At 64.6% G+C, this 55,500-nt stretch carries 58 protein-coding genes, 2 tRNA genes and 2 pseudogenes (1 of these 62 only partly in view); 44 read left to right on the top strand and 18 right to left on the bottom strand.

The window, feature by feature from the left end; translation table 11 throughout:
- On the bottom strand, positions 1 to 274 hold the 5' portion of the coding sequence (locus ACZI8W_RS24760; protein WP_463371181.1) for a WS/DGAT domain-containing protein. 833 nt of this gene lie to the left of the window's left edge; 274 of the gene's 1,107 nt are visible here — the first part of the coding sequence; the start codon lies at positions 272 to 274; the stop codon falls past the left edge of the window.
- Positions 275 to 495: 221 nt separating this feature from the next.
- A tRNA-Gly gene (locus ACZI8W_RS24755) sits at positions 496 to 569 on the bottom strand.
- Positions 570 to 728: 159 nt separating this feature from the next.
- On the opposite strand from ACZI8W_RS24755, the gene ACZI8W_RS24750 reads away from it, so the two are divergent.
- From ACZI8W_RS24750 to clpX, 5 genes are all read left to right on the top strand, one after another.
- Positions 729 to 805, top strand: a tRNA-Pro gene (locus tag ACZI8W_RS24750).
- A 68-nt stretch (positions 806 to 873) separates the two neighbouring features.
- Positions 874 to 2,262, top strand: coding sequence for a trigger factor (gene tig / locus ACZI8W_RS24745; protein ID WP_463371180.1), 1,389 nt, complete (start codon positions 874 to 876; stop codon positions 2,260 to 2,262).
- Between the two features lie 110 nt (positions 2,263 to 2,372).
- Positions 2,373 to 2,999, top strand: coding sequence for an ATP-dependent Clp protease proteolytic subunit (locus tag ACZI8W_RS24740; RefSeq protein ID WP_463371179.1), 627 nt, complete (start codon positions 2,373 to 2,375; stop codon positions 2,997 to 2,999).
- A 51-nt stretch (positions 3,000 to 3,050) separates the two neighbouring features.
- On the top strand, positions 3,051 to 3,713 hold the full coding sequence (locus ACZI8W_RS24735; RefSeq protein WP_463371178.1) for an ATP-dependent Clp protease proteolytic subunit: 663 nt from the start codon (positions 3,051 to 3,053) through the stop codon (positions 3,711 to 3,713).
- Between the two features lie 228 nt (positions 3,714 to 3,941).
- A complete protein-coding gene (gene clpX, locus ACZI8W_RS24730) occupies positions 3,942 to 5,219 on the top strand; it encodes an ATP-dependent Clp protease ATP-binding subunit ClpX (RefSeq protein ID WP_463371177.1) in 1,278 nt (425 codons plus the stop codon).
- A gap of 97 nt (positions 5,220 to 5,316) precedes the next feature.
- Here the strand turns inward: clpX and ACZI8W_RS24725 are convergent, their stop codons facing one another.
- The gene (locus ACZI8W_RS24725) at positions 5,317 to 5,949 is read right to left on the bottom strand and encodes a TetR/AcrR family transcriptional regulator (RefSeq protein ID WP_463371176.1); all 633 of its coding nucleotides are present in this window, start codon (positions 5,947 to 5,949) and stop codon (positions 5,317 to 5,319) included.
- A 313-nt stretch (positions 5,950 to 6,262) separates the two neighbouring features.
- Here ACZI8W_RS24725 and ACZI8W_RS24720 point away from each other — a divergent pair, with 313 nt between their 5' ends.
- On the top strand, positions 6,263 to 7,429 hold the full coding sequence (locus tag ACZI8W_RS24720; RefSeq protein ID WP_463371175.1) for a phosphotransferase family protein: 1,167 nt from the start codon (positions 6,263 to 6,265) through the stop codon (positions 7,427 to 7,429).
- 4 nt (positions 7,430 to 7,433) lie between these two features.
- On the top strand, positions 7,434 to 8,534 hold the full coding sequence (locus ACZI8W_RS24715) for an Rv3169 family protein (RefSeq protein ID WP_463371174.1): 1,101 nt from the start codon (positions 7,434 to 7,436) through the stop codon (positions 8,532 to 8,534).
- Positions 8,535 to 8,614: 80 nt separating this feature from the next.
- On the opposite strand, the gene ACZI8W_RS24710 is transcribed toward ACZI8W_RS24715, so the two are convergent.
- Complete coding sequence (locus ACZI8W_RS24710) at positions 8,615 to 9,538, bottom strand: 3-oxoacyl-ACP reductase (protein WP_463371173.1); 924 nt, start codon at positions 9,536 to 9,538, stop codon at positions 8,615 to 8,617.
- Positions 9,539 to 9,765: 227 nt separating this feature from the next.
- On the opposite strand from ACZI8W_RS24710, the gene ACZI8W_RS24705 reads away from it, so the two are divergent.
- The 5 genes from ACZI8W_RS24705 (at position 9,766) to ACZI8W_RS24685 (ending at position 15,533) form a co-directional block, all read left to right on the top strand.
- Positions 9,766 to 10,371, top strand: a complete 606-nt coding sequence (locus ACZI8W_RS24705; RefSeq protein ID WP_463371172.1) for a TetR/AcrR family transcriptional regulator — start codon at positions 9,766 to 9,768, stop codon at positions 10,369 to 10,371.
- Between the two features lie 103 nt (positions 10,372 to 10,474).
- Positions 10,475 to 11,638 (top strand): steroid 3-ketoacyl-CoA thiolase, encoded by a 1,164-nt coding sequence (locus ACZI8W_RS24700; protein WP_463371171.1) that lies wholly within the window; start codon positions 10,475 to 10,477, stop codon positions 11,636 to 11,638.
- Between the two features lie 171 nt (positions 11,639 to 11,809).
- On the top strand, positions 11,810 to 13,999 hold the full coding sequence (locus ACZI8W_RS24695; protein WP_463371170.1) for an acyl-CoA dehydrogenase family protein: 2,190 nt from the start codon (positions 11,810 to 11,812) through the stop codon (positions 13,997 to 13,999).
- Between the two features lie 11 nt (positions 14,000 to 14,010).
- Positions 14,011 to 14,880, top strand: coding sequence for a MaoC/PaaZ C-terminal domain-containing protein (locus ACZI8W_RS24690; RefSeq protein ID WP_463371169.1), 870 nt, complete (start codon positions 14,011 to 14,013; stop codon positions 14,878 to 14,880).
- Positions 14,877 to 15,533 carry a PaaI family thioesterase gene (locus ACZI8W_RS24685; RefSeq protein WP_463371168.1) on the top strand — a complete coding sequence of 219 codons (657 nt, stop codon included), beginning with the start codon at positions 14,877 to 14,879 and terminating at the stop codon, positions 15,531 to 15,533. The genes ACZI8W_RS24690 and ACZI8W_RS24685 overlap by 4 nt, the downstream gene beginning before the upstream one ends.
- A 42-nt stretch (positions 15,534 to 15,575) precedes the next feature.
- Here the strand turns inward: ACZI8W_RS24685 and ACZI8W_RS24680 are convergent, their stop codons facing one another.
- Entirely contained in the window at positions 15,576 to 16,226 is a 651-nt protein-coding gene (locus tag ACZI8W_RS24680; RefSeq protein ID WP_463371167.1) for a TetR/AcrR family transcriptional regulator, read from the bottom strand.
- Positions 16,227 to 16,287: 61 nt separating this feature from the next.
- On the opposite strand from ACZI8W_RS24680, the gene ACZI8W_RS24675 reads away from it, so the two are divergent.
- Positions 16,288 to 17,472, top strand: a complete 1,185-nt coding sequence (locus tag ACZI8W_RS24675; RefSeq protein ID WP_463371166.1) for an alpha/beta hydrolase family protein — start codon at positions 16,288 to 16,290, stop codon at positions 17,470 to 17,472.
- An 18-nt stretch (positions 17,473 to 17,490) separates the two neighbouring features.
- On the opposite strand, the gene fdhD is transcribed toward ACZI8W_RS24675, so the two are convergent.
- Positions 17,491 to 18,303 (bottom strand): formate dehydrogenase accessory sulfurtransferase FdhD, encoded by an 813-nt coding sequence (gene fdhD, locus ACZI8W_RS24670; protein ID WP_463371165.1) that lies wholly within the window; start codon positions 18,301 to 18,303, stop codon positions 17,491 to 17,493.
- Complete coding sequence (locus tag ACZI8W_RS24665) at positions 18,303 to 20,621, bottom strand: FdhF/YdeP family oxidoreductase (RefSeq protein WP_463371164.1); 2,319 nt, start codon at positions 20,619 to 20,621, stop codon at positions 18,303 to 18,305. The genes fdhD and ACZI8W_RS24665 overlap by 1 nt, the downstream gene beginning before the upstream one ends.
- Between ACZI8W_RS24665 and ACZI8W_RS24660 the strand changes: the two are divergent.
- The 3 genes and pseudogenes from ACZI8W_RS24660 to ACZI8W_RS24650 all read left to right on the top strand — a co-directional run bounded on the left by ACZI8W_RS24660 (position 20,622) and on the right by ACZI8W_RS24650 (position 22,187).
- Positions 20,622 to 21,166 (top strand): annotated as a pseudogene (locus ACZI8W_RS24660) (hypothetical protein). It begins immediately after the preceding gene.
- A 144-nt stretch (positions 21,167 to 21,310) separates the two neighbouring features.
- The gene (locus ACZI8W_RS24655) at positions 21,311 to 21,916 is read left to right on the top strand and encodes a GNAT family N-acetyltransferase (RefSeq protein WP_463371163.1); all 606 of its coding nucleotides are present in this window, start codon (positions 21,311 to 21,313) and stop codon (positions 21,914 to 21,916) included.
- A 64-nt stretch (positions 21,917 to 21,980) separates the two neighbouring features.
- Positions 21,981 to 22,187 carry an acyclic terpene utilization AtuA family protein gene (locus ACZI8W_RS24650; RefSeq protein WP_463371162.1) on the top strand — a complete coding sequence of 69 codons (207 nt, stop codon included), beginning with the start codon at positions 21,981 to 21,983 and terminating at the stop codon, positions 22,185 to 22,187.
- Positions 22,188 to 22,208: 21 nt separating this feature from the next.
- Here ACZI8W_RS24650 and ACZI8W_RS24645 read toward each other — a convergent pair whose 3' ends face one another.
- The gene (locus tag ACZI8W_RS24645; protein WP_463371161.1) at positions 22,209 to 22,838 is read right to left on the bottom strand and encodes a hypothetical protein; all 630 of its coding nucleotides are present in this window, start codon (positions 22,836 to 22,838) and stop codon (positions 22,209 to 22,211) included.
- Between the two features lie 200 nt (positions 22,839 to 23,038).
- Here ACZI8W_RS24645 and ACZI8W_RS24640 point away from each other — a divergent pair, with 200 nt between their 5' ends.
- Together ACZI8W_RS24640 and ACZI8W_RS24635 are read left to right on the top strand one after the other, a co-directional pair.
- Positions 23,039 to 24,232 (top strand): winged helix DNA-binding domain-containing protein, encoded by a 1,194-nt coding sequence (locus ACZI8W_RS24640; RefSeq protein WP_463371160.1) that lies wholly within the window; start codon positions 23,039 to 23,041, stop codon positions 24,230 to 24,232.
- Between the two features lie 100 nt (positions 24,233 to 24,332).
- On the top strand, positions 24,333 to 25,103 hold the full coding sequence (locus ACZI8W_RS24635) for a class I SAM-dependent methyltransferase (protein ID WP_463371159.1): 771 nt from the start codon (positions 24,333 to 24,335) through the stop codon (positions 25,101 to 25,103).
- A gap of 82 nt (positions 25,104 to 25,185) precedes the next feature.
- Here the strand turns inward: ACZI8W_RS24635 and ACZI8W_RS24630 are convergent, their stop codons facing one another.
- Together ACZI8W_RS24630 and ACZI8W_RS24625 are read right to left on the bottom strand one after the other, a co-directional pair.
- Positions 25,186 to 25,368: a hypothetical protein gene (locus tag ACZI8W_RS24630; protein WP_463371158.1), complete on the bottom strand. Its 183-nt coding sequence runs from the start codon at positions 25,366 to 25,368 to the stop codon at positions 25,186 to 25,188.
- Positions 25,369 to 25,396: 28 nt separating this feature from the next.
- Positions 25,397 to 26,776 (bottom strand): MBL fold metallo-hydrolase, encoded by a 1,380-nt coding sequence (locus ACZI8W_RS24625; RefSeq protein WP_463371157.1) that lies wholly within the window; start codon positions 26,774 to 26,776, stop codon positions 25,397 to 25,399.
- A gap of 205 nt (positions 26,777 to 26,981) precedes the next feature.
- On the opposite strand from ACZI8W_RS24625, the gene ACZI8W_RS24620 reads away from it, so the two are divergent.
- From ACZI8W_RS24620 to ACZI8W_RS24605, 4 genes are read left to right on the top strand one after another with little or no spacing between them, the layout of a single operon-like run.
- The gene (locus tag ACZI8W_RS24620; protein ID WP_463371156.1) at positions 26,982 to 27,860 is read left to right on the top strand and encodes a sulfite exporter TauE/SafE family protein; all 879 of its coding nucleotides are present in this window, start codon (positions 26,982 to 26,984) and stop codon (positions 27,858 to 27,860) included.
- A 60-nt stretch (positions 27,861 to 27,920) separates the two neighbouring features.
- Positions 27,921 to 28,190: a metal-sensitive transcriptional regulator gene (locus ACZI8W_RS24615; protein ID WP_463371155.1), complete on the top strand. Its 270-nt coding sequence runs from the start codon at positions 27,921 to 27,923 to the stop codon at positions 28,188 to 28,190.
- Positions 28,191 to 28,235: 45 nt separating this feature from the next.
- Positions 28,236 to 28,640 (top strand): DUF302 domain-containing protein, encoded by a 405-nt coding sequence (locus ACZI8W_RS24610; protein WP_463371154.1) that lies wholly within the window; start codon positions 28,236 to 28,238, stop codon positions 28,638 to 28,640.
- 39 nt (positions 28,641 to 28,679) lie between these two features.
- Complete coding sequence (locus tag ACZI8W_RS24605) at positions 28,680 to 29,285, top strand: GNAT family N-acetyltransferase (RefSeq protein WP_463371153.1); 606 nt, start codon at positions 28,680 to 28,682, stop codon at positions 29,283 to 29,285.
- Between the two features lie 74 nt (positions 29,286 to 29,359).
- Here ACZI8W_RS24605 and ACZI8W_RS24600 read toward each other — a convergent pair whose 3' ends face one another.
- From ACZI8W_RS24600 to ACZI8W_RS24590, 3 genes are all read right to left on the bottom strand, one after another.
- On the bottom strand, positions 29,360 to 30,382 hold the full coding sequence (locus tag ACZI8W_RS24600) for an IS1096 element passenger TnpR family protein (RefSeq protein WP_463371152.1): 1,023 nt from the start codon (positions 30,380 to 30,382) through the stop codon (positions 29,360 to 29,362).
- Positions 30,383 to 30,472: 90 nt separating this feature from the next.
- Positions 30,473 to 30,703: an XRE family transcriptional regulator gene (locus tag ACZI8W_RS24595; protein WP_463371151.1), complete on the bottom strand. Its 231-nt coding sequence runs from the start codon at positions 30,701 to 30,703 to the stop codon at positions 30,473 to 30,475.
- Positions 30,704 to 30,829: 126 nt separating this feature from the next.
- Positions 30,830 to 31,315 carry a hypothetical protein gene (locus ACZI8W_RS24590; protein ID WP_463371150.1) on the bottom strand — a complete coding sequence of 162 codons (486 nt, stop codon included), beginning with the start codon at positions 31,313 to 31,315 and terminating at the stop codon, positions 30,830 to 30,832.
- Between the two features lie 255 nt (positions 31,316 to 31,570).
- On the opposite strand from ACZI8W_RS24590, the gene ACZI8W_RS24585 reads away from it, so the two are divergent.
- Positions 31,571 to 31,942, top strand: a complete 372-nt coding sequence (locus ACZI8W_RS24585; protein WP_463371149.1) for a type II toxin-antitoxin system VapC family toxin — start codon at positions 31,571 to 31,573, stop codon at positions 31,940 to 31,942.
- Positions 31,943 to 32,130: 188 nt separating this feature from the next.
- On the opposite strand, the gene ACZI8W_RS24580 is transcribed toward ACZI8W_RS24585, so the two are convergent.
- The 3 genes from ACZI8W_RS24580 to ACZI8W_RS24570 all read right to left on the bottom strand — a co-directional run bounded on the left by ACZI8W_RS24580 (position 32,131) and on the right by ACZI8W_RS24570 (position 34,859).
- The gene (locus ACZI8W_RS24580; protein WP_463371147.1) at positions 32,131 to 32,370 is read right to left on the bottom strand and encodes a toxin; all 240 of its coding nucleotides are present in this window, start codon (positions 32,368 to 32,370) and stop codon (positions 32,131 to 32,133) included.
- Positions 32,367 to 32,627: a ribbon-helix-helix domain-containing protein gene (locus ACZI8W_RS24575; protein WP_463371146.1), complete on the bottom strand. Its 261-nt coding sequence runs from the start codon at positions 32,625 to 32,627 to the stop codon at positions 32,367 to 32,369. The genes ACZI8W_RS24580 and ACZI8W_RS24575 overlap by 4 nt, the downstream gene beginning before the upstream one ends.
- Positions 32,628 to 32,720: 93 nt before the next feature.
- Positions 32,721 to 34,859, bottom strand: coding sequence for a beta-glucosidase family protein (locus tag ACZI8W_RS24570; protein WP_463371145.1), 2,139 nt, complete (start codon positions 34,857 to 34,859; stop codon positions 32,721 to 32,723).
- 76 nt (positions 34,860 to 34,935) lie between these two features.
- Here ACZI8W_RS24570 and ACZI8W_RS24565 point away from each other — a divergent pair, with 76 nt between their 5' ends.
- Positions 34,936 to 35,871 carry a DUF3024 domain-containing protein gene (locus ACZI8W_RS24565; protein WP_463371144.1) on the top strand — a complete coding sequence of 312 codons (936 nt, stop codon included), beginning with the start codon at positions 34,936 to 34,938 and terminating at the stop codon, positions 35,869 to 35,871.
- Here ACZI8W_RS24565 and ACZI8W_RS24560 read toward each other — a convergent pair.
- Positions 35,787 to 36,710 (bottom strand): helix-turn-helix domain-containing protein, encoded by a 924-nt coding sequence (locus ACZI8W_RS24560; RefSeq protein WP_463371143.1) that lies wholly within the window; start codon positions 36,708 to 36,710, stop codon positions 35,787 to 35,789. The two genes, ACZI8W_RS24565 and ACZI8W_RS24560, sit on opposite strands and share 85 nt — an antisense overlap.
- Before the next feature lie 371 nt (positions 36,711 to 37,081).
- Between ACZI8W_RS24560 and ACZI8W_RS24555 the strand changes: the two genes are divergently transcribed.
- The 20 genes and pseudogenes from ACZI8W_RS24555 (at position 37,082) to ACZI8W_RS24460 (ending at position 54,400) form a co-directional block, all read left to right on the top strand.
- Positions 37,082 to 38,557: an FAD-dependent oxidoreductase gene (locus tag ACZI8W_RS24555; protein ID WP_463371142.1), complete on the top strand. Its 1,476-nt coding sequence runs from the start codon at positions 37,082 to 37,084 to the stop codon at positions 38,555 to 38,557.
- 81 nt (positions 38,558 to 38,638) lie between these two features.
- Complete coding sequence (locus ACZI8W_RS24550; RefSeq protein WP_463371141.1) at positions 38,639 to 38,794, top strand: hypothetical protein; 156 nt, start codon at positions 38,639 to 38,641, stop codon at positions 38,792 to 38,794.
- Complete coding sequence (locus tag ACZI8W_RS24545; RefSeq protein WP_463371207.1) at positions 38,791 to 38,976, top strand: hypothetical protein; 186 nt, start codon at positions 38,791 to 38,793, stop codon at positions 38,974 to 38,976. The genes ACZI8W_RS24550 and ACZI8W_RS24545 overlap by 4 nt, the downstream gene beginning before the upstream one ends.
- Positions 38,977 to 39,150: 174 nt before the next feature.
- A pseudogene (locus tag ACZI8W_RS24540) lies at positions 39,151 to 39,436 on the top strand (acyl-CoA dehydrogenase family protein); the annotation flags it as partial.
- Between the two features lie 399 nt (positions 39,437 to 39,835).
- Positions 39,836 to 41,413 (top strand): FAD-dependent oxidoreductase, encoded by a 1,578-nt coding sequence (locus ACZI8W_RS24535; RefSeq protein ID WP_463371205.1) that lies wholly within the window; start codon positions 39,836 to 39,838, stop codon positions 41,411 to 41,413.
- Between the two features lie 68 nt (positions 41,414 to 41,481).
- Positions 41,482 to 42,666, top strand: coding sequence for a cytochrome P450 (locus ACZI8W_RS24530; protein WP_463371140.1), 1,185 nt, complete (start codon positions 41,482 to 41,484; stop codon positions 42,664 to 42,666).
- A 3-nt stretch (positions 42,667 to 42,669) separates the two neighbouring features.
- Complete coding sequence (locus ACZI8W_RS24525; protein WP_463371139.1) at positions 42,670 to 42,864, top strand: ferredoxin; 195 nt, start codon at positions 42,670 to 42,672, stop codon at positions 42,862 to 42,864.
- Positions 42,865 to 42,964: 100 nt separating this feature from the next.
- On the top strand, positions 42,965 to 44,437 hold the full coding sequence (locus ACZI8W_RS24520; protein WP_463371138.1) for an aldehyde dehydrogenase family protein: 1,473 nt from the start codon (positions 42,965 to 42,967) through the stop codon (positions 44,435 to 44,437).
- Between the two features lie 26 nt (positions 44,438 to 44,463).
- Entirely contained in the window at positions 44,464 to 44,775 is a 312-nt protein-coding gene (locus ACZI8W_RS24515) for a putative quinol monooxygenase (RefSeq protein ID WP_463371137.1), read from the top strand.
- Positions 44,776 to 45,012: 237 nt separating this feature from the next.
- Positions 45,013 to 45,951: a TIGR03619 family F420-dependent LLM class oxidoreductase gene (locus ACZI8W_RS24510; protein WP_463371136.1), complete on the top strand. Its 939-nt coding sequence runs from the start codon at positions 45,013 to 45,015 to the stop codon at positions 45,949 to 45,951.
- A 58-nt stretch (positions 45,952 to 46,009) separates the two neighbouring features.
- A complete protein-coding gene (locus ACZI8W_RS24505) occupies positions 46,010 to 47,110 on the top strand; it encodes a phosphotransferase (RefSeq protein ID WP_463371135.1) in 1,101 nt (366 codons plus the stop codon).
- Positions 47,111 to 47,186: 76 nt separating this feature from the next.
- Entirely contained in the window at positions 47,187 to 48,017 is an 831-nt protein-coding gene (locus tag ACZI8W_RS24500) for a mycofactocin-coupled SDR family oxidoreductase (RefSeq protein WP_463371134.1), read from the top strand.
- Positions 48,018 to 48,158, top strand: a complete 141-nt coding sequence (locus ACZI8W_RS24495) for a hypothetical protein (protein ID WP_463371133.1) — start codon at positions 48,018 to 48,020, stop codon at positions 48,156 to 48,158.
- 2 nt (positions 48,159 to 48,160) lie between these two features.
- Positions 48,161 to 48,499, top strand: a complete 339-nt coding sequence (locus ACZI8W_RS24490; protein ID WP_463371132.1) for a tyrosine-protein phosphatase — start codon at positions 48,161 to 48,163, stop codon at positions 48,497 to 48,499.
- Between the two features lie 13 nt (positions 48,500 to 48,512).
- Positions 48,513 to 48,683: a hypothetical protein gene (locus ACZI8W_RS24485; RefSeq protein ID WP_463371131.1), complete on the top strand. Its 171-nt coding sequence runs from the start codon at positions 48,513 to 48,515 to the stop codon at positions 48,681 to 48,683.
- On the top strand, positions 48,652 to 48,813 hold the full coding sequence (locus ACZI8W_RS24480; protein WP_463371206.1) for a hypothetical protein: 162 nt from the start codon (positions 48,652 to 48,654) through the stop codon (positions 48,811 to 48,813). The genes ACZI8W_RS24485 and ACZI8W_RS24480 overlap by 32 nt, the downstream gene beginning before the upstream one ends.
- 123 nt (positions 48,814 to 48,936) lie before the next feature.
- Complete coding sequence (locus tag ACZI8W_RS24475; protein ID WP_463371130.1) at positions 48,937 to 51,060, top strand: acetate--CoA ligase family protein; 2,124 nt, start codon at positions 48,937 to 48,939, stop codon at positions 51,058 to 51,060.
- A gap of 51 nt (positions 51,061 to 51,111) precedes the next feature.
- Positions 51,112 to 52,011 (top strand): enoyl-CoA hydratase, encoded by a 900-nt coding sequence (locus tag ACZI8W_RS24470; protein WP_463371129.1) that lies wholly within the window; start codon positions 51,112 to 51,114, stop codon positions 52,009 to 52,011.
- Positions 52,008 to 53,204 carry an acyl-CoA dehydrogenase family protein gene (locus ACZI8W_RS24465; protein WP_463371128.1) on the top strand — a complete coding sequence of 399 codons (1,197 nt, stop codon included), beginning with the start codon at positions 52,008 to 52,010 and terminating at the stop codon, positions 53,202 to 53,204. The genes ACZI8W_RS24470 and ACZI8W_RS24465 overlap by 4 nt, the downstream gene beginning before the upstream one ends.
- A 62-nt stretch (positions 53,205 to 53,266) precedes the next feature.
- Positions 53,267 to 54,400, top strand: a complete 1,134-nt coding sequence (locus tag ACZI8W_RS24460; protein WP_463371127.1) for an acyl-CoA dehydrogenase family protein — start codon at positions 53,267 to 53,269, stop codon at positions 54,398 to 54,400.
- Positions 54,401 to 54,505: 105 nt separating this feature from the next.
- On the opposite strand, the gene ACZI8W_RS24455 is transcribed toward ACZI8W_RS24460, so the two are convergent.
- Positions 54,506 to 55,273, bottom strand: coding sequence for a FadR/GntR family transcriptional regulator (locus tag ACZI8W_RS24455; protein WP_463371126.1), 768 nt, complete (start codon positions 55,271 to 55,273; stop codon positions 54,506 to 54,508).
- Positions 55,274 to 55,500 lie beyond the last annotated feature (227 nt).

Below are 55,500 nucleotides of genomic sequence, written 5' to 3'. Positions count from 1 at the left end.
TCGGGCGATGGAGGTCCCGGTCTCCGGGGACGGTGGTCTCGGGAATTGTGGGCTGCAAGGTCAGCACGTCCGAGAACCCGGCCGTGCCCGTCAGCGATACCCTGTCGAGATGCCACGGCGCGTCGTCGTGGCTGGCGTTGTGCCGGGCGACGTCGAGCCCGATGGGAACCTCGACCACCCGGTGCCGGAACGCTGCGGCTTCCAGATTGCCGGGCGCGAGCATCGCCGTGACGCGATCCCATTCGGGAACGGCGTCGAGGAGTACCGCTGCCACGACGGATGACCTCGAGTCTCCGGCGGGGGGCCCTGCCGCAGTCTCGCCGGACCTGTGGTGCGCGCGGTCGGGGAATTCGCTCACACCGCCGACGCTCTCACAGCCGTGACCTGTTCGGTCTCGGATTCGAGTCGGTGCTCGGCGATCGAGTCGAAATGGTGATTCGGACGCTGCAGAAACGAGAACCGCCCGCGACCTCGGTGAGATCGCGGGCGGTGCGCTGGAGGGGATGACGGGAATCGAACCCGCGTAGCCAGTTTGGAAGACTGGGGCTCTACCATTGAGCTACATCCCCGTACCTGCGGCTTCGTCGGTGCTCACCGGGTGATACTCCGGTGATCTCCGGCGTTCGCCGCTTGCAGGATGAGACTGTACCGAACCCGGCTTTGGAATTCATAATCGGGGGGCCGTAGGATTCACTGCGGCCCCCGGCACCACGGCGGGAGCAGTACGACGGGATGTGGCGCAGCTTGGTAGCGCATCCGCTTTGGGAGCGGAGGGTCGCAGGTTCGAATCCTGTCATCCCGACCAGATCGAACAGCGTCAGGGCGCTCAGTAGTGAGAACGAACGACCGACAAGAGCACGACAAAAAGGAGTCATGTCCGTGAAGAGCACCGTCGAGCAGCTGAGCCCGACGCGAGTCCGTATCAATGTTGAGGTGCCCTTCGAGGAGCTCCAGCCTGATTTCGACCGCGCCTTCAAGTCCCTCGCCGGCCAGGTGCGAATCCCCGGATTCCGTCCCGGCAAGGCCCCGCGCAAGATCCTCGAGGCTCGGGTCGGTCGTGGTGCGGTGCTCGAGCAGGTCGTCAACGATGCGATCCAGTCGCGCTACTCCGAAGCGGTGACTGCGAACGAGGTCAAGGCCATCGGCCAGCCCGAGATCGACATCACCAAGATCGAGGACAACGTCGAACTGGTCTTCGCGGCCGAGGTCGACGTGCGCCCGGAGATCGACCTTCCCGACTACTCGGCGATCGCGGTCACCGTCGATCCCGTCGAGATCTCCGACGAGGACATCGAAGAGCAGCTGCTGTCGCTGCGTCAGCGTTTCGGCACCCTCACCGGTGTCGAGCGCGCCGTGCAGGACGGCGACTTCGTGTCGATCGACCTGTCTGCCACCGTCGACGGCGAAGAAGTCGCCGAGGCTGCGACCGAGGGCTTGTCGCACGAGGTCGGCTCCGGTCAGCTCATCGACGGTCTCGACGAGGCCATCGTCGGTCTCGAGGCCGACGGATCGAAGGAGTTCACCTCCACGCTCGTCGCCGGCGAATACGCGGGCAAGGAAGCTGTCGTCACCGTCAAGGTGAACTCGGTCAAGGAACGCGAACTGCCCGAAGAGGACGACGAGTTCGCGCAGCTCGCCAGCGAGTTCGACACCCTCGACGAGCTCAAGGCAGACCTGCGTGAGCGTGTCGGTCGCGTCAAGCAGGTCGAGCAGGCCGGTCAGATCCGCGACAAGGTGCTCGACGAGCTCCTCGACAAGGTCGAGGTGCCGTTGCCCGAGGCCGTCGTCCAGGCCGAGGTCGACAGTGCACTGCACGACGCGATCCACGAACTCGACCACGACGAAGCCGAGCTCGACAAGCTGCTCGAGGCTCAGGGGTCGAGTCGCGAAGAGTTCGACAAGGAAGCCCGCGAGTCGGCTGTGCGGTCCGTCAAGACCCAGCTGCTGCTCGACGCGATCGCCGAGGCGGAGAAGACCACGGTCGAGCAGGAAGAGCTGACCGAGCGCATCTTCTTCCAGGCGCAGCGCTACGGCATCCCGCCGGAGCAGTTCATCCAGCAGATCAGCCAGGCCAACCAGCTCGGCGCGATCTTCGCCGACGTCCGCCGCGGCAAGGCACTCGGCGCGGTCGTCGACCGCGTCGACGTCACCGACACCACCGGCGCGAAGGTCGACACCTCCGAACTCTTCGGCGGCGCCGAGGCCGACTCGGATGAGGCTGCCGAGGATGCCGAGGCAACCGAGGAGAAGGCATCCGAGTAGTCGGATCTTTTCCGCTTTGAGCGAAGATGGGCGGCACCGGGCATCCGGTGCCGCCCTGTTTCGTTAGTGTCAGTGACAGCAATCCACGATTGACGAGAAGGCAGGTACCCGTGACTCCTCAGAATCCGGCGACATCCATCGGCCCGACGATGACCTCGGCCACCGCTGGGCTGAACCTCAGCGACTCGGTGTACGAACGCCTGCTCCGTGAGCGCATCATCTTCCTCGGCACTCAGGTCGACGACGACATCGCCAACAAGCTCTGCGCGCAGATCCTGTTGCTGTCGGCGGAAGACCCGACCCGCGACATCTCGCTGTACATCAACTCCCCGGGCGGTTCGGTCACTTCCGGTATGGCGATCTTCGACACCATGCAGTTCGTGGAGTGCGATGTGGCGACGTTCGCGATGGGCCTGGCTGCATCGATGGGGCAGTTCCTGCTCTCGGCAGGCACCCAGGGCAAGCGCTACGCCCTGCCGCACGCACGGATCATGATGCACCAGCCGTCGGCCGGGATCGGTGGTACCGCCAGCGATATCGCCATCATGGCCGAGCAGTTCGCGCACACCAAGCGTGAGATGGCCGAGCTGATCGCGGAGCACACCGGGCAGAGCGTCGAGCAGATCACTCTCGACTCGGACCGCGACCGCTGGTTCACGGCGCAGCAGGCGCTCGAGTACGGCTTCGTCGACCACGTCGTCGCGCGCGCCCCGCAGGCCGGCGGCACGGCGAACTAGACCCCGAGGCCCCCCGACCGGCTCCACGTCCCACACATTCTTGGAGAAGCGATGACCAACATGTTCGATCCGCGCCAACTCGGCGGTCAGGCCCCGAATTCACCGGCGAGCCGTTACATCCTCCCGTCGTTCATCGAGCACTCGAGCTACGGCGTCAAAGAATCCAATCCATACAACAAGCTCTTCGAGGAGCGCATCATCTTCCTGGGAGTCCAGGTGGACGATGCGTCCGCGAACGATGTCATGGCGCAGCTGCTCGTACTCGAGTCGCTCGATCCCGACCGTGACATCACGATGTACATCAACTCGCCGGGTGGTTCGTTCACGTCGCTGATGGCGATCTACGACACCATGCAGTACGTCCGGGCCGATATCACCACCGTGTGCCTCGGGCAGGCGGCGTCGGCCGCTGCAGTGCTGCTCGCAGCCGGTACGCCGGGCAAGCGTCTTGCGCTGCCGAACGCCCGCGTGCTCATCCACCAGCCCGCGACCGGCGGCATCCAGGGCCAGGTCTCCGACCTCGAGATCCAGGCTGCGGAGATCGAGCGCATGCGCCGCCTCATGGAGACGACGCTGGCCAAGCACACCGGCAAGGACCCCGAACAGATCCGCAAAGACACGGATCGGGACAAGATCCTCACGGCGGAAGAAGCGGTCGAGTACGGTCTGATCGACAACGTGCTCGAGTACCGCAAGTTGTCCGCTCAGGGATAGCCACACCCGGCCCGGTCGAACGTCCCGAGTGCGTTCGACCGGGCCGTTGTGCAGGGTGTGAGCTGCGCCACTCGAGGCGCGCACAAATATGACCGGAAACGCGGAGAACCTGTCGACCTGCGTACCGGAGTCCGGGTACGGTCGACCAAAGGGCCCGCTCCCCGGGCCGGCGCTCGTCGACGGACACGGGATCGGTTGCACGCATACGAGGAAGTAGGGACCTGACAGATGGCACGTATCGGTGACGGCGGGGATCTGCTCAAGTGCTCGTTCTGCGGAAAGAGCCAGAAGCAGGTCAAGAAGCTCATTGCGGGCCCCGGAGTCTACATCTGCGACGAGTGCATCGACCTCTGCAACGAGATCATCGAGGAAGAACTCGCCGAAACCAGCGAGGTCAAACTCGACGAGCTGCCGAAGCCGGCCGAGATCCGGGATTTCCTCGACAACTACGTCATCGGTCAGGATTCCGCGAAGCGGTCGCTCGCGGTGGCCGTCTACAACCACTACAAGCGCATCCAGGCCGGCGACAAGACCCGCGATGCGCGGGGTGAATCGGTCGAACTCGCCAAGTCGAACATTCTGCTACTCGGCCCCACCGGCTGCGGCAAGACCTACCTTGCTCAGACGCTCGCGAAGATGCTCAATGTGCCGTTCGCTCTCGCCGATGCGACCGCCCTGACGGAGGCCGGTTATGTCGGTGAGGACGTCGAGAACATCCTCCTCAAGTTGATCCAGGCCGCCGACTACGACGTCAAACGCGCCGAGACCGGCATCATCTACATCGACGAGGTCGACAAGATCGCGCGCAAGAGCGAGAATCCGTCGATCACCCGTGACGTCTCGGGCGAGGGTGTTCAGCAGGCGCTGCTGAAGATCCTCGAGGGCACGCAGGCGTCGGTGCCCCCGCAGGGCGGCCGCAAGCATCCGCACCAGGAATTCATCCAGATCGACACGACGAACGTGTTGTTCATCGTCGCGGGTGCCTTCGCGGGCCTCGAGCGGATCGTCTCCGACCGCGTCGGCAAACGGGGGATCGGTTTCGGCGCCGAGGTACGATCGAAGGCCGACATCGACACGACCGATCACTTCGCCGATGTCATGCCGGAAGACCTGATCAAGTTCGGGCTCATTCCCGAGTTCATCGGCCGATTGCCGATCGTGGCGTCGGTGACCAACCTCGACAAGGATTCGCTCGTCGAGATCCTCTCGGAGCCGAAGAACGCACTCGTCAAGCAATATGTGCGGCTGTTCGAGATGGACGGTGTGGAACTCGAATTCACCAGGGACGGGCTCGAAGCCGTCGCGGACCAGGCGATCCTGCGCGGCACGGGTGCACGAGGGTTGCGGGCCATCATCGAAGAGGTGCTGCTGCCCGTGATGTACGACATCCCGAGCCGCGACGACGTCGCCAAGGTGGTCATCACCGCAGAGACCGTCACCGACAACGTCCTTCCGACGATCGTGCCCCGCAAGCCCGACCGTGAACGTCGGGAGAAGAGCGCCTGATTCCGGAACATCCGCATGTCGATCGAACGCCCCGGCTTTTCCCTGCCGGGGCGTTCGTCGTCGGTACGTGTGCCGGGATGCGCTCGCCAATCGTCGGCTAACGAGACGTGACGTCGGAGTTCCGACCGGGCTCGATGGATTCTGCGGCGAAGCGTGCTGCGCGGTCGAACATCTCGGCCACATCGTCGTTCGGCTTGTATCTCCAGCGCCGGACGGTCGAAAGATAGATCGCGCCGATCATCCCGGCGAGAAACGGTAGGGGGTGGTCGGTGCGTACCTCGGCCCGCGTTGTTCCGGCGTGCAGGATGCGAAGCAGTTCGTGATCGAGCTGCTGAGTACGCGCATCGCTGAGTTCCGTTGTTGCCATGTCTTTCTCGAGTTCTGCTGTGAGTGCCCGGAGGTAGCCGGGGGGTTCGCGGGTCTCACGTGCGAAATCTGCGAACACGGCCACGATTCGTTCCTCGGTCGTCAGCTCACGAGACAGTAGGTCGTCGACCAGGAGTGCGAGTGCCTCCATCTGGCACGCGTGGAGCGCGTCGACCAATGCGCTCTTCCCGGGGAAGTAGTTGAAGAGGGTAGCTCGGGAGACCCCTGCGAGTGCGGCGATGTCCTCGACCGCCGTGGCGGCCACGCCGTGTTCGGCGAACAGCCGCCTTGCGGCATCCAGCAGTCGGCGACGGGTGCGTCGCTTGTTCTGCTCTCGTCGGCCGGGGGGTGCGGGCTCACTCATCGTCTCCGGATCCTGTCGTCGGGTGCTCGACCAGGGCGGTCCGATGAGGTGGTGGCGAGGCCGGTCGGCGCGGTGTTGATACCGGACTCTACGGCGCGTTCGCCCGAGGCGCCGGGGTGAGCGAAAAAAGTCGCGAGAACATGTTCCAAAAACTTGGACAACCGTCTATCTTTGACTCCTGGGGTAACGACGATCACAGTGAGCGCGACAGGATCTCTGTCCGGGGGAGCAGGCGGGGCATCAACTACCGGAACGGATGCCGGGTGTCCGAGGACACCTGCGCTCGTTCGTCACAATGAACTGGAGGCATGGGATGGCCACGGACAGTGCGGTGCCGGAAGGCGCAGAGCAGGAGATCAAGACCACCGAAACGGATCTGGACGCATTGCGTGAGCAGTTGCAGGACTGGCTCAGCGAGCGCCTCGACTCGGCCGAACCCCCGCGGGTGTACAACGTCAGCCGTCCCACGCACTCGGGGATGTCCAGCGTTTCCGTCCTGTTCGATCTCGACTGGAGTCGGGACGGGCAGCGACACACGGAGCGCCTGGTCGTCCGCATCGCGCCCGAGGAATCGGCATTCCCGGTGTTTCCCGGATACGACCTGCAGCGACAGTTCGATGTGATGACCGCCGTCCGCGACCACGGAGGGATACCGGTACCTGCGGTGCGGTGGGTGGAGACGTCGTCCGGTCCGCTCGGTCGGCCGTTCCTGGTCATGGACCGTGCCGAAGGTACTGTGCCGGTGGACAACCCACCCTACGTATTTGCCGGATGGCTCCACGAGATGAACGACGAGGAGCGCGATGCGCTGAGTCGTGCCAGCGTGGAGGTGCTGGCGGCCGTCCACGCCGTAGACGCCGACGCGGTCTGTGCCGCGGAGTCCGGGTCGCGGATACCCGGTCTCGCCGGACCGGAAGGATCGTCGGGGCTGCGCTGTCATGTCGAGAGCGAGCGCGCCTACTACGAATGGACACGTCGCGACGACGGCATGCGGATCCCGTTGCTGGAGCGTGCATTCGACTGGCTCGAGGCCAACTGGCCCGCCGATCCGTCCCCCGACGTGCTGTGCTGGGGCGATGCCCGGATCGGGAACATCCTGTACGACGGTACGATACCGGCCGCGGTACTCGACTGGGAGTCGGCCACGCTCGCGCCGCGCGAGCTGGACCTCGGCTGGTTCATCTTCTTCCATCGCATGTTCCAGGACATCGCCGAACAGTTCTCGTTCCCCGGTCTTCCGGGGTTCCTCCGGCGCTCCGACGTGGTGGCCTTCTATGAGAAGGTCGCGGGGGTGGAGGTTCGTGATCTGGACTTCTACCTCGTCTACGCCGCACTGCGGCATGGCATCGTCATGTCGCAGATCGAACGCCGGCGCATTCGCTTCGGTGAAGTCGAGCCGCATGACGACCCCGACGACTACGTACTCCATCGCGATATGCTCGCGCGCTTGATCGACGAAACCTACGATTGGGAGAAGTGACTCGATGAAACCAGTTCTGCTCGATGAGTATCCGGTACACCAGTCGCCGCTGTCGATGGGCCGGGTGGCATCCACAGACCGGAACTTCTACGACCGCAACTACTTCAATGCGCACGACCGCACCGGCGACGTCTACCTCATCACTGGTTTCGGCGTCTATCCGAATCTGAGCGTCGTCGACGCCTTCGTCACTGTGCGACATGGGGATTCTCAAGTAGCGGTGCGCTTCTCCGATGCTCTCGAGGGGCGCTCCACGGAGAGTGTGGTCGGCGGGTATCGCCTCGAAGTCGTCGAACCCCTCCAGAAGATCCGTGTGATCTGTGAACACGACGAGCTGTCGTGCGACCTCACCTGGGACGGATCGTTTCCGGCGGTTCTCGAGGAGGCGCACACCCTGATGTCGGGTCCGCGGCCGATCCTGGACGCATCGCGTTTCGCGCAGGTCGGGAGCTGGTCGGGCAGCCTGTCGGTGCAGGGCAAGGACTTCACTGTAGACCCGGACACCTGGATGGGCACGCGCGATCGCTCGTGGGGCATCCGCCCGGTGGGGGAGCCGGATCCGCAGGGGCGTTGGACCTACGAGAACCGGGGCGGACACTACTGGACGTATGCGCCGCTGCGATTCGACGATTTCGCGCTGATGGTGATCATTCAGGAATTGCAGGACGGACATCGCACCCTCAACCACGCGACACGTGTGTTCGCTGACGGGCGCGTCGAACAACTCGGCTGGCCGCGCCTCGAAGTGAACTACCGCAGTGGAACGCGGCATCCGGAGACGGCCCGCATCCACCTCACTACGCCGGCGGGAGAACCCATCGTCGTGGATGTCGAGAACCTCGGGTTCATCTCGCTGAGTCACGGTGCCGGCTACGGTGGCGATCCCGAATGGACGCACGGTGAATGGCGCGGTGAGAACTGGTCGTCTTCGTCGGTGGTCGACACCACCACCGTAGAGTTCCACGGCCGGTTGCCGTACTCGACGATCGATCACATCGCGAAGGCGACCATCGACGGCCGGGTCGGATGGGGGATGTTCGAACACGCTGTGATGGGGCGCCACGATCCTTCCGGCTTCGTAGGCTGGACGGATATGGCCCCATAGGCAGGAGCGGTCGAGAGCGCCTCCGACCCCGGCGGAATATGCCGGGGCCGGAGGCGCTCTCGTGTCCTCTGGTGGGGTGATCAGTCCACGGCGAGTGCGGCCTTCTCCAATTCCGCCACGCTGTAAGCGGAGTACGTCTCGTACTTGCCACGGCCGGTGAAGTACGACGACAGCTGCTGGTCGAGTTCGTCGACGGTGAACGCGGAACCTGCGGCGTCGAAGCGATTCTCGACCTTCGGCGCGGCCATGAGCGCGACCATCTTGCCGTAGACGACGAAAACCTGGCCGGTGATCTCGTGCGAGGCAGGGGAGGCGAGGTAGCTCACGAGGGTACCGACGCGCTCGGGGGCGAGCGGGTCGAGGCCGGTGCTCGTGCCGTCGGCGTCGCCGAACGCCTCGGCGGTCATGGCGGTGCGGGCACGCGGGCAGATGGCATTGGCGGTGACACCGTAGCGAGAGAGTCCCTGTGCTGTGGACAACGTCAGGGCGGTGATGCCCGCTTTGGCGGCCGAGTAGTTGGGCTGCCCGGCAGAACCGAACAGGAATGCCTCCGACGAGGTGTTGATGACGCGACCGTACACCGGGGCGCCGGCTTCCTTGCTCGCCGCGCGCCAGTGGACCGCAGCGGCGTGGGAGGTGGCCGCGTGACCCTTGAGGTGCACGCGAATGACGTCGTCCCAATCGGATTCGGTGAGGTTGAAGATCATCTTGTCGCGGATGATGCCGGCGTTGTTGACGAGGATATCGAACGAGCCGAACGCCTTGACGGATTCCTCGACGAGTCGGCCGCCGAGTGACCAGTCGGAGACGTCTCCGGTCACGGCGATGGCCTGTCCGCCTGCTGCGACGATCTCTTCCGCGACCGCATGGGCGGCGTCGCCCATGTCGTTGACGACGAGGGCGGCGCCGGCCGACGCCAGCGCGAGAGCTTCGGAGCGTCCGAGGCCGGCCCCGGCACCCGTGACCACTGCCGCGCGTCCGGCAAGGCTGACAGATTCACCCATGGAAAGTCTCCCGTGTTCGGTCGGTTCGGGTCCTCGTAGGCGGCCCCGAACCAAAATTAGTATTCATTCTAGTTTGGGCGTCGAGGTGTTCGGCGGGCGGAGGCCGTCCCGCTGTATGGGAGTGGGTCTGGCTGCTGTCGTGGTCCTGCTGACCAGGACGGCAACGCTCGCGCTGTGGTCGCCGGCTCTACTGTCGGGCGTCGTCCGGGCCAAGAAAGAGGTGAGGTATGCCCAGGCTCTCAGAGGCTCGTGACGCGGCCGAGCCGAGTTCGACGGAACAGCGCGCGCGTCACGGCCGGATCTTGAAGGCGGCCGCCCAGCTCGGTGACGAGTACGAACTCGAACGGGTACAGATGCATGAGGTTGCGAAGCTGGCCGGTGTCGCGATCGGCACGCTCTACCGCTACTTTCCGTCCAAGACCCATCTGTTCGTTGCGGTCATGGTCGATCAGATCGAGAGAATGGGAAGCCAGCTCTCGAGGCAGGCGCCGGTTGCGACGGTGCCGTCGGAGTCGGTGTGCGATGCGCTGCTGCAGGCGACGCGGGCGCTGTTGCGCAGGCCGCGGCTCGCGACGGCCATGATCCAGTCGGCCGCAATGTCCAATGCAGCGACGATCCCGGACGTGGCGAGGATCGACCAATTGTTCGACGGGCTGATGCTCGAGTCTGCGGGTATCGAGAATCCGACGGTGCAGGACGCGACGGTGCTCCGACTCGTCGTCGCGTTGTGGTTCGGGCTGGTGCAGTCGGCGCTCAACGGGCGTACGTCGATCCCCGAGATCGAGTCGGATCTGCGGATCGCGTGCGATCGATTGCTCGGCGACCTCGCCTGATGTCGATCCCTACCAGGGTGGTCCCGCTCGGTGGGACGGCCCGGATCTTCATCCCGCGTCAGAACTAGAATAAATTTCAGTATCGCTGAACGCAGGGAGTGGCATGAACAACGTCGTCATCGTCGAAGCCGCACGGACACCGATCGGGCGTCGCCGCGGTCAGTTGGCCGGGGTACACCCCGCAGTGCTGCTGGGTGCCGCGCAGAAGGGGGTCTTGGAGCGGACCGGACTACCCGCCGGGCAGGTCGGCCAGCTCGTCGGTGGCGCAGTGACCCAGGCGGGGGAGCAGTCCAACAACGTGACCCGGCAGGCATGGCTGCACGCCGGGCTCCCGTACACCACCGCAGCGACCACTATCGACTGCGCGTGCGGTTCGTCGCAGCAGGCCGTGCACATGGTCGCCGGCCTGATCGCGTCCGGCCAGATCGACGCCGGAATCGGTTGCGGCGTCGAGGTGATGAGCCGGGTCTTTCTCGGCCAGGCCAATACTCCGGGGACCGGGAATCCCTACCCGGACGACTGGACCATCGACATGCGCGACCAGTTCACTTCCGCCGAACGTATCGCAGACCTGCGCGGAATCAAGCGTGACGACGTCGACGCGCTCGGTCTCGAATCGCAGCGTCGGGCAGCCCAGGCGTGGGCAGAGGGCAGGTTCGACCGCGAGGTCGTTCCGGTCGAAGCGCCCGTCGTCACGAAGGAAGGCAAGCCCACGGGCGAGACCGCGACCGTCACGCGAGACGGCGGCCTCCGTGAGACCACCGCAGAGGGCCTGGCAGGACTGAAACCCGTCATCGAGGGCGGTATCCACACCGCGGGGAACTCGTCGCAGGTCAGCGACGGCGCAGCCGCCGTACTCCTCATGAGTGAGGACAAGGCGCGGGAGGCGGGCCTGCATCCTCGCGCCCGCATCCTCGCGTCGACCCTGGTCGGCTCCGACCCCTACTACCACCTCGACGGTCCCATCGACTCGACCCGCGCCGTGCTCGAACGCACCGGAATGTCGTTGTCGGACATCGATATCATCGAGATCAACGAGGCTTTCGCGTCTGTCGTGCTGTCGTGGGCCCAGGTCCATGGAGCCGACATGAGCAAGGTCAACGTCAACGGCGGTGCAATTGCCCTCGGCCACGCAGTCGGCTCCACCGGGTCCCGGCTGATCACCAGTGCCTTGCACGAACTCGAGCGCTCGAACCGCTCGACCGCCCTGATCACCATGTGCGCGGGTGGAGCGCTGTCCACTGCGACCATCATCGAACGCATCTAGCCACCCCACCCCAGACTGAGCGAATGTATCGTTCGTCTCGATAGAGCGAGCGAACGATACATTCGCTCGGAGTGGGGGAGGCTGACAGCGGGCGGAGCAGGGTGTGGCCGCGCGTCGCGGACACGCACGTCGCAACACGCACATTTCATGATTCCATCGAAGGGTTCGTTCATGACCATTGGATTGAGTGACGACGATCGCGACCTTCGCGATTCCGTCCGCGGCTGGGCCGCACGACACGCCACGCCCGAAGCGATCCGCGACGCGGTCGAGGCCAAAACCGAGGCCCGTCCAGCGTACTGGGCTTCACTCGCCGAACTCGGCATGCTGGGACTGCACCTGCCCGAAGAGGTCGGCGGTGCAGGGTACGGTCTGCTCGAAACCGCTATCGTCGCTGAGGAACTCGGCCGCGCGATGGTGCCCGGGCCGTTCCTGCCGACCGTCGTCGTCTCCGCTGTGCTGCATGAGGCCGGACGCACCGACCGGCTGGCCGCGCTGTCCGACGGCTCCCTGTTCGGCGGTGTGGCCCTGCAACCCGGCGACCTGAAGATCGTCCGCGACGGCGACACCGTCGCACTGTCCGGCACGACGAGTTACATACTCGGTGGCCAGGTCGCCGACGTCTTCCTGCTTGCGGCGAAAGACGAAGGCGACCTCGCATTCGTCGTCGTCGACCGCGACCGGCTCGACGTGACCGACCTGCCCAGCTACGACGTCGTGCGGCGCAATGCCGAGGTCACGGTGGATGGCCTCCCCCTCGCCGACGGCGACATACTGACGTTGGATTCGCAGCGTGTCGTCGACATCGCCGTCACGCTGTTCGCGGCAGAGACGGCGGGCCTTGCCGACTGGGCCACCACCACAGCCGCCGACTACGCGCGCGTCCGTCGGCAGTTCGGCCGTGTCATCGGCCAGTTCCAGGGCGTCAAACACACTGTTGCGCGGATGCTCGGACTGACCGAGCAGGCGCGCGTCACCGCGTGGGACGCGGCCCGCGCACTCGGCGAGGACATTTCGGACAAGGAGGCGTCGCTCGCCGTCGCCGTCACTGCGGCAACCGCTCTCGAAGCCGGCTTCCAGGTCACCAGGACATGCATCCAGGTGTTGGGCGGCATCGGGTACACCTGGGAACACGATGCCCACCTCTACCTGAGACGGGCGCAGTCCCTGCGAATCCTCTCCGGTTCCACCCCATCGTGGAAGCGTCGGGTCGCGGGGCTGACCCTCGACGGCACCCGCCGGGTGCTGAGCATCGACCTGCCACCCGAGGCCGAGCGGATCCGGGCCGACGTGCGGGCCGAACTCGAGCCGGCCAAGGCGCTCGAGGGAGCCGCGCAGAAGTCCTATCTGGCCGAGAACGGCTACACCACACCGCATCTTCCCGCTCCGTGGGGGAAGGGGGCCGATGCCGTCACTCAGCTCGTCATCGCCGAGGAACTGCGCACCGCAGAACTGAAGCCGCACGACATGATCATCGGCAACTGGGTGGTTCCCACGCTGATCGCGCACGGTAGTGACGAGCAACTCGCGCGGTTCCTGCCGGGATCGCTGCGCGGCGACACCGTCTGGTGCCAGCTGTTCTCCGAACCGGGCGCCGGAACCGATCTTGCAGGCCTGTCCACCAAGGCCGTCAAGGTCGACGGCGGATGGAAACTGCAGGGCCAGAAGGTGTGGACGTCGATGGCCCGTGAGGCACACTGGGGCATCTGCTTGGCTCGCACCGATGCGGATGCACCCAAGCACAAGGGCTTGTCCTATTTCTTGATCGACATGAGGAACTCCGAGGGGCTCGACATCCGCCCGCTGCGGGAGATCACCGGCGAGGCACTGTTCAACGAGGTGTTCTTCGACGACGTCTTCGTGCCGGACGAATGCCTTGTGGGGGAACCGGGTGACGGCTGGAAACTCGCCCGCACCACTCTCGCCAACGAGCGGGTGTCCCTGTCGAACGATTCCTCGCTCGGCTCCGGCGGGGAGGCTCTGCTGACCTTGGCCGCGACGATCCCGGGCGGGCTCGACGCGGAACAGCTCACGATCCTGGGCAAGGTGCTGTGCGACGCCCAGACCGGTGGACTCATGGGTCTGCGCACCACGTTGCGGTCGTTGACCGGCGCGCAGCCGGGCGCCGAATCGTCGATTGCAAAGCTTCTCGGCGTCGAACATCTCCAGCAGGTGTGGGAGACGGCGATGGAGTGGGCGGGCCCCACGTCGCTGCTGGGGGGACAGCACCGGAGATCGGCAACACAGATGTTCCTCAACTCACAGTGCATGTCGATCGCGGGCGGCACGACGAATGTCCAGCTGAACATCATCGGCGAGCGGATCCTCGGTCTGCCTCGTGATCCCGAACCCGGAATGTGAGACTGACGAACATGCCGATAGATGTGAATGCCGCGCTGACGGCCGAGCCGACCCTCCGCGAGGCCACCTGGACCGAGCGAGATGTGATCCTCTACCACCTGGGCTTGGGCGCCGGTGTCGACCCGCTGGATCCTGCCGAACTGACCTGGGTGTACGAGAAGAACCTTCGTGTCCTTCCCACCTTCGCCATGGTGGCGGGGCAGGGCATCTCGGCCGGCAATGCCGCCGCGGCCGGGATGAATCTGCCCGGCATCGACATCGACCTCCGTCGTATCCTGCACGGCGGGCAGTCGCTCACCGTGCACGCACCGATTCCGGCGTCCGGTACCGCGACCATCTCGTCGCGTGTGTCGGACGTGTGGGACAAGGGCAAGGCTGCGGTGATCGTGCTCGAGCAGTCCGCCCGCACCGCAGAAGGCACCCCGTTGTGGACCTCGGCGATGCAGATCTGGGCACGCGGTGAAGGTGGGTTCGGAGGCGAGGCCGGCCCGGAGGCCAGTGGTGCCGCACCCGAACGGGACGCCGACACGGTTCTCGTGTCGCGCACCGGCACCGCGCAGGCCTTGATCTACCGGCTCAGCGCCGATATGAACCCGCTGCACGCCGACCCCGAGTTCGCGAAGATGGCAGGCTTCGATCGCCCCATCCTGCACGGGCTCGCGTCGTACGGTGTCGTGTGCAAAGCCGTCGTCGACGGTGTCCTCGATGGCGACCCGACTCGGGTGAAGTCGCTCTCGGTGCGTTTCGCCGGGTCGCTGTATCCGGGGGAGACCATCGAGACCTCGGTGTGGCGCACCGGCAACACCCTCACCCTGCGGGCGGTCTGCCCTGAGCGGGACGGGCAGCCGGTACTCACGCACGCGACGATGGAGATCCGATGAGAGTCGATCCCGCTACGCACCCCACCGTCGGTAACGCCCCCGACGGCACGGTGCTCACGTCGGCGCCGCAGGACTCCGCTGTCGACCGAGCCACCAAAGCCGCACGACGTGTCGTCGATGCTCTGTTGCGCACCGACCGCACCAACGCCAACCTCGAGCGGGTCGCCGAGGAACTCGACAGTATCGCCGCGCACCTCGAGGATCATGCGCCCGAAGTCCAGGAACGCCTGATCGACATGTGGCACGGCGAAGGTGTCACACGGCACGATCCCGTGTGCGGACCCGAGAACGCGTTGGCCCCGCCGCTGGTTCTCGCCGGACGCGACGACGGATGGGTCGAGGGTGTCGTCGAGTTGACCATCCCGTATCAGGGGCCTCCCGGCCATGTACACGGAGGTGTGGCGGCACTGTTGATCGACCACACCCTGGGTGTCGCGAATGCGTGGGCCGGGCGAAGCGGTGCCACTGCGCAGCTCAACGTGCGGTACCACCGTCCGACCCCGCTGTTCGAGCCGCTCACGGTGCGCGGCCGGTTGGTCGAGGAGAATGGTCGCAAGATCAACACGGTCGGGGAGATCCTGATGGCAGACGGCACCGTCTGTGTGTCCGTCGAGGCGCTCTTCGTCGACAAGACGGTGCCGCGTCCGCGCTGACGCGGCGGCTCCGCCACCCGTGCGCGGTTCTGGTAGCGGGAACTACCAGAACCGCGCACGGCTGGGGTCGAGCATTCCGCGTGCGAGCTGGATGATCTCCGCCTCGAACGCGGCCGGGTCGGGCGCGGCACCGGTCTCGTCGGCGCGTTCGAAGGCGGCGAATGCACCGATGACGAACCGCACCATCAGGCTCACTCTGCGCCGCGCGTCCGTCTCCGGGAGATCGAGTCGATCCGCGATCGTGGTGAGGAGTTCGGTCAGGACGTCGAGCGAGTTGTCCGACGGGTAGTAGTCGGCTTGCGTCACTCCGGGTTCCGGCTTCGACAGGACGTCGAGCGGCGCGGTCGACAACCACTGTTCGTTGAAGCGAGCCCAGAAGCTCGGTTTGTTGTGTGCCACGTGCGCCGCGAGCGGGTGTACATACGCGTGGACGAGCCTGTCGAGGGTGGGCCCGTCGTCGAGTCGTGCGGCCGAAAGGAGTGCCGCGCGTTCGGCGTTCAGTTGTGGCGCACGCCGGGACCAGATCTCGTCCAGGAGGCCCTCCCACGACCCGAAGTGGTAGGTGATAGCCGAATTATTGCGCTGCCCCGCTTCTTTGACCACCTCGCGCGCAGCCACTCCGTGAATGCCTCGGCGTGCGACGAGCCGCTCGGCGCTATCCAATAGGGCGAGACGGCCCGTTGACATCGTCATGCAGCCACTGTACTAAGAATGTTACCTTGGCAATTAATACATTGTTCTTAGTGGAGGCTTCATGAGGTCCATTCCGTCCCGGCGTGCTGCCGCGGCGCTCGCGTTCGCTTCGGTGCTCGGCGTCGGCGCATGTTCGAGCCCGGCTCCGGAGTCGGCCGATTCCGGAGTCGACGCAGCCGGTTCGCTGATCACCGATCGCCCGCTCACCACGGCAGCGGCGCTCCCCAGCGCCCAGCGCACCGAACTGATCACCTACGTATCCGAGGGTGCCGACGGGCGGCCGGCACTGGTCTCGGGCACCGTCGCAATCCCGGCGGGCGACGCCCCCGAAGGCGGATGGCCCGTGATCAGCTGGGCTCACGGCACCACAGGGGTCGGCGACGCGTGCGCGCCGTCGGCCGACACCGTCGGCGGTCCTGCGCACGACTACCTCTCGCTGACCACCGCGATGCTCGACCGGTGGGTTGCAGACGGATACGCCGTGGTCCAGACCGATTTCGAAGGGCTCGGAACCCCCGGTGGTCACCCCTACATGAACGGCGACAGCGCCGCGAATGCCGTCGTCGACATCGTTCGCGCCGCGCGCGATCTCGACCCTGGTATCGGCACGGAATGGATCGCGATGGGGCACAGTCAGGGCGGTCACGCCGCGCTGTACACCGCCGCACTCGGTGCGCAACGCGCGCCCGAACTCGATCTGCAGGCAGCGGTCGCCCTCGCGCCCGGCAGCCGCACTAGCGACACCGCCGCGTACTTCGCCACCGGGGGTCCCGGTATTCAACAGGCCCTGAGCTTCCTGCCGATTCTTCTGCTCGGTGCCGAAGCCGCGCAACCGGAACTGTCTGCAGACGCGATGCTCACCGACACCGCCGGCCCGCTCCTGGATGCGGCACGTACCGGATGCATGGACGATCTGCGCGCGGTCGCCGCGACCATTCCTGCCGACCAGGTGTTCGCGCCCGAGGCGAACCTCGAAGGGTTGCGTGAGTACTACGCCGGCCAGGAACTCGAAGGGCTCGAACTGTCGGTACCGACCTTCGTGGTGCAGGGATCTGCGGACGTCCTGGTCTCGCGTGCCGTCACCGATCAGGTCACCGAGGCGCTGTGTGGCAACGGCGCCGACCTGACGTACCGCGTGTACGACGGCGCCGATCACCGCGGCGTGCTCGACGAGTCCTTCGACGACGTGAAGGCGTTCACCGAAGGCGCATTCGCGGGTCAGTACCCTGAAACAACGTGCAGCTGAGCGAGGCCCAGCGGCGGATCAGGACACCGACCCGGTGTATACGTTCATCGACTCGTTGCGAAGGAAGCCGACCAGCGTCAACCCCGACTCCTCGGCCAGATCGACCGCGAGTGAGGACGGAGCCGATACCGCCCCGAGTACCGGAAGACCGGCCATGACCGCCTTCTGAACGAGTTCGAACGAGGCCCGTCCGCTGACGACGAGGACGCTGTCGGACAGGGGTATCCGATTGTTCGAAAGCGCCCACCCGAGCACCTTGTCTACAGCGTTGTGCCTGCCCACGTCCTCGCGCAGCTGCAGAAGTGCGCCCTCGTTGGTGAACAGTGCCGCGGCATGCAGTCCACCCGTGGACCGGAAAACCTTCTGCTGCTGATGCATCAGGTGGGGCATCTGCGACAGGATGCGTGCCGGGATCGCGATGTCGCCGCGCAGCGGAAAACGGGTGCGCGTGCGTACCTGCTCGAGGGATTCCTTGCCGCACACCCCGCACGCCGAGGTAGTGAGGAAGTTCCGCGCACCTGCGCCGTCCGGCACCGCGACACCGGGGGCGAGTTGGACGTCGAGCACGTTGTACGTGTTCGCCCCGGAGTCGTCGACGCCATCGCAGTACCGTGCGATCGCGATATCGGCGGGGCTGCCGATGATTCCCTCGGCGAGCAGGAAACCGTGCGCGAGTTCCACATCGTGCCCGGGGGTGCGCATCGTGACCGTCAACGCGTGTCCGTCGAGCCGGATCTCGAGCGGCTCCTCGACGGCGAGCGTGTCGGGGCGCCGGGTGGTGCGGTCTGCGGTGACCCGCAGGACCGCACGGCGGGTCGTCACACGTCCCACTACGAGCCCTTCGATGCTGCAGCTTCGAGCCGCACGACGATCGCCTTCGACGCCGGTGTGTTGGACTTCTTCGCCACGTGGCCCAGCGGAACCAGCGGATTGGTCTCGGGGTAGTAGGCCGCCGCGTTGCCCGTCGGTGTGCTGTAGGCCACGACGCGGAAGTCGTGGACGCGGCGTTCTTCGAGGGCGCCGTCGGGTCCGGTGAACTCGGAGACGATGTCGACGAGATCGCCGTCGCGGAATCCGAGAGCGGTGATGTCGTCGGGGTTGACCAGGATGACCTTGCGTCCGCCCTTCACGCCGCGGTAGCGGTCGTCGAGCCCGTAGATCGTCGTGTTGTACTGGTCGTGGCTGCGCATCGTCTGCAGGATCAGCCGGCCTGCCGGGGTCGGTACCCATTCGAGTTCGTTCACGGAGAAGTTCGCCCGCCCGGTCTCGGTGTGGAACTGGCGACTGTCGCGCGGCGGGTGGGGGAGTTCGAAACCGTCGGGTTGCCGGACCCGGGTGTTGTAGTCGTCGAATCCCGGTATCACCCGCGAGATCGCGTCGCGGATGTGGTGGTAGTCCGATTCGAACCTGCTCCACGGCACGGGATGATCCGGGCCCAGCAGGGTGCGGGCGAGCTGGCACACGATGGCCACTTCGCTGCGCAGGTGCTCGGACACAGGCTTCAGGCGCCCCCGCGACAGATGCACCATCGACATCGAATCTTCCACGGAGACAGCCTGTTTCTTTCCTGCTTGGACGTCGAGATCGGTGCGGCCGAGGGTGGGAAGAATGAGTGCGGTGGTTCCGTGGACGACGTGGCTGCGATTGAGTTTCGTCGAGACCTGTACCGTCAGTGCGCAGTTGCGCAACGCGGTCTCGGTTGCGACGGTATCCGGTGTCGCAGAGACGAAATTGCCGCCCATCGCCATGAACACCGACGCCTTCCCGTCGCCCATCGCGCGGATGGAATCGACGGTGTCGAAACCGTGCTTGCGTGGTACCTCGATACCGAATTCGGTGTCCAGCGCGGCGAGGAACGATTCGGGCATCTTCTCCCAGATGCCCATCGTGCGGTCGCCCTGGACGTTCGAATGCCCGCGCACCGGGCATACGCCGGCACCGCGCTTACCGATCATGCCGCGGGCGAGCAGCACATTGACGGCGTCGCCGATCGTCGCGACAGCGTGCGCATGCTGCGTCAGCCCCATCGCCCAGCAGATGACGGTCCGCTGCGAGGCGATGAGTTCGGCAGCGGTGTCGCGCAATTGGGCGTTCGTCAAGCCGGTCGCCTCGAGCACGGTGTCGAGGTCGACATTCCGGACGTGGGCCTCGTACTCCTCGAAGCCCGCGCAGTGCGCGTCGACGAACGCTCGGTCGATGACGGTGCCGGGTGCGGCGTCCTCGGCCTCGAACAACAGTTTGCCGAGCCCCTGGAACAGCGCCATGTCGCCGCCGAGACGGATTTGCAGGAACTCGTCGGCGATGTCCACTCCGCGCCCGACGACTCCGGACACTTTCTGCGGGTCCTTGAAGCGCTTGAGCCCGGCCTCGGGAAGCGGATTGATCGCGATGATCCGTGCGCCGTTCGCCTTGGCTTTCTCGAGGGTGGAGAGCATCCGCGGGTGGTTGGTGCCCGGATTCTGACCCGCGATGAGGATGAGATCGGCCGCCTCGACGTCGGGCACCGACACCGAACCCTTACCGATACCGATCGAGTCGGTCAGAGCCGTCCCGGACGATTCGTGGCACATGTTGGAACAGTCGGGCATGTTGTTCGTGCCGTAGCTGCGGATCAGCAACTGATACAGGAACGCGGCCTCGTTGCTGGTGCGGCCCGAGGTGTAGAAGACGGCCTGGTCGGGTGACGGCAACTCGTTCAGATGATCGGCGATCACCCGGTACGCGTCGTCCCATCCGATCGGTTCGTAGTGGCTCGCGCCGTCCCGCAGCACCATCGGGTGCGTGATGCGGCCCTGTTGACCGAGCCAGTAGTCGGTCTTGGTGGCGAGCTCGTCGAGTGAGTGCTGCGCGAAGAACTCGGGCGTCACCGTCCGTAGGGTGGCTTCCTCCGCGACGGCCTTCGCTCCGTTCTCGCAGAACTCGGCGGGTTTGCGGTGGCCGGGCGTCTCGGGCCACGCGCAGCCGGGGCAGTCGAAGCCGTGTCGCTGGTTGAGCCGGGTCAACGACCGTGCGGTGCGGACCGCACCCATCTGCTCGTAGGCGCGCTCGAGCGACACGAGCACCGCGGGCACACCCGCGGCGTACTCCTTGGGGGCCGACAACTCGAGGTCGGTCTCGTCGATGTCGGCTTCGGGTCCGTGTCGCGTCATATGTCCATAGTGGCCTGTCGCACAGTGCTGGGCCACTCCGGTGTGCGCACCACCGTGATGCCCGCACTGGCGGACATGGAATCGTGCCTCGGAATGTCGCTGCTGGTCGACTGCGACTCCGGTCGCTGCATCGCGACCAGTTCGTGGAGGGACGAGGAATCGTTGCGCGCGAGTGAAGGGCCGGTCAACGCGCTCGCGATAAGGCAGCCGAGGCGTTCCACGGCACCACGGAGGTGTCGCGATGGGAGATTGCCGCCATGCATCGTGGTCACCACGTCGACCGCGCCGTCGACGCCTGGAAGCTGGCAGCGTTGCCCAGGATCGAGGAGCTGGATGGTTTCTGCAGTGCCGGCCTCATGCTCGATCAGGCTGTCGGTCGCGCGGTGTCGTCGCTGATCTTCGATAGTGCCGAGTCGATGGAACGCAACGAGGAACGTCCGGTCGGCATCAGGGACGACGGCCTCCCGGAGGCCCGTGCCAGAGCGCTCGAGACGGGCAGCTTCGAACTTGCCATCGCGCACCTGCAGGTCCCCGAAATGATCTGACTGCCCGCCCGCTACCGGCGTGTCGGAGTGTCTTCGCGTGCGGAGTCATCGTTCGGTGAAGTCCGGCGATTCCGCAGTGATGGTGCCCGCCGATGTGAACAATTGCGGGCACTGATGGACCCTTGCCGCCGTAGGCTACGGGACATGACCGTCACGGTAAGACGCGCCACCAGCAAGGACGTTCCGGCGCTTGCAGCAGTGCTGGCGGACGCCTTCGTCGACGACCCCGTGTTCACCTGGATGTTCCCCGACGAGCGGCACCGCGTCCGTCGGCAGACACGCTTCTTCGCCGCCGACGCCCGCCACCAGATGGTGCCGCTCGGTACCTCCGAGGTTGCTGAATCGGACGGACGTATCGGGGGAGCGGCGCTGTGGGCGCCGCCAGGGAAGTGGCGCACCGGCACCTGGACCCAGCTCCGGCTGCTGCCCGGATACCTCACCGCCCTCGGGAGGAACGCGGGAGTGGCGCAACGGGTGGACGCGACGGTGGAGGCGGTTCATCCCACGGAGCCGCACTGGTACCTGTCGACGATCGGAACCGGGTCGGCTGCGCGAGGTGCCGGATACGGCACTGCACTGATGACTTCCGGACTCGACCGGGCCGACACCGAACATGCGCCTGCATACCTCGAGTCCAGCAAAGAATCGAACATCCCGTACTACGAGAGATTCGGATTCGAGGTCACCCGGGAGATCGTGATCCCCGATGGTGGACCGACCTTGTGGGCCATGTGGCGCACCCCGCCGTGAGGGCGCACCGCAGACGAGAACGAGCAGGCATCTTGCCGCCCACTCATGACCTCGATGACGGAGGTTGCGGGCACACAGGGGTCGGCGCCCCGCATCCAACGCATCCCTCGGCTGTGTCGGTATCGCGGCGTGTCTCGATGCCGGCGCCGACATCGTCGTCACAGGCCTGGCCACCTCTCTGCGGCGCGTCGTTCGACGGGCCGAGAACGATCAGGTACTCGAACGTCGGCCGGATGCCAGCGACGCTGAGGTCGACCTGGTCGTTGTCTGACGCGCGGCAATTCGCTCGACGCTACGCCATCTCCGGGACGTGCAGGTGCGCGATGGCGAGTTCGAACTCGCAGGTCTCGAGCAGCTGAGCGCCCGCCTCGCGCACCCCTGCGTCCCGAATGCCGTCGATGCGTTCTCTGCTGTGCTCCATCGCCTCGGCGCTGTCGAACGTCAGAGACGACACGGCGAGGCCCGAGGCGCGGTCGAACATGAGTCCGGCGCTGCAGAACCCGTCGAGCACCTCCATCGCGGGCAGCCCGGCCATTTTCCACACGTCGATACCGCGGTCGATGTGCGCCGGCTCGGTTTTGAACCACGTGAGGCGGGAGCAAGCACCACGTGCGGAATGGTGGTCGCGGTGCATGACCGCGATCTCCCACCGCGAGACGTCCGTGGTTCCGTGAAAGACCTCCGCTGCGTCGTTACGCAATGTCTGCACCGGTCTCTCGCTGGCGCGTAGTGAGTCCTCGTCCCGCCACGAACTGGTCGCGATGCACCGACCGGAGCTGCGATCGATCAGCAGGGACATTCCGAGGCAGCCCTCGATGTCGGTCAGCGCGGGCATCACGGTGTCCCGTACATGCCGGATCCCGACGTCGATGTAGGACGGATGTGCATGAATGGTGGTCGAACGTGCGAACATGATCGGCACCTTTCTCCTCCAGGCGGCGCCGACGCGACGTCGCCGGTCGTACTCCATATTTCACACTGCACCTCCTCTGGGCTGAAGGCAATGGGCATCGCTGAGTGGGGCGCCATTGCCACCTCGCGAGGCACGTCCTCGGGCACCGCGCGGCAGGTCGGCAAGTCCACAGACTCGCCGTGTCGGCCCCTGCATCTACGATGACCGCCATGGCTGTGCGCAGAGTCGACGCAACCGAACGCCGGGCCCGAATGGCTGTCAGGCACCGCGTGCATCCCGCGCATCGCGCGTCCGATGCGGTTGATGCCGCGACGAGTATGGTCTGCCTGCACGGCACCGACGCCGCGACTGTCTACCTGTCGGCCTGGGCCCGCGTCCACGAATTCACCGCGCCCGATCTCGACCGCGCCCTCTACACCGACAGGTCGCTGGTCAAGCACATGGGGATGCGGCGAACCGTCTTCGTCTTCCCTCGGCACGTCTTGCCGTTCGCGCAGGCCGGATCGAGCAATCGGGTGGCCGGGGCAGAGCGCCGGCGCCTCATTCAGGACGTCGAGAAAGCGGGGGTGTCGCCGAACGGCGAACGGTGGCTCGACAAGGCGAGTGAGGAGGTCCTCGCTGCGTTGTCCGGCGGTCGGGAAGCAACCTCGAGTGAGCTACGCGATGAGATCCCGGTGCTCGACGCCTCGATGGAGTATGGCACCGGAAAGTCGTGGGGAGGCAAGGTGCCGTTCGCACCTCGGGTCCTGACGGTGCTGTCGGCCTCCGGAAAAGTGATGCGGGCATCCAACAGAGGAGCATGGCGGGTCTCACGACCGGCCTGGACGACCACGAAGGCCTGGCTCGGCGCGGAAATCGAAGTACACGACGCCGACACAGGTTTGCGCACTCTCGTCGAATTGTGGCTACGCGCGTTCGGTCCCGGAACGGAACGCGATCTCAAATGGTGGCTCGGGTCCACCCTCACTTCGGTGCGCGCGGCGCTCGCCGAACTACAGGTTGCCGAGGTCGATATCGACGGCGCAACAGGCTATCTCATGCCCGACGACGTCGATCTTCCGGAGCCGGTCGAGCCGTGGGGCGCGCTGTTGCCGACGCTCGATCCCACCACGATGGGGTGGTTCGAGCGCGACTGGTACCTCGGGCTCTACAAACAGCAACTCTTCGATACCGCCGGCAATGCCGGTCCCACTGCGTGGTGGGACGGGAGGATCGTCGGCACCTGGTGGCAGGACGAATCCGGTGCGGTCAGTCTGCACCTGCTCGAGGACATCGGCCGAGAAGGTGTGGCAGTCCTTCACGACGAGGCAACCCGCCTCGACGAATGGCTGGGCGGGCTTCGCGTGCTTCCGCGATTTCCGTCGCCGCTGGCAAAGGAACTATCGGTCCGCTCGCGACCCTGATTCGGTGCGGCGTGGCGGCGTTCGTCCCCTCACACTCGGCCGTCGATCAGAGGAGCCCAGCCTTGACTCCTGCGTGTCGCAGTAGCCCAATGGATTCATGATGTTCGCCGGTCCGGCCGGTCACTACGACCGCTTCATGGGACGCTACACGCCGTCGCTCGCGGTAGCCCTCGCCGAGGTCGTCGGTGTCGGCCCCGGCCAGCGTGTCTGCGACGTGGGCTGCGGACCTGGTGGCCTCACCCAGGAGCTCGTAGCGCGAGTCGGTGCCGAGAACGTCTCTGCGATCGATCCGGCATCGCAGTTCGTGGCGGCGTGCCACGAACGAAACCCGGGAGCGGATGTCCGCGAAGGCGTGGCCGAGGCATTGCCGTGGTCAAACGGTACGTTCGACACCACCCTGTCGTCCCTCGTGATCGGTTTCATGACCGATCCCGATCGAGGAATACGGGAGATGGCGCGCGTGACGCGGCCGGGCGGGACGGTGGCGTCGTGCATGTGGGACATCGCCGGTGGGGGCATGACCATGCTGCGTGTGTACTGGACGGCGGTGCGGCAAGTCGACCGCACGTCTGTCGGCGAGGCTCCCATGGCCGGCACATCGGAGGGCGACATCGCCGATCGTCTCCGTCGCGCGGGCCTGATCGACGTGGTCGACGGGGCAATCATGGCCGAGGCGTCCTACACCGACTTCGACGACTTCTGGGCACCGTTCGTCTTCGGTGTCGGTCCCGCCGGGCAGTCGCTGCTGTCGATGCCCGACGAGCAGAAGAGGCGCGTCCGGCAGCTCTGCCGGGAAGCGCTTCCGTCGGGGTCGTTCACTCTCGATGCGCGTGCCTGGTATGCGCGAGGGACGGTGCCTTCACGATCATGAACAACTCCTACGTTGCATCGCTGCCGCGATGGCTGGCTCTACTGACTGCGGTCCTGCTGCCGCGACACATCCGCACTCGAGGTCAGCGGCTTCCGCGAAACAGGGAGCGCAGCTTCAGTCGCGCGTGCTGCGTCGACGCTGCGGTGCCTTGATCACACGTGCAGCGGGCGGCGGCGGGGACGGACCGCATCACAGCGTCGACATGCTGTCCGCAACCACCCCAACCGGTCTTGTTGCAGCGAGAACAAGTGACGGGATAACACATGGGAACCTCCAGGAGAGTAGTCGAAAGGTCAGGCAACGATGTGAGCTTCTGTCCAGGCGTTGTATCCACCGAGTAGGTCCGAAACGTCGGTGAAGCCTTGGGCCCGCAATAGCGACGCCGCGACACTCGAGCGCCACCCGCCCGCGCAGTGCACCACGATCGGCTTTCCGGTGGGCACCTCGTCGATCCGGATCCGTAACTGGGCCAACGGAATCGGGATAGCACCTGGAATGGTTCCGGAGCTGCGTTCGCCCGGGTTGCGGATGTCGACGACGGTGACGGCGTCGGCGGCGAGCAACTCGTCGAGCTCCGTCACCGTGGTGCGCGGTGCGGTCTCGATCAGATCGGCAAGTTCGGTGGGGAACGTGCCGTCGTGATCGACGTTCAGATAGCCTGCTGCGCCGTCGGAACCGATGCGTGCGAGGCGCATTGCGGCATCTTGTTCCGTGCCGGGGTAGGTGACGAGCACGATCTTCTCGCCGACATCGGCGACCATGCCGCCCGTCTCGGCGAAGCGCCCGTCGAACCCGACGTTGACGGAGTTGCGTAGATGACCGGCGGCGAAGTCGTCGACGCTGCGTGCGTCCAGCACACGGGTGCCGGTGAGTAGTGCGCGCTTCACCTGCTCTGGTGTCAGCTCGGGGATGGAGCGGTCCCGGGCGAGCAGTGGGTGGATCTGCTTGTTCATGGCGGCGTCGACCGAGAAGTAGGCGGGCGCGGCCGGCTGGCCGTCGGTGATCAGGGAGACGAAGGCGTCCTCGCTCATCGGCTGCACCGAAGGGTTGGTCCTGCGCTGCTCGCCGATGGTGGAGGTGAGTTGCGTCGACAGGTTCTTTCCGCATGACGATCCCGCGCCATGAGCCGGCAGAACGACGACCTCATCGGGCAGCGTGAGCAGTTTCTCGTGCACGGTGTGGTACATCGCGCGTGCCAGGTCGGTGGTGGAACCGTCGCCGAGGTTGACCAGGTCGGGGCGGCCGACGTCGCCGATGAACAGCGAGTCGCCGGTGAGTACGGCGGTGGGGGTGGCTCCGGGGTGTTCGCGCACCAGCACCGAGATCGACTCCCAGGTGTGGCCCGGGGTGGCGATGATCTCGAGTTCGACCTGGCCGAGGGAGAGTTTCTCGCCGTCGCGTAGGCGGCGGATCGGGTAGTCGGTTTCCGCGGACTCGCCGAATCCGATCCATGCGCCGGTGGCGTCGACCAGTTCGAGGTGGCCGGACACGAAGTCGGCGTGGAAGTGGGTGTTGATCACGCCTTCGATGTCGAGTCCGTATTTCTTTGCGTCCACCAGGTATTCGCTGATGTCGCGGCGCGGGTCGACGACGACGCCGCGACCGGTGCTCTCGTCGGCGATCAGGTACGAGGCGTGGGACAGGCACTCGATGTAGTACTGCTCGAGAATCATGGGGTTCCTCCGAGGGGGCCGGGGGTGGAATCCGGGGACTGTAGACAGATTGACATATACCCCCTAGGGTATGTCAAGTACCCCCTGGGGTATCAAGGCCGATTCTTCGAGAGGTCCTCATGTCTGCCTTCACTGCAATGTCCTGCACCGCACAGTCGAAACTCCCCTCACGGGCAGTTGCTCGAGCAACACAGGAGGATCGACCATGATCGCGCTGGCAGTCGCGCTGGCGGTCCTGGTTGGCGTCTCCCTCGGGTTGCTCGGCGGGGGCGGCTCGATCCTCACCGTTCCGCTGCTCGCCTATGTCGCCGGTATGGACGCCAAGGAAGCAATCGCCACGTCGTTGCTCGTCGTCGGTGTGACCAGTGCCGTCGCCGCGATCTCGCACGCGCGGGCAGGCCGTGTGCAATGGCGCACCGGCATCATGTTCGGGCTTGCCGGAATGGTCGGCGCTTACGCCGGCGGTCTGCTCTCGCGGTTCATTCCGGGCACGGTGCTTCTGCTCGCTTTTGCTGTGATGATGATCGCTACAGCGGTCGCTATGCTGCGCGGACGCAGGAGCGTGACTGCCGATGCCGACGGAGCGCACTCCATGCCGGTGGGCAAGGTGCTGCTCGACGGTGTGCTCGTCGGTCTGGTGACCGGTCTCGTCGGCGCCGGTGGGGGCTTCCTGGTGGTACCGGCCCTTGCGCTGCTCGGCGGGCTACCCATGCCCATTGCGGTCGGCACCTCGCTTGTCGTGATCGCCATGAAGTCCTTCGCAGGCCTGGGCGGATATCTGTCGGCCGTGCAGATCGACTGGCGTCTGGCTGCGATGGTCACGGGTGCAGCTGTGGTGGGAAGCCTCATCGGTGGGCGTTTCACCTCGCTGGTGGATCCCGATACTCTGCGCAAGGGTTTCGGTTGGTTCGTGCTGGTGATGTCGTCGGTGATCCTTGCTCAGGAGATTCATCCGGCCGTCGGGATTACTGCGGCGGCCCTTACCGTCGCTACCGCTGGCGCCGCATACATGTGCGCTCGGAGTGGGAGTTGCCCGTTCCGACGATCGGCCCGCCTCCGGAACGCTCCTGCGGCGGTGGGTTGAGGGACGCTCGGAGCAGATACCCCTGGGGGTACACTGTCACTACTCGTGAAAGGAAGGTTCATGGTCGGAGACGAAGAAAGTATCGCACTGGTCCTCAACCGGCTGCGCCGCGCGCAAGGTCAACTCGCCGGAGTGATCTCGATGATCGAGCAGGGTCGCGACTGCAAGGACGTCGTCACCCAGCTCGCCGCCGTGTCCAAAGCGCTGGATCGTGCCGGATTCAAGATTGTGGCGACCGGCCTGCGCGAATGCCTGACCGGCGACGAAGCCGAAGGCAAGGAGCCCATGTCCGAGGCCGAACTGGAGAAGTTGTTCTTGGCCCTGGCCTGATCGCGTCACGGTCTCGCAGCACCACCGACGAAAGGATGAGACACCATGGCACTCGCACTGTCGACCACACTGCGCGCACCGTTTGCCGAAGCGGTGGAACGGACTCGGAAAGCGCTGTCCGGTCAGGGATTCGGTGTGCTCACCGAGATCGATATGAAGGCAACGCTGAAAACGAAACTCGACGCCGACATGGAGGACTACACGATCCTCGGTGCGTGCAATCCACCCCTTGCGCACCGAGCCGTCACAGCAGATCCGCAGATCGGTCTGCTCCTGCCCTGCAATGTTGTGGTGCGTCGAGACCGTGACAACCCGGACAGCGTCGTCGTCGACGCTATGAATCCGCAGTTGATGGTGCAGTTCGTCGATGAGGCCGGAGTTCGCGAAGTCGCGGACGCCGCGACCGCTGCGCTGCAGGCAGCGATCGATTCGTTGTCGACAGACCAGTAGCGCGGTGGCGAATCGGTGTGATGGCCGTACGCTCGACTGGTGACCGTCACCGTCTCGACCGCCACTCGCGCCGACATCTCCGACATCGCCACCGTGCTCGCCGACGCCTTCTTCGACGACCCGTTGTTCGCGTGGATGCTCCGCGACGAGCGGGTGCGTCTCCGTGCCGCGTCTCGTCTCTTCGCAGCCGAGGCACGCCACCAGATGGTGCCGCTCGGGGCCACGGAGATCAGCGCGGTCGACGGCCGCATGGGTGGTGCTGCGATGTGGGCACCACCCGGGAAGTGGCGGGCGTCGACTTGGACCACACTGCGGATGGTGCCGGCGATCGTCGGTGCACTCGGTCGCAATGTCAGGGTCGGGAAAAGCGTCGACGACGCACTCGAAGCGGCCCACCCTGAGGAGCCGCACTGGTACTTGTCGGCGATCGGTACCGCCCCTGCCGCGCGGGGGTCGGGTCAGGGAACGGCGTTGCTGAAGTCACGGCTCGCGCGCTGCGATGCCGAGGATGCTCCCGCCTATCTCGAATCCAGCAAGGAATCGAACATCGGCTACTACGAGCGTTTCGGCTTCGTGGTTACCGGCGAGATCGTCATCCCCGGCGGCGGCCCCACTCTCTGGTCCATGTGGCGTACGCCGCGGTGAGGGATCGAGTGTGCAGAAATTGTCGAAAACTAGGGCTTGGGCGGTCGAAAACTGCACACTCGACCCGGCGGGATTCAGCCCACGCGGATACCGTTGTCGGCAAGGAACGCCCGGGAACGTCCGAATTTTCGGTCGGTGCTGAACGTCGTCCAGTTCGTGGTGAGCCCCTCCGAGTCGATGAGATCCCGGAATCGGCGGAAACCGCCCGTACCCTCGGCTGCACGCTCCAACCGCTCGCGCAGCGCGGTGTCACGCTGCCGACCGGCGAACGCGACCATGTCATTCCAGCCGTCCCGTGAGCCGATGTTCTCGAATCGAAGCCAGCGATCCGGTTCCAGCTCCACATCGACGGCGGCGTCCGCGCCGACGATCGATACGGCCACCGGTTCGCTGCTCGACCGTCGGTGCTCGAGTGCCATCGGTATTCCAGCCCCCACCTGCTGTAGCGCGTGGTCGACGTCGCGTTCGCGTATCGCAGCCAGGAAGCGATCGGCATCTCCGGTGGCGATCGCTGCACCAACCTCGGACAGTTCGAGCGCCGGCGACTCGTTCGGGGCTGGCCATTCGTGCACCAGCATCGGATGCGGTTCGCTCGGCCTGGGCGGTACCCTGCTTCCGCCGTCGTCGTCGGCCCACCGGCGACCGTACTGATCCGGGATGCCGCCCCAACCCCAATACGGCAGAGGCATTTTCGGCCGGATGCCCAACACCTCCACCGGATCGATCTTCGTCGTCTCGACCACGCACCGGTGCGTCCAGTCGTCGCCGAGGTCGAAGGTGAACTGGAACTCCGCTCCGGGCTGCACGGTGCGGGCAACCTTGGTCGAGTCGATGTCGCGGGGTGAGAGGATCGGGCCGACCGCCATCCCGGCCATGTCGGCGCCCGTCTCCGCGTCGGTGATCATTTGTCCGTCTGCCAGCGTGAACATCGAGAGGTGGGAGCGATCCCACCGGGCGAAGGCGTCGTTGATGGCGTCCGCGAGGTGTGTGAAGGTGTGGGACGGCCCGACAGCGAAGACGCGGCCGGGCGGGGGCCACAGTTCCTCACCACGCCCGCCGAGCAGTTCGACCGTGATCGAGAGCCATGTTCGTGCCATGTATCCGAGGATGTCATGGAGTCGTGACGGAGTGGGGAACTCGGGTGCGCGGCTACCTCGCGACCTCGAGTTCGACGGCGGAGCGGCCGGTCAGACGACCTGGATGCGGTCGTCGTCGAGTTCGACTTCGATCCGCAGTGGCCCTCCGACCGCCTCGACGTACCGGCGCAGGGTGTCGAGTTGTATATGAGCCAGGTCGCCACGTTCGATGTCCGAGACCCGGTTCTGCCGGACGCCGAGCCGCTCGGCCACCTGGTCCTGGGGCAGCGCGAGGGATTCTCGCAGTTCTTGCAGCCGATAGGCGCGCACCCGGTCGAGCATCCGAGCTTTGTGCACGTCGACGTTGTGCTGGTTGACCGGATGTGTTCGGCGGTAGTGCCAGCGCCGAGCAGATGTGGGCTGCCGCTGATGTGGACGACAGTATGTCGATGCGAGGTGCTCCGGGGATCATGTGAACGTGCGCTGGAGTCGGTGGGCGAGTCGTCGGATGTGTCGGCCCTGTGAACTGTCGGCGCCGGACCACTTCGTTACTGAATCGACTGCATCGTCGAAGTCGGCGCCACGCAGGCTGGTTGCGAGGGCAGGAACAAGCACGCACTCGGCGATCGAAACGGCGATCGTGTCGGCGTGCGCGACTTCATGAAGGGCCGTGCCGAAACGTCGCGCAGCGTCGGGCGTCCCTTCATCGAACACCCAGTACTCGTTGACGGAGTCGTCGAGTCGATCGACGAGTTTATCGACGTGCGATGAAGGTGGCGCAGGTGATGCCAGTGTGAGCCTGGCGAAAGTCGCGTGGTCCGGAGCGATTCGAGCAGGGGTTGGAATATCGACCGCCACACAGAAACCCCAGATTTCCGGACTCAGTGGCGCTGTGGTTGTTCCGGAAACTGCGGTCGCGGCAATCGTGAGGTTCGTGTTGACGATGGCGCGCATGCAACCGACGGTGTCGTGCGCGGCAGGGGGCACGGGATGCCGTGGTCGGATGCCTGCAACCACGGAAGCAGATAGGACTCGGTAGGTGCTTGATTCAGTGACTGTGCAATCCTCGGCCCGGCCGGGCGGAAGACGTGGTGTGCCTTCGACGAGATCGCCGATGTCTTTCGGACGGATACCGATCCGACGTGGGAGGCCGACCGCAGCCTGATCGACGACCCGATCGCGGAACCCCTGGGCTTCGCAGTGAGGACGGTGCTCGATACGAGCATTCTGATCGCGAACGATGTCCCGCCCATTGACGGGGAGGTCGCGATCAGTGCCGTGAGCCTGGCGGAACTGCACTTCGGGCTCCTGGTCGCGACCACTGCGCAGCAGCGAGCTCAGCGGTTGCAGCGTCTGATTGCTGTGGAACGCAAGTTCGAGCCCCTGCCCGTCGATGCGGGTGTCGCCCGAAGCTACGGCCAGCTGGCCGCAGCCGTGAGAGCGTACGGCCGCAAACCTCAGCCCCGAGCTCTTGATCTGATGATCGCCGCCACCGCGCACGCGAACAACGCTCGACTCGTCACCCGCAACGCGGACGATCTTCGTGGCATCGAACACCTGCTGGATGTCGACACCCTCTGACCCTGATCTGTGGATAGCGGATTCCGGGACCCATGCGAATGCTGCACCGCGCCGCTGGATTCGCGCAGCTGGATCTGCGCGCCGTTGCCGGCCGGGTAGACGATGATCACACCGTCACTCATCGTTCATCTCCAGGTCGAGGCCACCAGTGGTGGACGACAACGCAGAGTGCGATTGCGTTTCGTCGGTCACGGGAGGAGATCGAAGTACTGCGGCCGGGCTTTCATCGCATGGATGAGAAGTTCGTGTCCGCTGTCGAACCGTAGGACAACCAGTTCCAGGAGCCGGCCGCTCGGGTCGAAGCCGAGCCGGAACTGGCGTGCGGGATTGCCGTCGTCGAGGTCTGCGGCATAGCTGTGGTGCTGTGCCGCGTAGATGCCGTCGGATTCGGTGATTCCGTGTTTGAGGGCAGATTTGTGCGCCTTCACGCGACCTGGGTCCAGGCGCGGACTGCTTGCCGAATCGCTTCCGACCTGGACACATGCTCTTGTTCGGCGCGGGCGTTCAGCGCCTCGAGCAGGGCGGCGTCCATTCGGACCGGCACTACGGCTCCGGGGCCGGTTCCGACGGTGGGGCGACCTCGCTTGCGTAGCTTCTCGACGGCGTATCCGGTTTCGGCTTCGTCCGCCCACGTCTCGATCATCTCGTCGGTGACGGGGGTTCCGTTGATCGTCTCGCCGTCCATATCGAATAGTGTAATACGAAAATTGTGCACATGGGGGTCCGTCTCAAGGGCGTCAAAGGCACGACAATCGTCTGACGGACACCAGTGCTCAGTTCACCTCTTCTCGATCGTGACCGCGAACGGTGTGTCGAATGCGGATGTGCCGACGTACACCGTGTACTCGCCCCGCACCGCCCGGAAGCTGCGGGCCGCGTGGTCCCAGACGGCGAACGGATGGTGCGTGGCCGCCGGGTCGATCGTGATCGTGACCTTCTGTGATTCCCCGGGCCGAAGGAACACCTTCTTGAAGCCGACCAGCCGCTTGGGTGGTTGCTCGGGGGACGGGACGCCGAGATAGACCTGCACCACTTCGGCACCCGCGACGGCTCCGGTGTTGGTGAGCGTCGCCGCCACGACGACGGGGTCGTGCACCCCGTCGGGTGCGTCGAGCATGACGCGGGAGAGGTCGAATGTGGTGTAGGACAGGCCGAATCCGAACCCGAACAACGGCTCGATGTCCTGCCCCTGGAACCACCGGTATCCGACTTCGAGCCCCTCGGAGTAGCGGATCACGGGATAGCCGGAACCCTCGTCGGTGCCCGGGTAGCGCTCCGGCCGACCGGCGTAGAGGGTGTCGTCGGCTGATCGCGGATAGCAGGTCGGTACCTTTCCGGACGGGTTCACCACCCCGAAGAGCAGGTCGGCGACGACGTGCCCGTCTTCGGTGCCCTGATTCCACACCTCCAGCACACTCGGTGCCCGGTCGATCCAGGGCATCAGCACCGGGTTGCTGTCTTTCAGGACGACGATCGTGCGCGCATTGATGCCGAGGAGTTCGCTCAGCATCCGGTTCTGCTCGTGCGGCAAGTGGGGATCGGACTGGTCCATACCTTCGGTGGTGACGAGACCCGCCATCACGACCACCGCGTCGGCATCCGCGGCTGCGCGGCGGGCGTCGCCGAGGTTCGAAAGATCATCGGCAACCGTCACTTTCGTGACCTCGGCCGACGAACCGAGGTCGGCGAGCACATCCTGCATCCCCGCGACCGGCGCGACGGTGTAGAGCGGGATCACCTTCGACGATCCACCCCCGCCCAGGCACGCCTCGTCGACGAACGTCGACTGCCCGATGACGACGATTGAGCCGACCTGCGGGTCCAGCGGCAGGAGGTTGTCGTCGTTCTTCAGCAGCACCGCCATCTGTGCCCCGATCCTGCGGGCGATCTCCCCGTGGCCGGGCGCGTCGATCTCGCCGGGTGCGTAGGGCCGGTCGAACTGGCCGAACCGGAACATCTGCGTGTACCGGCGGACCAGGGCGCGATCGACGGTCTCGATCTCCAGGCTGGTGTCGGTCAGCGCCGCCTCGACGGTGGTCTTGTTCAGCCATTTCGCGTCGGGCATCTCGAGATCCAGCCCCGCATTCAACGACGGCGCCGCCGAGCGGGCCGACCAGAAATCCGACTGCACGTAGCCGTCGAATCCCCACTCGGTGCGCAGGATGTCGGTGAGCGTGTGCCGGTACTCGGTGGCGTACACACCGCGAATCCGGTTGTACGCGCTCATCACCGCGGCGATCTCGCCGTCCTTCACGACCATCTCGAAGGGCAACAGATACAACTCCCGCAGCACGTGCTCGTCCACCTCGACGCTGGTGCGGAACCGTTCTACTTCCTGATCGTTCAGCACGAAGTGCTTGACCATCGCGATCACGCCGTGCGCCTGGATCGCTTTCGTCACGGCCACGCCCATCAGCCCGGACAGATACGGGTCCTCGGAGAAGTACTCGAAGTTGCGTCCGGCGATGGTGGTGCGGTGCAGGCACACGCCCGGTCCTTCCAGCACGTGCTGGCCGAGTGTCGCGGCTTCCGAACCGATGATGTCGCCGTACGTTCGCGCCAGCTCCGGATCGAACCCCGCGGCCACGCCGATGGCCATCGGCAGGGACGTGGCTGGCGGACTCGGCGTGCCGTCGCCCATGCCGACACCCACCGGCCCATTGGTCACCCTGAATCGTGGGATACCCAACTCCTCGATCGCAGCGACGTGCCGATGCACCTGCACTTGCGACGCGAGCCGCTCCGCGTCATCCGGGGATTCCGCGAGCTTCGCCACCAGGCCGTAGATGTCGATCGTCTCCATCGCGCCGTGCAGTTGCGCGATCTTCTGTTCCAACGTCATGGCCTGCACGAGTCTCTCGGCCTGCTCGCGGGGCGAGAGTTCAGCCCCCTGCCACGGGAACGCGGTGTCAGTCACGCTGTCCTCCTCCTGCCCGGCCCTCCTCATACTCGACCCGGCTCGCATCACTCGATCTGGACGATACCGTTGCGCCGTGTATGTCACCGACCTCGAGCACGTCCTCCACCTGCCCGACGACGCACCCGGCCCTGCCCGGCGACTCGCCGAACAGACGTGGGCCATCGTCCGTGCCGCCACGGCGGGTGCGGCAACGACCCGGTGGGTCAGTGCGCTGCCGTGCCGTCGACGCCCGGGGCGCCGCCCGTGTCCGGGCCGGATCGTCGTGTTCCGCAACGATCCCGCACAGCCCATCGAATGGGTCTGCTCGTCCTGCGGCGACGACGGGATCATCTCCAACTGGGCGGGATCACCGTTCGATCTGCAGGAGATCGGTCTGGACCCGGACTTGCCCGAACACCCGATCGTGGTGTCCGACGCGACCCTCACCGTTCTCCGCGACATCGACCTGCTCGACGTCGACTGCGAGCGCCTGGTGTTCGGCGCTCGATTCGAGGACGGGCACACTGTGCTGTCGGCGAGCGACGACGTCTTCGACGAGCTCATCAACTTCGTCGCCGGCGAGGCGAACCACGAACCCGACCGGCGGCGCCGCCGACGCGTCGATGCCGCATACGACGAGCTGGTTGCGGCGCAGCGAGATCTGCCCGATCCCGCGACCGGTACGCCTCCCCGTGGTCTACCCGAGATGGACGTCGTACGCGTGCAACGGTGGTGTGCGGCTCGCGTCCCTGAGCGAGTTCGTGACCAGGTACGTGTCGAATGTGACGTCACCGCAGAGCATCTGACCATCGTCGAGTACCGCGCGCCGTGGAAACCGGACCGGAACCCGGACTGGAGTCGCGCACCCGTCGCTCGACTGCACTACGCAGACGAGCAGGAGGTGTGGACGCTGTACTGGCGCGACCGCGACCTGCACTTCCACCGCTACGACCAGGTGCCACCCTCCCGGTTCGTCGACGACCTCCTCGCCGAAGTCGACCGCGACCCGGCAGCCCTCTTCTGGGGCTGAGCCGACGTTCGGCACCCGCAGCGCACCGCCCGGCCGTGGTCGTCGTCGGGAAGCCACCCGTACTCGTCGCATCCGCTGCACTTGGGTCGAGGTGAGGGCCGGTCGGGCAACTCCCGCCACGTCGGGAGCCACGCCTGCACGAACCGGGCGGGGGAGTGCGGTTGGTGTTGAGCCCGCGCCGACGCGACCAGCGCATCCACACCGCATCTGCCGATCAGATCGGCCACCTCGGATCGTCCACGAGCGTCGAGTTTGCGGAAGCTGGCCGTCAAACCGGCAGCGCGCAGGCTCTCGGCGAGCGAAGCGAGATCGTCGTCGGTGGGTGCGACCGCCGCCGCGTCGTTGCGATTCGGTCGGCGGCGCGGTGCGCTGCGTGACGCGCAGCCACGTGCTGCGGTTTCATCTTGTGGTTCAAGGACGGTTCGGGTGACACCGGAGTCACCCCGTCGGCGACGGCTCGTCGCCCCGTGCGTGACGCGCCTGTCGCCCCGTGGCGCAGGGCGGGGTGACGGTTCGTCGGGTCGGTGCATGATCAGGTGATAGCTGATCGGGCGACGGTCGGCGCGCGGGATTTTCGCGGCGACGATGCGCTGATCACCCAGGGCGATGAGTCCCAGTTCGACCAGCGCGGCGAGGCAGCGTTGCACCTGCCGCTCACTCATCCGCGCATACGCGGCGAGTGTCGCCACGGACGGATAGGCGTCTTCGCCGGTGCGCGACGCATGATTGGCAAGCCCGATCAACACCATCGTCAACGCGGGCGCCGACGGCATCCCGGCGGGTGTGGGCGAGGGGATCGCAGCTTCGGTGAGCGCCCAATTGAGCGCCTCGATGCTCACGCGAGCGCCTGGACGCGGAGATGGGCATAGGTATGCTGACGCATGTTCGACTCCTGTGATAGTCGGACATCCGGTCCGTCGCGAGGGCCTAATCTCGCGGCGGACCTTCATATGGGTCATCACCTGCGTGCGTGATGAGTGCCCGCCATCCTGCCACCGCGCCGCACGGCAGGTCAACGGCGAACCGCCGGAGGGCCGCGACGACCCTCGGTGGTGCGAACTCGGCACAGCCAGCTCATGTTTCCCGCCGAACGGGAAGAGCTCTGTCGTGCCCGCAGACCCACGTTCTAGCCTCGTCACACCAACCGATCGGTGACGTGCATCACAAATGCCCAGGTGTCGCCGGTCAACACAGTGCAGAGGAGAACCGTATGAGCGCCCGCGTGCCCGTCACTCCGATCGACGCCGCCGACATCACGACCTACGACCACGAGACCGACGTCCTGATCATCGGCTACGGATGCGCAGGCGCGTCGGCCGCGTTGGAGGCGGACGCCGCGGGTGCCGAAGTGATGCTGCTCGAGCGTCAGAGCGGCGGTGGCGGATCGTCGGCGCTGTCGGGCGGCGAGATGTACCTGGGTGGCGGAACCCCGATCCAGGAGGCGTGCGGCTTCACCGATACAGCCGAGGACATGGAGAAGTTCCTCCTCGCCGCGCTCGGCCCCGACGCCGATCAGGAGAAGGTGGGCCTCTACAGTCGCGAAAGTCTCGCGCACTACCAGTGGCTCGTCGATCACGGTGTGCCCTTCAAGCCGTCGCTGTGGGACTCGCCGACCTGGGTGCCGCCCACCGACGACGGCTTGATGTGGATGGGGGAGAACTCCTACCCGTTCTGCGAGATCGCCGCACCGGCCCCGCGCGGACACCGCGTCACCTCCGAGGGCTTCGGTGGCAAGGTACTCATGGCAGTGCTCAGTGAGGCCGTTGCGAAGTCAGGTGTCGACGTACGCACCGACACCCGCGCACTGCGTTTGGTGATGGACGGCGACCGGGTCGTCGGTGTGGTGGCCCGGCACTTCAACGACGTCGTCACCTACCGTGCCCGCCGCGGCGTGATCGTCACGACCGGCGGCTTCGCCGACAACGCCGAAATGGTGGCGCAGCACGCGCCGCAGCTTGTGGGTCTGGGAGTCAACAGCGACGGCGGTGACGACGGTCGCGGCATCGTGATAGCGCAGGCCGCGGGGGCAGCCGTCAAACACATGTCCGCCGGACAGGTCGGGATCTCCCTGGTGCCGGGAATGCTGGTGCGCGGCATGATTGTCAACAGCGTCGGTCAACGGTTCATCAACGAGGACGTCTATCCCGGTCTGGTCGGTCAGGCAGCGCTGTTCAAACACGGCCTGCGCGTGTGGGTGATCCTCGACGAGGAAGCGTACGAGGAGATCCCGGTCGACGAACGGTGGGGTGTGCGACCGCATTTCGTCGCGGAAACCCTCGAGGAGCTCGAACGCGAGGTCGGTATGCCGGAAGGTGCATTGCAGACCACAGTCGGCGAGTACAACCGCTTCGCCGAACACGGCGAAGACCCGTACTTCCACAAGGCGGCGCGCTGGTTGCGTCCGCTGCGGTCGCCGTTCGCCGCAATCGACGTCCGACGCGGTATGACGGCACCGAGTGACGGCGGTACCGAGAATGGTGGCGGCGCAGCCGTGTTCACGATCGGTGGCCTGCACACCACAGTCGACGGCAACGTTCTGAACCTCGACGGAAACACAATTCCCGGACTGTTCGCGGCCGGTCGCGCAACGTCGGGTCTTCACTCGTGGGGCTACATCAGCGGTACATCGCTCGGCGACGGCACCTTCTTCGGCCGGCGCGCGGGGGTGACTGCCGCGGGTGAGTAGGTAGGGTGCGGTGTGCCGGTGGCATCGTCCTTCTCCCGTGGCACTGCGCAGGCCGGCAGCGACATCGACATCCTCGTCTAGATGGATCGCGCGGATGGGAACCTGCTCACGCGGGCGTCCGGGGTCATGGAAGAGGCCCGCGCACTCTTCGGCCGCGACGACATCGACGTGTTTCCGGTCCAGTTGCTCGAGCGGCCGATTGCAGCGTCAGCACTCGAGGACGCGGTCGCCCTGTGAGCCGCGACGCCGGTCAGCGCATCGCCGACGTCCTGCATGTCATCGACCGATGCACGCGGTCCGTCGTCACGCTCGACGACGGAGGCGCCGATCTCGTCCTCGTCCACCGGTGCCTACCTTCCGCCCTTGCTGGAGCACTGGGTCAGCACGTTGCAGCCGGGGTGTCCGAGTCGGGATCCTGAACCGTTGGCGCCCCGGGGTGCACTCCGAGGCTGTGTCCGGCCAACCCCGTGCCCGGAACTTCGCGAGCACGCTGAAATCGAACCCGGGATCGGACGACTCCATTCCCAGCGCATATTCCCAGTCGATCGCGGGTGCCGCCATCTCCGCGGCGCTGGCGGGTCGGGCAGACATAGCGTGCGTTCGACGAGTCCGTCACTAGCGCGGTGACCGCGGCCGAGGGCGGCACTGCGATCGGTGATTTCCAGATGGTGCAGGCGATGTCGCCGACCAGTAGACCGGTGTGATGGCGGGTCGGGCGCTGGTGCGTGACGCCGGTCGCGCGTGGGTGGAAGATGCCGATTGGCGATCGCACAGTCGGGCTCGAAGCTGTACTGCACCGAGATGGCGGGCAGCGCCGCTAACTTGGCGGTGCAGATTTACTGGGGAAGAAGGCAATTGAGGGAGGTCGTCGTCGGGCGGGGTGTTCGTCGCGCCGGTATGGGTCGTTCACGGGGCGCTGGTCTGGCCACGTACGACTGTCCGTGTCGGGCTGGTCCGAGTGGCGGCGTTCACCCGCGACGAGCGCGAGTCCACCACTCGAGCTGAACCACCTGTCGAGAAGAGGACGCCCTTGCGCCGGATGTCGGAACTTTGCATCAAGGACTGACCATATGACCAAACCATTGTAAATGGATAGACCAAAGTGTTAGCGTTGCCACGGAGCGTGTGATTCACCTCTCAGCGCGTCGATTGTGCTCATCACGAGACCGACGCACCCAGGGGTGGTTGATCGCACTGAAATGTTTCCGCGACGAAAGGGCTTTGTCGGTGAGTCACGTGATCACGCAGAACTGCTGTAATGATGCGAGCTGCGCTGCCATGTGCCCAGTGAACTGCATTCATCCGACACTGGATGAGCTGGCGTTCGTCTCGACCGAGATGCTCTACATCGACCCAGAGACCTGCATCGACTGTGGAGCCTGCGTGGACGCATGCCCGGTAGAGGCGATTGTGCCGGACTATGACCTCGACGAAGGCGATGAGGTATACGCCACCTTGAACGAGGCTTACTACCTCGAGGATGGCCGTCGGGACTATTCGCCGACGCCGCAGCAGCCCGCAGTCGCATTTGGCGAGAATTCCGGCGCCGCGCCCATTCGCGTCGCTGTGGTCGGGTCCGGGCCCGCGGGGCTCTATGCAGCTCGCGACTTGCTCACCCGCCCCGGTATTGAGGCAACGGTGGATATGTACGAGCGCCTGCCTGTGCCCGGAGGTCTCATCCGCTACGGAGTGGCGCCCGACCACCAAGAGACAAAACTAGTCACGTCCGAACTGTTCTCGATCATGGGGCACTCCCGCTTCCGCATAATGCTCGGGATCGAGATCGGTCGGGATCTGACCCATGAGGATCTCGTGCAGCGCTACCACGCTGTCATCTACGCCACGGGAGCGACAACGGACCGCCGGCTGGGGATTCCCGGCGAGGATCTGTCGGGCTGCATGTCAGCGGCGTCGTTCGTCGCCTGGTACAACGGGCACCCTGATGCGGTTGACGTGGACCCCGATCTCGATACCGAGAGGGTTGTGATCTTCGGAAACGGCAACGTCGCCCTCGATGCTGCTCGCATTCTGATGTCGCCCGTGGACGACCTCTCGCGCACCGATATCGCGGACCACGCCATCGACAAGCTTAGGACGAGTGCAGTTCGCGAGGTGGTGGTGGTCGGTCGACGCGGTCCGGCGCAAGCTGCGTTCTCCACTCCAGAGCTCCTTGGGCTTGTACGGGCCCCCGGATTCGATGTGCTCGTCGAAGCTGACGACGACGCATTCGAGAGCGTTTCCGGCATGTCCAACCTAGTGGCATTCAAGGTGAATGTACTGGCAGATCTGCGTGACCGAGTAGCTGAACACGATCGCAAGATCGTTCTGAAATTCAACGCATCCCCCGAACAGCTCCACGGCTCCGGCCGGGTGGAAGGGGTGAGCATGCGGATCAATCGTGTCGAGGAGAGCTCGAACGGTCGCACGATCGCCGTACCCACTGAATCGGTCGAGAAGATCGACACGACTTTCGTGCTGCGCTCAGTGGGGTACCTCGGCACACCCATCGGCAAGTACGCGTTCGACGAACCGCGAGGAGTCGTCCGCAGTCGGGCAGGCCGTGTCCACGACGCTGCCGGTGTCTACGTCACGGGGTGGATCAAGCGGGGGCCCAGTGGGGTCATCGGATCGAATCGGCTGTGTGCCGAAGAGACTGTCACGTCCTTGATCGCCGATCATCTCGATGGCCGTCTGGCAACGCCGGACAGTGTGTATAACACTGTACCGCAACACATCTCGCGTGCAGGATGGGAGCGAATCGACACGGTGGAGCGCGCCCTGGGGCGAGCTCAGTCGCGCCCGAGAGTCAAGCTCGTAGACATCTCACGAATGCGAGACGTCGCAACTGAAGTCTGATCGGTATCACGCAATAGATCTGATCAGTGTGAGGCAATCAAACAGCCCCAAGACATGGAGGAAACTCGGTGAGCACCGACCAAGATCAGACCAACATCGAGGCGTTGAAGAACTTCGACATCCTCGACCCGGAGAAGCGGGCCAAGAAATGGGAACTTTTCGATACCGCGCGAGCCAAGTGCCCGGTCATCCACTCGGAGGCCAATGGTGGCTGGAACATCGTCACCCGCTATCAAGACGTGCGTTACGTTCTCGAGCATCCCGAGCTGTTCTCGTCGACTGAAGCTGCACTGATCTCCTCCGGAGTGAATCTCCCCCCGATCGACATCGACCCGCCGGAGCACGGCGACTATCGAAAGGTATTGAATCCGTTCTTCTCTCGGAACGCATTGAAGAAGTTCGAGCCTGAGATGCGCGAGTCTGCGGGTAGGCTCATCGACGCTTTCATCGGGGACGACAAGTTTGAAGTCCTTTCGCAGTTCTCCGGGCCTTATGTCGCCGACATCATCGCGGCGGTGGTCTTCAGCGAGTTCGATTCCGATGAACTCGACGGAGCTCGTGCTACGTCGGCGCAATTGGCTCAGAATCCGACCCCCGAGGCATTCCAAGGCTTGTTCGCGACTGCTCAGGCTTACCTCGCGAAGGTTAAGGAGCACGGGGCTGCCGAAGACGGTCTGGTGGGACGCCTGATGTCTTTGGAGATCCAGGGACGTCCGATCACTGACGAGGAGCTCATCGGTGCGCTCGCGATCGTCTTACTCGGTGGACTGGATACGACTCGGGCCTCGATCGGAAACATCGTCTATCGGATGACCGAGAACGAAGGTCTCGAGGATCGCCTGCGTGATCCCAGCTGGATTCGGCGCGATCTCGATGAGCTTCTGCGGCTCGACACCCCGATCGGTGGGCAGGGACGACTCGTTCTCGAAGACACGGAGATCAACGGGACGAAACTGAAGAAGGGTGATCGGGTCCAGGTGCGCCTCGACTCCGCCAATCGGGACAGCGAACAGTTCCATGATCCCGAGTGTCTCGACTTCGACGAGATCCGAGGCGGCCACATGACCTTCGGTCTCGGGGTACACCGGTGCCTTGGCTCCAACATGGCCCGGCTTCAGATCGAAGTTGCCTTCGATGAATTGCTACGCCGTGTGAAGAACTTGCGGTTGGCTCCAGACGCCGAGGTCACATGGATGCCGGGCTTCATCAACACGCTGGGCGCCATTTCTGTCGAATTCGATCGAGTTGACTGATCCATGGCTTCGATCGAACTCGACACGAAACGTTGCCAGGGCCATGCCCGGTGCGTGGTGCTGGCACCCGATCTCTTCGACGTCGATGACGACGGAGTGGCATCGGTCCTGAAGCAACCGGAGGGCTCGGCCGAGGAGACCGACGCGAAGGAAGCAGAGCTGAGCTGTCCGGAGGCAGCTATCAGCCTCACCCAGTAGGCGTCCTGCAGGCCGGTTCGAAACAGCTGTACGCCCACGGGTGATCGACCACGCGGGCTCGAGACGGCAGTGGCGCCGTAAACAGAAAGGTACTTCTTCCGTGACCGACAAATTGCTTCCCGAGGTAGAGAAGTTCATCAGCAGAGATCGGCAGCAGCTGATCGGTGACGAGTGGCTCGATTCGTCCAACGGCGAGTGGGTCGAGACCGTCAATCCGCATACCGGACAGGTGATCACGCGAGCACCTGCCGGCACCGCAGCAGACGTCGACAAAGCCGTGCGGTTCGCTCGGCGCACGTACAAAGAAGTGTGGTCGAAGACGACGCCCTTCGAGCGTGGGTACCTGCTCAATCGGCTGGCCGCCCTGGTTGCTGAGCATTCCGCCGAACTCGCGCAATTGGAGAGTCTTGACGTCGGCAAACCAATCAGCCTCGCCAGCGCCGAGACTCCTGGGGTTGCCGCAATCATCGAGTACCACGCCGGCTGGGCAACCAAGATCACCGGTACAACGCGCGAGTTGTCGATTCCAGGGCAGGAGTTCCACTCGTACAGCCTGCGTCAGCCACTCGGCGTCGTCGGCCTGATCGTGCCGTGGAACTACCCGGTATTCGAGGCGGCCTACAAGCTCGCTCCGGCTCTCGCCGCAGGCAACACAGTCGTGCTAAAACCGGCCGAACTCACGCCGCTCAGCGCGCTCCGACTCGGTGAGCTCGCGCTCGAAGCCGGATTCCCGCCGGGTGTCGTCAATGTCGTCACCGGCTACGGCTCCGAGGCGGGCGCCGCCTTGGCCGCGCACGACGACGTCGACAAGGTGTCGTTCACCGGCTCGACGGAAGTTGGCAAAGCAATCACTCACGCCGCCACCGGCAACCTCAAGAAGCTCACACTGGAGCTGGGCGGGAAGAGCGCGAACATCATCTTCGCCGACGCCGACCTCGACGCCGCGATCGCCGGATCGGCGATGGGGATCTTCGCGAATTCCGGGCAGGTCTGCGTCGCGGGTTCACGCCTGTTCGTCCACAGCTCGGTCTATGACGATGTCGTCTCGGGCCTGAGCGCGCAGGCTTCCGGTTTGGTTGCCGGTGACACTCTCGACTCCGCAACCACTCTCGGACCACTGGTCTCGACCAAACAGGCTGAGCGTGTGCACGGCTTCATCACAGAGGCCGCTGCTGAGGGGGCCTCGATCGTCACTGGAGGATCCATTGGCGCGAACGGGACTTTCGTCGAGCCAACGATCGTAACAAACGCCGGTGTCAAGAGCCGAATCGTCGACGAAGAGGTCTTCGGGCCCGTGGTTACCGTCATTCCCTTCGACGACGACGATGCCGTCCTCGCACAGGCCAACGACAACAAGTACGGCCTGGCGGCAGGTGTGTGGACCAGCGACCTGAGCCGCGCCCACCGCTTCGCGAAGCGACTCGAAGCGGGCATCGTCTGGATCAACACGTGGCACACCTCGGACTTCAGCCTGAGCATCGGTGGTGTCAAGCAGTCGGGTTGGGGCTACGACCACGGGCATCTCGCGGTGCTGGGCTTCACCCATTCCAAGGAAGTAGTTGCACAGCTGTGAGTGATTCTATGAATGAGGAGAAGAAAGTGCCAGACAAAGTGATTGTGACTCTCTTGACGGTGCAGCTCAAACCTGGATCGAAAGATTCAGGCCTCAAACTGTTGTCGAACATCTTGGTCGAGACCCGCGGCTTCGAGGGTTGTATTTCGGTCGAGCTTCTCGACGACGCCGGTGACAGTGATCGCGTTCACTTGCTCGAACGGTGGCAGAATCCCGAGTCGCTCACCCAGTATCAGCAGTTCCGGGCAGGTGACGGCGCCGCAGCCCTCGTCGAGCTTGCCGAACTGCAGGAAGGGCCGCCTTCCGCGGTCAGCGGACGCGTCCTGGGCGACATCTAGTCGGTTGTGGGAGGGGGCGTCTGCGACTCATCGCCCCCTCCCTTCAGGGACCGAGACATCATCGGTCGGCCAAGGAAATTCAGATCTCAAGATATTCAGAATCTGTTGTGGTTTGCGCAGGTAGATAGTGACTCTGCTGACTGGGGACGGAGACGTCTGGGGCGAAGTCTGCGGATAGTCGGCGCATTCTCGCAGCAGGCGTATTCACCATCGAAGTCACTCGAAGCGGAGAAAGCCATGTCCAACGTCAACCAAGCTCAGGCCCCTCTCGGGCTCAGTACCGTATTCCCGTCCTACGGCATCGGGCGAGACCCGGGCGCGATCCGCGAGTACGCTCAGACCGCGGAATCCCTGGGCTATGAGCACATCATCTGCTACGACCATGTCGTCACCGACGCGGCTCCCGTCGACGGTGACCCGGTGCAGTTCGACGTCAAAGCAGAGTTCCACGAACCGTTGACGACCTTCGCTTACCTCAGTGCGGTCACGTCATCGATCGAGTTGCTCACGGGTGTCATCGTGGCACCTCAGCGACAGACGACCCTGCTTGCCAAGCAGATCGCCGAACTACAAATCCTCTCCGGTGGTCGTTTCAACCTCGGTCTGGCTGTAGGATGGAACGCAAACGAGTACCAGTCCATGGGCATGTCGTTGTCGAATCGCGGTGCCCGATTGGACGATCAACTCGCGGTCATCCAAGCACTCCTCGAGGACGAGGTGGTTGAGGTCGACACGGAGTTCCACTCCATTCCGCCGGTGTCCATGAACCCGAAGCCTCACGTGTCCGTGCCGGTGTGGTTCGGAGGCATGTCGCCGAAGGCGTTCATGCGGGGCGCGAAACACGGCACCGGATTCATTTATGTCACCTCTCCCACACGGCCGGAAACGATGCAGATGCTGTCCGGCGTCCAGCAGTGCCTGGCTGCAGAGGGTCGAGACCAGGCCGACGGCTTCAAGCACCTCGCGCTTGTCGATTTCGCTGACGGTGAGGAGTCGTGGGTCCAGAGCATCAGCGACTGGTCCAACCACGGCGGGACTCACCTCGCAATCCAGACGATGGACCTCGCCAACGGCGATCCTAATCAGCGCAAGAACAATTTCGCCACTCCGGAGCAGCACATCGAGGCGCTCGAAACATTCGCCAAGGCCACACACCTCGCGGACTCTCTGGTCTGAACGAGGGCAGCGCGAGAGAAGGCGATCCTAACCCGCCTCCAGAAGAGTTGAGGATGTCATGAGTGCTGTGCGAAACGACGACAGAGTCCACGTCGACTATGATTTGCCGACCTCATCGAGCGATCTGACCGCCGCCTGGATGACCGAGGCACTCCAGGACGCCTATCCAGGTGTGGTGATCGACTCCGCGGAAGTTGTACAAACCATTTCCGGGACGTCGGACAAGTACATCTTCGAGCTGGTCTACGCGGGTAATGCCCGTCCTCCCTCAGCTCCAGATCGGGTCTGTGTGAAGGGAGCTTTCAACCATGCTCTGCGTGAGCTGAACCTCGGTAGCGCAGACCGCCGTGAGGCCGAGTTCTATGGCCTCATAGCTCCCAAACTCGGCATCCCCCTTCCTGTGGTCTACTATGCGCGAACGAATGTGAAGCAGAACCAGGGAATCCTGGTCTTGGAGGACCTGACGGCGCGGGGAGTCAGGTTCGGCGATGTCCAGGTACCTTGGTCAGTCGACGAGGTGGCCGCCGCACTCTCGGTCTTGGCGAACCTACACGGAGCCACGTGGAACAACGCTGCACGTTTCCCATGGATTGGCACCTCGAATCCTCTGCGGGAGTTTACTGAGGTCACATTCAGCGTCGACTACTGGGACTCGCACTTCTCGAGTCCTCTGGCCCCTCAGCTGCCGGTCTCGATGCAGGATCGCGACGCTATGCGCACGGCTCTTGATGCGCTGTGGCGAGTGCAAGACGCGATGGGCGAGACCACTGTCTGTCACGGTGATCCGCACCTGGGAAATGCCTATTTCGACGAATCTGGAAATCCGATTGTAATTGATTGGCAGAGTGCGTATTCGGGACCAGGGGTCGACGACGCGTCATACCTGGTCGGCGGCGCTCTGGCGGTCGAGGACCGCCGGGCTCACGAGCGCTCACTCCTGACCCACTACTTGTCCGAACTCTCCTCGCGTGGAATCGATCTCGACCCTGAGCAAGCGTGGATTGATTTCCGGCTCCACCACCTTCATGGGTTCGGCTGGGCCATGGTCGATCCGCAGATGCAGAACCCGGCCCGTGTCGCCGCTATGACCGAGCGTCACGTTGATGCCATCGCCGACCACGATCTGATCGAGCTCATCCGAAATGACCCGAGAGTCTGATGATCTCACCGTCAGCTAACTGTGGTCGAAAGACGTTGCCACGAAAGTAAATGCACTCAACTTCGAAGGAGATCTGATGGGTCAGCTGGACGGAAAAGTCGCGCTGGTGACCGGAGCGGCACGAGGTCAGGGCCGTTCGCATGCGGTGCGTCTTGCCTCGGAGGGGGCGGACGTCATCGTGGTAGACCTTTGCGGTCAGATCGATACCGTGTCTTATCCCATGGCCACCAGTGCTGATCTGGCCGAAACGGTCGCTGAGATCGAGTCCCTCGGTCGGAAAGTGAAGGCTCTCGAAGTCGATATCCGCGACAGCGCGAAGCTGAAGGCGGCAGTACTCGATGCTGCCGCGGACCTCGGCGATCGGATCGACATCGTGGTCGCCAACGCCGGAATCGCGCCGTTGGCTGTGCACGAGGCCGACCCGGATCAGGTATTCCGCGACGTGGTCGACGTCAACCTCACCGGCGCATGGAACACCGTGCGCGCGGCAACCAACCTGATGGTCGGAGGTGGGCGTGGCGGATCGATCATTCTCGTGAGCTCGGTGGCGGGTTTGAAGGCATTCGGAGTCGACATGATGGCAGCTGCCGAGGGGTACACGGCATCGAAGCACGGCGTCGTCGGTCTGATGCGGGTGTTCGCACGCGAACTCTCCGAATTCGGTATCCGGGTGAACACCGTGCATCCGTCCGGGGTTTTCACGCCGATGATCGACAACGAGCAGATCGGCCAGGTGTTCGAGAAGTACCCGGATCTGGGCGAGTCGCAGAAGAACGCGCTACCGGTCGAGAACGGAATCCTGGCGCCCAGTGACATCAGCAATGCAGTGGCGTGGCTTGCATCAGATGAAGCCCGCTACGTCACGGGTGTGGCGTTGCCGGTCGACGCCGGGGCGCTGGTGCTATAGGTGGGTGCGATCGGAGAGCGCGGCGCCGAGACCGGTGCAGGTCCGGCGAAGCGCGACGCGCAGCACGAATGGCCGGACCCGGTCAATGTGCGAGTCCTCGGCGGTCTGATGGTGGAAGGGGAGTCGTCGGTTCGGGCCTAGTCATGCGAGCGGACGACTTGTCGACGGCATCGCCCGAATTCGTCGGGCGACTCGTTGGCAATGGGATGACAACGGTCATCGATCTCAGGTCGGCACCTGAGGTCGAGCGAACGGGGAGAGGGCCATTGGCCGCTCTCGACACCACCTATCACCACATACCGCTCGTCGCCGAAGCTGCCGGCGACCCGCAGCATCTGGCGGCGCACTTGGGCGAGTTGGACAGCCGGCGCGTTGGCGAGTGGTACGCCGACCTGGTCGAGGGTGCAGCTGCGCGACTCGTCCTCTGCCTGAACAGTCGCCCACTCCGGCACAGGGGTTATCTTCCACTGTGCGGCGGGTAAGGATCGAACCGGTGTGTTGGCCACGACCATCCTGCTCTCGCTGGGCGCCTGCTCCGCGGCGGTGGCCGACGAGTATGCGCTGACGGATGCCAACTTGGCGCGTTGTATCCGCGGGTGGCGCGCACACTGGGTACCGACCGACCCTCGGTCGTATGACCGGTGCGGTGTATCGCGCCGAGGCTGAGACGATGACGGCGATGATCGACACTCTCACCGAACACCACCGCGATCCAATCGCAGCGTTGCGGCGAGTAGGTCTCGATGGTGCTCAGGTGGCACGCCTCAGATGTGGTCTCGTCCGGCCCGGCCGGTGATGGTGAGACCTCTCGATAAAAATGTAAAACTATTCGACCAAAAATCTTGAAGGTTGCTCGCCCACGCGATACGTTCGAGGTAAATCGCGCATCCGCGCTGTCCGAGAAAGGGATCCGTACGCAATGGCCGTCACCCTTGACCAAGTCCATCGCCTCCTGAACCCCACGTCCATTGCGGTCGTCGGGGCCAGCGACCGCTCGCCGTGGTCCCGCGGCTTCGTCCGTAACATCCTCGAGAAGGGGACTTTCGGCGGCAACCTCTACATGGTCAACCCGCGTCGCGATACGGCCCACGGACAGCCCACCCACGCGTCGGTCGAAGCCATCCCGGCCGAGGTCGACCACGCGCTCATCCTCGTCGGTGCCACCCGTGTCCCGGACGCTCTGCGTGACGCCGCCGCAGCGGGCGTCCGTTCGGCGACGGTGCTCGCGTCCGGCTTCTCCGAGGCCGGCGCCGAGGGTAAGGCGCTGGGCGCCGAACTCCAGCAGGTCTGCGCCGACAACGAGATCGCACTCGTCGGGCCGAATTGTTACGGCTTTAACAACTACGCTGGCACGTTCGTGTCCCGGTACTCGATCGATGTCCCGCCGGTCGCTGGCCGGATCGGTCTTGCGATCCAAAGTGGACAGCTCGGCGGCGCGGTCCAAGACGCGGCATTCGCCCGGGGGATCCCACTTCGATACCTGGTCAGCACGGGCAACGAACTTGTCGTCGACACCAATGATTACCTCGAGTACTACCTTGAGAGAGCCGAGATCAATGTCTTGGCGGCGGTCATGGAGCGCATCCCCGATCCCGCGCGATTCGCCGACATTGCAAGACGCGCTGTGGAAGTCGGGAAGCCGATTGTAGTGCTCAAACTCGGTCGGTCGGCCGCGGCGAGTCGGATCGCAGTCGCACATACGGGCTCCATCACCGGGTCGGACGACATCGTCGACGCCTTCCTCTCCGGACTCGGTGTGATCCGCACGGACAGCCCAGAAGAACTCGCCGAGACGGCAGGATTGCTCGCGCGCCTCGGTTGGCCGTCAGGCGGCCGGACGGTCTTCGCCGGCTTCAGCGGCGGCGCCTCCGGGCTGTTCGCCGATCAGGCCGCCCAGACACCGCTCGAGATCGTCGATCACAGTGCGAAGACCCGGTCGAAACTAGCCGAGGTCAGTGGACTTCCCCAGGAGGTGATCCACAATCCGTTCGACATGACCGTCGACGGCGGGATCCACTTCGCTGCGATAGCCGAAGCCCTCGCCGGAGCCGACACCACCGACATCGTTGTGATGCAGGGCCAGCCGAATCGTTCGGTGGGTGGCGCTGGTCTCGCGAAAGTCAATGCTGCACACGAGGTCGCCCTCATGTCTGCGGTACGCCGGGCGGGCAAGTTCGGTGTCTTCCTCGACACCGGGGACCACCAGCCAGGTCTCTCCGTCTTCGGACACGAGCCCTCGGACGGCGCGCATTACCTCTTGGGGCGGACTGGTGTGGTCAGCCTGGGAAACGTCGTGGAATACACACGCCGGCGACAGCGCCTGCTCGCGCAGGATCGTTCAGAGGTCGTGGAAGTGGATAGATCCTTGGTGCCCACTGCGCTGGGCTCGCGCGGGCTCACCGAGACCGAGGGCAAGCAGCTGTTGAGTGCGTACGGTATCGCTGTGACCGAAGATGCAGTCGCAACGACGCCCGACGAAGCTGCCAAGTTCGCCGAGTCCATTGGCTTCCCCGTGGTGATGAAGATCGTCTCGCCGCAGATCACACACAAATCCGAGGCTGGAGGCGTAGTGACCGGCGTGGCCTCTCCCGACGAGGCTGCCGCGACATTTGATAAGATCGTGGCCAACGCACGAAACTACAACGCGCAAGCGGACATCGACGGTGTCATCGTCAGTCAACAGGTGTCCGGGGGATTCGAGTTCATCGTCGGCATCGTGTCCGACCCGAGCCTCGGCCCAGCGGTGCTGGTCGGCCTCGGCGGCATTTTCGTCGAAGCGTTCAAGGACACTGCGCTGTTGGTACCGCCGTTTACCCGCTCGGAGGCCGCAACCGCTGTCGAGGGGCTCCGATCGGCGGCAATACTGGGCGGCGCACGCGGGAAGCCGCGCCTGGACGGAGACGCTCTGGTCGACACTCTCGTCCGGCTAGGACAGCTCGCCATAGATTATCGTGACGTCATCACCGAACTGGACATCAATCCACTGGTCGTGCTGCCAGAGGGAGACGGCGTCGTCGCCCTCGACGCGCTTGTCGTGACATAACCTTGTTCATCCCGTCGAACTGCTGACAACCGCGCTCGAAAGGCCGAGACCATGGCATCGGAGTACAAGTACATCACTTACGAGACAATCGATGACGGTGTCATCGCCGTGATCTCGTTGAACCGGCCGAAACAACGCAATGCGCAGAACCGCGGACTGCTGGTCGAACTGAATGACGCATACATGGCGGCGGAGTCGGATGACACCGTACGGGTCGTGGTCTTGCGTGGCGAGGGTGAGGTGTTCTCGTCAGGCCATGACCTGGGGTCCTCCGACTATGTGAAGGAATACACTCCCGGACCTGAACAGCACATCTCGTTCCGGACAGACGGCGGGACGAAGAGCGGCTCGGAGTTCCTGTGGCGCCAGGAATGGAAGTACTTCTTCGAATACACACGTCGTTGGCGAGATCTGCGCAAGATCACCATCGCATCCGTGCATGGCCCGGTCTACGCGGCCGCACTGATGCTGACCTGGTCGTGCGATCTCATCGTCGCCGACACCGACACGACATTCGCCGACGTCGTTGGCGCACGATTGGGAATGTGCGGTGTCGAGTACTTCGCGCACCCTTGGGAACTCGGTGCGCGTCGGACAAAGGAGCTGCTGCTCACCGGTGACTCCATCGACGCGGACGAGGCGTACCGGATCGGCATGGTCAGTCGTGTGTTCGAACCAGAACGATTGCGGGAGGACACGATCGCATTCGCACGACGGATTTCCGAACGGGCCAGCGCGACGTCGCTGATGATCAAGGAGGCGGTCAACCAGACGCAGGACAACCAGGGGTTCCACAACGCTCTCCAGGCCGCCTTCACACTCCACGAGCTCAACCATTCGCACTGGGCGATCCTGTCCGAGGGAAAGACGTATGCGCAGACACGCAGACTGGGTGGAATGAACTGGAAGGAAGCGCCCCCGATCCGTCCGAGCGAGAAGAGCAAGCCATGACGACTCCCGACAAGTTCCGGCAGGACCTGCGAAACTGGTTCGAGAACACGATCGACACCTCGCAGGGTGAGAAGTACATCGATCAAGCGGCTTTCCGCTATCAGGCCGCCCTCTACGACGCGGGATTTCTCGGCGCGACGTGGCCGACGGAATACGGCGGACGTGGTCTGGACTCCGAGTACCAGACGGTTTTCAACGACGAGTTCAAGAAGTACAGTTGGGCCTTCCGCAATTGGATCGTGACCATCGGGATTTGCGCTCCGCTGATTCTCGAGGCAGGCTCCGAGGAGCAGAAATCGCATCATATTCCGCGGATGCTCCGCGGCGACGAAATCTGGGGTCAGTTACTCTCCGAGCCTGGAGCGGGATCGGACCTAGCAGGCGTCACGACCCGCGCAGACCGGGACGGTGACGAGTTCGTCGTGAACGGCCAGAAGGTGTGGACGTCGGACGCATTGAACGCGCACTACGCGCTTGCTCTGGTCCGCACCGACGCCTCGCTTCCGAAGTACAAGGGGATGAGCATGCTCATTGTCGACCTGAAGGGTAAAGGCATCGACGTCCGGCCCCTCCGCGAGATGACAGGGCGGGCGCTCTTCAACGAGGTATTCATCGATGACCACCGTGAACCGGTGACCAATCTGGTCGGAGAATTCAACGACGGCTGGGCGCTACAAACTCGAATGCTGCACCACGAACGGATGGCGCTCAGCACGGGAACTACCGGATCGCGGATGGATCGCGATTCATTCGGTGGGATGCTCGAATATGCCCGGGACGCGGACATCCTCGATGTCCCCGACGTGCGCCACCAGCTGAGTGAAGTTTACATCCAGCAGCGTTTGCTCGACTTTCTCGGCGAACGAATCCGACGTGCTGCGGCGTCGAAGCAGAGAATGGGTCCCGTAGGATCGATTGCGAAGGTGGGTACCGCGACCGCGGCTCGTTCCGTGGCCGAGGCCGGTATGTCCATCGCGGGGCTCGAGGCGAGTGCATGGCGCGAGGGATCGAGTGCAGACCGCTACGGCAAGATGCTCCTCTCATTCCCGATGAAGGCAATCGCCGGCGGCACCACGGAGATCCAGAAGAACGTCATCGCCGAACGCGTGCTCGGAATGCCCCGAGAAGAACGGCCGGACAAGGACGTTCCGTTCAAGCAGACGAAGACGGGCGCGAGCCCCGAGAGTTCCTGAGAGTTCGTGGCCCTCACCCCGGACGAACAACCTTCCCCCACCCATCGAACCAGAGGTCTGTCGTGTCGTTTATCCCCGATGTTGAGTCGCCCGAGCGCGCTGCGCTCCGCGACTCGGTCCGTAGCATTCTCGAAAAGCGAAGTTCAGAAGCAGATCTACGACGCGCGATCGACTCCCGTGCTGGGTATGACACGCAACTCTGGACGGATCTCGCACAGCAGATCGGACTGCAGGGTCTGCTGGTGCCGGAGCAGTTCGACGGTGCGGGCGCCACAATCGAAGAAGTGCTGGTCGTCCATGAAGAACTGGGTCGCGCGCTGACGCCGTCGCCCTTCCTGTCTACCGCCACCCTTGCCGTTGCCCTGCTCAACGAGATAGGTGACGATTCTGCTTCCGCCGAGTACCTCCCTGCAGTTGCCGAAGGACGGAGCATCATCGCTGTCGCCCTGGGCGAGCACCCGGGGCATTTCGATGCTGAGCGCGTCTCGGTCACAGCGGAACTCAAAGAAGGCCAGTGGACGGTGGGCGGAGTTGCGCACCACGTGCTCGACGGAGTTGCTGCGGATGTGTTTCTCGTACCAGTGGTAGACGACAATGGCGGGGTCACCGTCTTTGCGGTCGATGCGACGTCTGAGGGAGTCGACGCGGAGTCGCTCAACGTTCTCGATCTTACGAGACGGCAGTCGGATGTCAGGTTCTCCGACGCACCCGCACGTCTCGTCGGCGATCCAGGCGCGAGTCGATCAGCAGTCGACCAGGCTCTCCTGCTGGCGACGTTGGCAGTGGTTGCCGAACAGACAGGTGGAGCCGATCACCAGATGGCAGCTTCAGTCGACTACGCGCTGACGCGCTATCAGTTCGGTCGTCAGATCGGTAGCTTCCAAGCGATCAAACACAAGCTGGCAGATATGGTTTTCGATTTGGAGCGGATGAAGGCAGCACTCGACAAGGCAACCCGCCGGATCGTCGAGGATGCGCAGGACGCCCCGCAACTGGTGAATCTCGCCAAAGCGTTCTGCTCCGAGGCATATTTCCGGATCGCGGCCGAGACAATTCAGATCCACGGTGGAATCGGATTCACCTGGGAACACGCTGCACACCTGTACTTTCGTCGAGCCAAGAGTGATGAATTGTTCCTCGGGCGGCCGCACGAGCATCGAGAAGCGCTCGTGGCTAAGCTCATCGCGACTTCGTAAGCTATCCGGGCGTGTCGGTCACACGCGGGCCGCCGGTCGACCGAACACGCGAAGAGGCAAAACGACAACAGCGGAGTGGCTGCCAATGTGACGGCCGCGCCTCTGTCAGATGGTCTTCGCGGTCTCCGAGTCGGTGTGACTACCCAGGAGTTGCTCCGCGTAGGTGTGCATGTGACGGCTCATTCTCCGGACGGCTGCAGCCGAGTCATGGTTGCGGATCGCCTCGGTGATCCGACGGTGTGCGGCAGCGGAGGCCCTCATGACCTCGACGTCGACGAACTCTTCGTTCTCGGTCGCGGAATGGATCGCCTGCGACAGGGCCCGCATCATGCCTGTGAGGATCTCGTTGTGACTGGCAATTGCTACTGCCACATGCCATTCCACATTGAGTCGGAGGAATTCCTCCATGTTCCCGATGGCGGCGTCGATGGCGTCGTTGGTGCGTTCCAGGAACTCCAAATCGGCATCGGTCCGATTGCCGGCAGCAAGTCGGGCGCAGCCGGGCTCGATGGCCTCGCGAGTGTCCAGGAGGTCTTTGACGTCGATCCGCTGCCCACGGATCACCAAGCTGATCGAGTTTGCTACCGACTCCTCACCGGGGCTGCGTACAAAGGCTCCTCCGGCCCGCCCCGACTTTATCTTGACCAATCCCTGGACTTCGAGGATACGCAGAGCTTCTCGGACTGTCGTGCGGCTCATTTGCGTCTGCGTCACGAGTTCGCGTTCTGGCGGCAAGACCGTGCCTTCAGCGAATTCGCCGCTCAGGATTCGCTCCCGGAGTTCGTTGGCCAAAACGTCGGAGGCCTTCGGCGCGGCCATGGGCGACAGTGTGATCGCGTCTCTGGCCGTGCGAGCGGGCGGCGTGGTGGTCATTCGACTCCATTTCGGTCCGATAATCATGCCAATAATACCAGGGTCGCGGTGGCGCTGTCGCGTTATCTTCGCCACGGTTTCGTGTTTGCCTGGTTCTGCGGGGGGGTGTCCCTATGGTTTTGTCAAGCGGCGGCAGCATCGGGTGTGCGGTAGAAGGTCTTGTTCTTCAGCATGGCGTAGAGGACGTCGCAGCGACGGCGTGCCAGACAGATCAACGCGGCATTGTG

The sequence above is a fragment of the Rhodococcus ruitaii genome (assembly GCF_055230935.1).
Note: the sequence above shows the minus strand (reverse complement) of the source record. Positions and strands in the feature narration are given on the sequence as shown.

Excerpts from the sequence above, each read along its gene's own strand:
- tig (WP_463371180.1), top strand. The coding sequence starts at position 874 with ATGTCCGTGAAGAGCACCGTCGAGCAGCTGAGCCCGACGCGAGTCCGT.
- ACZI8W_RS24735 (WP_463371178.1), top strand. The coding sequence starts at position 3,051 with ATGACCAACATGTTCGATCCGCGCCAACTCGGCGGTCAGGCCCCGAAT.
- clpX (WP_463371177.1), top strand. The coding sequence starts at position 3,942 with ATGGCACGTATCGGTGACGGCGGGGATCTGCTCAAGTGCTCGTTCTGC.
- ACZI8W_RS24725 (WP_463371176.1), bottom strand. The coding sequence starts at position 5,949 with ATGAGTGAGCCCGCACCCCCCGGCCGACGAGAGCAGAACAAGCGACGC.
- ACZI8W_RS24720 (WP_463371175.1), top strand. The coding sequence starts at position 6,263 with ATGGCCACGGACAGTGCGGTGCCGGAAGGCGCAGAGCAGGAGATCAAG.
- ACZI8W_RS24715 (WP_463371174.1), top strand. The coding sequence starts at position 7,434 with ATGAAACCAGTTCTGCTCGATGAGTATCCGGTACACCAGTCGCCGCTG.
- ACZI8W_RS24710 (WP_463371173.1), bottom strand. The coding sequence starts at position 9,538 with ATGGGTGAATCTGTCAGCCTTGCCGGACGCGCGGCAGTGGTCACGGGT.
- ACZI8W_RS24705 (WP_463371172.1), top strand. The coding sequence starts at position 9,766 with ATGCCCAGGCTCTCAGAGGCTCGTGACGCGGCCGAGCCGAGTTCGACG.
- ACZI8W_RS24700 (WP_463371171.1), top strand. The coding sequence starts at position 10,475 with ATGAACAACGTCGTCATCGTCGAAGCCGCACGGACACCGATCGGGCGT.
- ACZI8W_RS24695 (WP_463371170.1), top strand. The coding sequence starts at position 11,810 with ATGACCATTGGATTGAGTGACGACGATCGCGACCTTCGCGATTCCGTC.
- ACZI8W_RS24690 (WP_463371169.1), top strand. The coding sequence starts at position 14,011 with ATGCCGATAGATGTGAATGCCGCGCTGACGGCCGAGCCGACCCTCCGC.
- ACZI8W_RS24685 (WP_463371168.1), top strand. The coding sequence starts at position 14,877 with ATGAGAGTCGATCCCGCTACGCACCCCACCGTCGGTAACGCCCCCGAC.
- ACZI8W_RS24680 (WP_463371167.1), bottom strand. The coding sequence starts at position 16,226 with ATGACGATGTCAACGGGCCGTCTCGCCCTATTGGATAGCGCCGAGCGG.
- ACZI8W_RS24675 (WP_463371166.1), top strand. The coding sequence starts at position 16,288 with ATGAGGTCCATTCCGTCCCGGCGTGCTGCCGCGGCGCTCGCGTTCGCT.
- ACZI8W_RS24665 (WP_463371164.1), bottom strand. The coding sequence starts at position 20,621 with ATGACGCGACACGGACCCGAAGCCGACATCGACGAGACCGACCTCGAG.
- ACZI8W_RS24655 (WP_463371163.1), top strand. The coding sequence starts at position 21,311 with ATGACCGTCACGGTAAGACGCGCCACCAGCAAGGACGTTCCGGCGCTT.
- ACZI8W_RS24640 (WP_463371160.1), top strand. The coding sequence starts at position 23,039 with ATGGCTGTGCGCAGAGTCGACGCAACCGAACGCCGGGCCCGAATGGCT.
- ACZI8W_RS24635 (WP_463371159.1), top strand. The coding sequence starts at position 24,333 with ATGTTCGCCGGTCCGGCCGGTCACTACGACCGCTTCATGGGACGCTAC.
- ACZI8W_RS24630 (WP_463371158.1), bottom strand. The coding sequence starts at position 25,368 with ATGTGTTATCCCGTCACTTGTTCTCGCTGCAACAAGACCGGTTGGGGT.
- ACZI8W_RS24625 (WP_463371157.1), bottom strand. The coding sequence starts at position 26,776 with ATGATTCTCGAGCAGTACTACATCGAGTGCCTGTCCCACGCCTCGTAC.
- ACZI8W_RS24620 (WP_463371156.1), top strand. The coding sequence starts at position 26,982 with ATGATCGCGCTGGCAGTCGCGCTGGCGGTCCTGGTTGGCGTCTCCCTC.
- ACZI8W_RS24615 (WP_463371155.1), top strand. The coding sequence starts at position 27,921 with ATGGTCGGAGACGAAGAAAGTATCGCACTGGTCCTCAACCGGCTGCGC.
- ACZI8W_RS24610 (WP_463371154.1), top strand. The coding sequence starts at position 28,236 with ATGGCACTCGCACTGTCGACCACACTGCGCGCACCGTTTGCCGAAGCG.
- ACZI8W_RS24600 (WP_463371152.1), bottom strand. The coding sequence starts at position 30,382 with ATGGCACGAACATGGCTCTCGATCACGGTCGAACTGCTCGGCGGGCGT.
- ACZI8W_RS24595 (WP_463371151.1), bottom strand. The coding sequence starts at position 30,703 with ATGCTCGACCGGGTGCGCGCCTATCGGCTGCAAGAACTGCGAGAATCC.
- ACZI8W_RS24590 (WP_463371150.1), bottom strand. The coding sequence starts at position 31,315 with ATGCGCGCCATCGTCAACACGAACCTCACGATTGCCGCGACCGCAGTT.
- ACZI8W_RS24575 (WP_463371146.1), bottom strand. The coding sequence starts at position 32,627 with ATGGACGGCGAGACGATCAACGGAACCCCCGTCACCGACGAGATGATC.
- ACZI8W_RS24555 (WP_463371142.1), top strand. The coding sequence starts at position 37,082 with ATGAGCGCCCGCGTGCCCGTCACTCCGATCGACGCCGCCGACATCACG.
- ACZI8W_RS24550 (WP_463371141.1), top strand. The coding sequence starts at position 38,639 with ATGGATCGCGCGGATGGGAACCTGCTCACGCGGGCGTCCGGGGTCATG.
- ACZI8W_RS24535 (WP_463371205.1), top strand. The coding sequence starts at position 39,836 with ATGTGCCCAGTGAACTGCATTCATCCGACACTGGATGAGCTGGCGTTC.
- ACZI8W_RS24525 (WP_463371139.1), top strand. The coding sequence starts at position 42,670 with ATGGCTTCGATCGAACTCGACACGAAACGTTGCCAGGGCCATGCCCGG.
- ACZI8W_RS24510 (WP_463371136.1), top strand. The coding sequence starts at position 45,013 with ATGTCCAACGTCAACCAAGCTCAGGCCCCTCTCGGGCTCAGTACCGTA.
- ACZI8W_RS24505 (WP_463371135.1), top strand. The coding sequence starts at position 46,010 with ATGAGTGCTGTGCGAAACGACGACAGAGTCCACGTCGACTATGATTTG.
- ACZI8W_RS24500 (WP_463371134.1), top strand. The coding sequence starts at position 47,187 with ATGGGTCAGCTGGACGGAAAAGTCGCGCTGGTGACCGGAGCGGCACGA.
- ACZI8W_RS24490 (WP_463371132.1), top strand. The coding sequence starts at position 48,161 with ATGCGAGCGGACGACTTGTCGACGGCATCGCCCGAATTCGTCGGGCGA.
- ACZI8W_RS24480 (WP_463371206.1), top strand. The coding sequence starts at position 48,652 with ATGACCGGTGCGGTGTATCGCGCCGAGGCTGAGACGATGACGGCGATG.
- ACZI8W_RS24475 (WP_463371130.1), top strand. The coding sequence starts at position 48,937 with ATGGCCGTCACCCTTGACCAAGTCCATCGCCTCCTGAACCCCACGTCC.
- ACZI8W_RS24470 (WP_463371129.1), top strand. The coding sequence starts at position 51,112 with ATGGCATCGGAGTACAAGTACATCACTTACGAGACAATCGATGACGGT.
- ACZI8W_RS24465 (WP_463371128.1), top strand. The coding sequence starts at position 52,008 with ATGACGACTCCCGACAAGTTCCGGCAGGACCTGCGAAACTGGTTCGAG.
- ACZI8W_RS24455 (WP_463371126.1), bottom strand. The coding sequence starts at position 55,273 with ATGACCACCACGCCGCCCGCTCGCACGGCCAGAGACGCGATCACACTG.